General features: G+C 70.4%; 53 protein-coding genes and 2 pseudogenes (1 of these 55 only partly in view). 32 read left to right on the forward strand and 23 right to left on the reverse strand.

The genetic code is table 11. The features are described from left to right. The 5 genes in view from OIE74_RS35615 to OIE74_RS35635 are tightly spaced (at most 49 nt apart) and all read left to right on the forward strand, a layout consistent with a single transcriptional unit that may run on beyond the window. A protein-coding gene (locus tag OIE74_RS35615) for an ABC transporter permease (protein WP_329391217.1) crosses the window boundary here: on the forward strand, positions 1–748 show its 3' portion. It extends 113 nt beyond the left edge of the window; only the last 748 of its 861 coding nucleotides appear in the window; its start codon lies off the left edge, out of view; the stop codon is at positions 746–748. A gap of 20 nt (positions 749–768) precedes the next feature. After that, entirely contained in the window at positions 769–1,794 is a 1,026-nt protein-coding gene (locus tag OIE74_RS35620; RefSeq protein WP_329391218.1) for an ABC transporter substrate-binding protein, read from the forward strand. Between the two features lie 19 nt (positions 1,795–1,813). After that, the gene (locus tag OIE74_RS35625) at positions 1,814–2,605 is read left to right on the forward strand and encodes an ABC transporter ATP-binding protein (protein ID WP_329391220.1); all 792 of its coding nucleotides are present in this window, start codon (positions 1,814–1,816) and stop codon (positions 2,603–2,605) included. 49 nt (positions 2,606–2,654) lie between these two features. Continuing rightward, a complete protein-coding gene (locus tag OIE74_RS35630; RefSeq protein WP_329391222.1) occupies positions 2,655–4,304 on the forward strand; it encodes a M24 family metallopeptidase in 1,650 nt (549 codons plus the stop codon). 31 nt (positions 4,305–4,335) lie between these two features. Continuing rightward, positions 4,336–4,797 carry a RidA family protein gene (locus tag OIE74_RS35635; RefSeq protein ID WP_329391224.1) on the forward strand — a complete coding sequence of 154 codons (462 nt, stop codon included), beginning with the start codon at positions 4,336–4,338 and terminating at the stop codon, positions 4,795–4,797. A gap of 72 nt (positions 4,798–4,869) precedes the next feature. Here the strand turns inward: OIE74_RS35635 and OIE74_RS35640 are convergent, their stop codons facing one another. Then, positions 4,870–5,316 (reverse strand): ATP-binding protein, encoded by a 447-nt coding sequence (locus tag OIE74_RS35640; protein WP_329391226.1) that lies wholly within the window; start codon positions 5,314–5,316, stop codon positions 4,870–4,872. A 309-nt stretch (positions 5,317–5,625) separates the two neighbouring features. On the opposite strand from OIE74_RS35640, the gene OIE74_RS35645 reads away from it, so the two are divergent. The 3 genes from OIE74_RS35645 to OIE74_RS35655 all read left to right on the forward strand — a co-directional run bounded on the left by OIE74_RS35645 (position 5,626) and on the right by OIE74_RS35655 (position 7,656). Then, positions 5,626–6,498: a helix-turn-helix domain-containing protein gene (locus OIE74_RS35645; RefSeq protein WP_329391229.1), complete on the forward strand. Its 873-nt coding sequence runs from the start codon at positions 5,626–5,628 to the stop codon at positions 6,496–6,498. After that, complete coding sequence (locus OIE74_RS35650; RefSeq protein ID WP_329391231.1) at positions 6,495–6,746, forward strand: DUF397 domain-containing protein; 252 nt, start codon at positions 6,495–6,497, stop codon at positions 6,744–6,746. The genes OIE74_RS35645 and OIE74_RS35650 overlap by 4 nt, the downstream gene beginning before the upstream one ends. An 82-nt stretch (positions 6,747–6,828) precedes the next feature. Further along, complete coding sequence (locus OIE74_RS35655; protein WP_329391233.1) at positions 6,829–7,656, forward strand: SAM-dependent methyltransferase; 828 nt, start codon at positions 6,829–6,831, stop codon at positions 7,654–7,656. Here OIE74_RS35655 and OIE74_RS35660 read toward each other — a convergent pair. Further along, the gene (locus tag OIE74_RS35660) at positions 7,653–8,984 is read right to left on the reverse strand and encodes a vanadium-dependent haloperoxidase (protein ID WP_329391235.1); all 1,332 of its coding nucleotides are present in this window, start codon (positions 8,982–8,984) and stop codon (positions 7,653–7,655) included. The two genes, OIE74_RS35655 and OIE74_RS35660, sit on opposite strands and share 4 nt — an antisense overlap. 232 nt (positions 8,985–9,216) lie before the next feature. On the opposite strand from OIE74_RS35660, the gene OIE74_RS38750 reads away from it, so the two are divergent. From OIE74_RS38750 to OIE74_RS35675, 3 genes are all read left to right on the forward strand, one after another. Beyond that, positions 9,217–9,630, forward strand: coding sequence for a hypothetical protein (locus OIE74_RS38750; protein ID WP_443076318.1), 414 nt, complete (start codon positions 9,217–9,219; stop codon positions 9,628–9,630). Positions 9,631–9,780: 150 nt separating this feature from the next. After that, positions 9,781–11,931, forward strand: coding sequence for a SpoIIE family protein phosphatase (locus OIE74_RS35670; protein ID WP_329391240.1), 2,151 nt, complete (start codon positions 9,781–9,783; stop codon positions 11,929–11,931). 42 nt (positions 11,932–11,973) lie between these two features. Further along, positions 11,974–13,575 (forward strand): GMC family oxidoreductase, encoded by a 1,602-nt coding sequence (locus OIE74_RS35675; protein ID WP_329391243.1) that lies wholly within the window; start codon positions 11,974–11,976, stop codon positions 13,573–13,575. A gap of 18 nt (positions 13,576–13,593) precedes the next feature. On the opposite strand, the pseudogene OIE74_RS35680 reads toward OIE74_RS35675, so the two are convergent. From OIE74_RS35680 to OIE74_RS35695, 4 genes and pseudogenes are all read right to left on the reverse strand, one after another. Then, positions 13,594–14,043, reverse strand: a pseudogene (locus tag OIE74_RS35680) (LuxR C-terminal-related transcriptional regulator); the annotation flags it as partial. Positions 14,044–14,226: 183 nt separating this feature from the next. Further along, positions 14,227–14,448: pseudogene (locus OIE74_RS35685) on the reverse strand (response regulator transcription factor); the annotation flags it as partial. Continuing rightward, positions 14,423–15,430, reverse strand: a complete 1,008-nt coding sequence (locus OIE74_RS35690) for a sensor histidine kinase (protein ID WP_329391245.1) — start codon at positions 15,428–15,430, stop codon at positions 14,423–14,425. The gene OIE74_RS35690 and the pseudogene OIE74_RS35685, both read right to left, overlap by 26 nt. A gap of 45 nt (positions 15,431–15,475) precedes the next feature. Then, entirely contained in the window at positions 15,476–15,598 is a 123-nt protein-coding gene (locus OIE74_RS35695) for a hypothetical protein (RefSeq protein WP_329391247.1), read from the reverse strand. 217 nt (positions 15,599–15,815) lie between these two features. Between OIE74_RS35695 and OIE74_RS35700 the strand changes: the two genes are divergently transcribed. Beyond that, on the forward strand, positions 15,816–16,724 hold the full coding sequence (locus tag OIE74_RS35700; protein WP_329391250.1) for an aminoglycoside phosphotransferase family protein: 909 nt from the start codon (positions 15,816–15,818) through the stop codon (positions 16,722–16,724). A gap of 76 nt (positions 16,725–16,800) precedes the next feature. Here OIE74_RS35700 and OIE74_RS35705 read toward each other — a convergent pair whose 3' ends face one another. The 5 genes from OIE74_RS35705 to OIE74_RS35725 form a co-directional block, all read right to left on the reverse strand. Then, positions 16,801–18,153, reverse strand: a complete 1,353-nt coding sequence (locus OIE74_RS35705; protein ID WP_329391252.1) for a M14 family metallopeptidase — start codon at positions 18,151–18,153, stop codon at positions 16,801–16,803. Positions 18,154–18,479: 326 nt separating this feature from the next. Next, on the reverse strand, positions 18,480–19,175 hold the full coding sequence (locus tag OIE74_RS35710) for an HAD family hydrolase (RefSeq protein ID WP_329391253.1): 696 nt from the start codon (positions 19,173–19,175) through the stop codon (positions 18,480–18,482). A gap of 19 nt (positions 19,176–19,194) precedes the next feature. Next, positions 19,195–19,899 (reverse strand): phosphatase PAP2 family protein, encoded by a 705-nt coding sequence (locus OIE74_RS35715; RefSeq protein ID WP_329391255.1) that lies wholly within the window; start codon positions 19,897–19,899, stop codon positions 19,195–19,197. A 33-nt stretch (positions 19,900–19,932) separates the two neighbouring features. Beyond that, positions 19,933–20,868: a M56 family metallopeptidase gene (locus OIE74_RS35720; protein WP_329391257.1), complete on the reverse strand. Its 936-nt coding sequence runs from the start codon at positions 20,866–20,868 to the stop codon at positions 19,933–19,935. Between the two features lie 154 nt (positions 20,869–21,022). Continuing rightward, positions 21,023–21,700 carry a DUF5134 domain-containing protein gene (locus tag OIE74_RS35725; protein ID WP_329391259.1) on the reverse strand — a complete coding sequence of 226 codons (678 nt, stop codon included), beginning with the start codon at positions 21,698–21,700 and terminating at the stop codon, positions 21,023–21,025. 374 nt (positions 21,701–22,074) lie between these two features. Between OIE74_RS35725 and OIE74_RS35730 the strand changes: the two genes are divergently transcribed. Continuing rightward, complete coding sequence (locus OIE74_RS35730; RefSeq protein ID WP_329391261.1) at positions 22,075–23,346, forward strand: glycoside hydrolase family 71/99-like protein; 1,272 nt, start codon at positions 22,075–22,077, stop codon at positions 23,344–23,346. Positions 23,347–23,487: 141 nt separating this feature from the next. On the opposite strand, the gene OIE74_RS35735 is transcribed toward OIE74_RS35730, so the two are convergent. From OIE74_RS35735 to OIE74_RS35755, 5 genes are all read right to left on the reverse strand, one after another. Then, on the reverse strand, positions 23,488–24,651 hold the full coding sequence (locus tag OIE74_RS35735; RefSeq protein ID WP_329391263.1) for a glycoside hydrolase family 38 C-terminal domain-containing protein: 1,164 nt from the start codon (positions 24,649–24,651) through the stop codon (positions 23,488–23,490). Then, a complete protein-coding gene (locus tag OIE74_RS35740; protein WP_329391266.1) occupies positions 24,566–26,185 on the reverse strand; it encodes a hypothetical protein in 1,620 nt (539 codons plus the stop codon). Before OIE74_RS35740 ends, OIE74_RS35735 begins: the two co-directional genes overlap by 86 nt. A 289-nt stretch (positions 26,186–26,474) precedes the next feature. Continuing rightward, entirely contained in the window at positions 26,475–27,554 is a 1,080-nt protein-coding gene (locus tag OIE74_RS35745) for a Gfo/Idh/MocA family protein (protein WP_329391268.1), read from the reverse strand. Then, positions 27,539–28,225, reverse strand: coding sequence for a ThuA domain-containing protein (locus tag OIE74_RS35750; RefSeq protein WP_329391271.1), 687 nt, complete (start codon positions 28,223–28,225; stop codon positions 27,539–27,541). The genes OIE74_RS35745 and OIE74_RS35750 overlap by 16 nt, the downstream gene beginning before the upstream one ends. Beyond that, on the reverse strand, positions 28,222–28,377 hold the full coding sequence (locus OIE74_RS35755; RefSeq protein ID WP_329391273.1) for a hypothetical protein: 156 nt from the start codon (positions 28,375–28,377) through the stop codon (positions 28,222–28,224). The genes OIE74_RS35750 and OIE74_RS35755 overlap by 4 nt, the downstream gene beginning before the upstream one ends. Positions 28,378–28,631: 254 nt before the next feature. On the opposite strand from OIE74_RS35755, the gene OIE74_RS35760 reads away from it, so the two are divergent. Beyond that, a complete protein-coding gene (locus tag OIE74_RS35760) occupies positions 28,632–29,192 on the forward strand; it encodes a GNAT family N-acetyltransferase (RefSeq protein WP_329391275.1) in 561 nt (186 codons plus the stop codon). Here the strand turns inward: OIE74_RS35760 and OIE74_RS35765 are convergent. Continuing rightward, entirely contained in the window at positions 29,167–30,090 is a 924-nt protein-coding gene (locus OIE74_RS35765; RefSeq protein ID WP_329391276.1) for a helix-turn-helix transcriptional regulator, read from the reverse strand. The two genes, OIE74_RS35760 and OIE74_RS35765, sit on opposite strands and share 26 nt — an antisense overlap. 159 nt (positions 30,091–30,249) lie before the next feature. On the opposite strand from OIE74_RS35765, the gene OIE74_RS35770 reads away from it, so the two are divergent. Beyond that, entirely contained in the window at positions 30,250–31,170 is a 921-nt protein-coding gene (locus OIE74_RS35770) for an oxidoreductase (protein WP_329391278.1), read from the forward strand. 74 nt (positions 31,171–31,244) lie between these two features. Here the strand turns inward: OIE74_RS35770 and OIE74_RS35775 are convergent, their stop codons facing one another. Next, positions 31,245–31,895: a glycerophosphodiester phosphodiesterase gene (locus OIE74_RS35775; protein ID WP_329391281.1), complete on the reverse strand. Its 651-nt coding sequence runs from the start codon at positions 31,893–31,895 to the stop codon at positions 31,245–31,247. 295 nt (positions 31,896–32,190) lie between these two features. On the opposite strand from OIE74_RS35775, the gene OIE74_RS35780 reads away from it, so the two are divergent. The 4 genes from OIE74_RS35780 to OIE74_RS35795 all read left to right on the forward strand — a co-directional run bounded on the left by OIE74_RS35780 (position 32,191) and on the right by OIE74_RS35795 (position 36,327). Then, positions 32,191–33,588, forward strand: a complete 1,398-nt coding sequence (locus OIE74_RS35780; RefSeq protein WP_329391283.1) for a DUF6421 family protein — start codon at positions 32,191–32,193, stop codon at positions 33,586–33,588. A 114-nt stretch (positions 33,589–33,702) separates the two neighbouring features. Continuing rightward, on the forward strand, positions 33,703–34,470 hold the full coding sequence (locus tag OIE74_RS35785; RefSeq protein ID WP_329391285.1) for an SDR family NAD(P)-dependent oxidoreductase: 768 nt from the start codon (positions 33,703–33,705) through the stop codon (positions 34,468–34,470). After that, complete coding sequence (locus tag OIE74_RS35790; RefSeq protein ID WP_329392551.1) at positions 34,467–35,537, forward strand: threonine aldolase family protein; 1,071 nt, start codon at positions 34,467–34,469, stop codon at positions 35,535–35,537. Before OIE74_RS35785 ends, OIE74_RS35790 begins: the two co-directional genes overlap by 4 nt. 97 nt (positions 35,538–35,634) lie before the next feature. After that, positions 35,635–36,327 (forward strand): B3/B4 domain-containing protein, encoded by a 693-nt coding sequence (locus OIE74_RS35795; RefSeq protein WP_329391288.1) that lies wholly within the window; start codon positions 35,635–35,637, stop codon positions 36,325–36,327. Between the two features lie 79 nt (positions 36,328–36,406). Here the strand turns inward: OIE74_RS35795 and OIE74_RS35800 are convergent, their stop codons facing one another. Then, positions 36,407–37,129 (reverse strand): lysophospholipid acyltransferase family protein, encoded by a 723-nt coding sequence (locus OIE74_RS35800; RefSeq protein WP_329391290.1) that lies wholly within the window; start codon positions 37,127–37,129, stop codon positions 36,407–36,409. Positions 37,130–37,396: 267 nt separating this feature from the next. Between OIE74_RS35800 and OIE74_RS35805 the strand changes: the two genes are divergently transcribed. The 5 genes from OIE74_RS35805 (at position 37,397) to OIE74_RS35825 (ending at position 43,256) form a co-directional block, all read left to right on the forward strand. Further along, on the forward strand, positions 37,397–37,756 hold the full coding sequence (locus OIE74_RS35805; protein WP_329391292.1) for a TlpA family protein disulfide reductase: 360 nt from the start codon (positions 37,397–37,399) through the stop codon (positions 37,754–37,756). Positions 37,757–37,976: 220 nt separating this feature from the next. Next, positions 37,977–38,765, forward strand: a complete 789-nt coding sequence (locus tag OIE74_RS35810; protein ID WP_329391295.1) for an electron transfer flavoprotein subunit beta/FixA family protein — start codon at positions 37,977–37,979, stop codon at positions 38,763–38,765. A 73-nt stretch (positions 38,766–38,838) separates the two neighbouring features. Continuing rightward, entirely contained in the window at positions 38,839–39,801 is a 963-nt protein-coding gene (locus tag OIE74_RS35815) for an electron transfer flavoprotein subunit alpha/FixB family protein (protein ID WP_329391297.1), read from the forward strand. Positions 39,802–40,004: 203 nt separating this feature from the next. Then, entirely contained in the window at positions 40,005–41,309 is a 1,305-nt protein-coding gene (locus OIE74_RS35820; RefSeq protein WP_329391300.1) for a DUF6986 family protein, read from the forward strand. Positions 41,310–41,465: 156 nt separating this feature from the next. After that, the gene (locus OIE74_RS35825; RefSeq protein ID WP_329391303.1) at positions 41,466–43,256 is read left to right on the forward strand and encodes a serine/threonine-protein kinase; all 1,791 of its coding nucleotides are present in this window, start codon (positions 41,466–41,468) and stop codon (positions 43,254–43,256) included. Here OIE74_RS35825 and OIE74_RS35830 read toward each other — a convergent pair. Further along, positions 43,242–44,285 carry a LacI family DNA-binding transcriptional regulator gene (locus tag OIE74_RS35830; protein WP_329391305.1) on the reverse strand — a complete coding sequence of 348 codons (1,044 nt, stop codon included), beginning with the start codon at positions 44,283–44,285 and terminating at the stop codon, positions 43,242–43,244. The genes OIE74_RS35825 and OIE74_RS35830 overlap by 15 nt on opposite strands. Before the next feature lie 172 nt (positions 44,286–44,457). Between OIE74_RS35830 and OIE74_RS35835 the strand changes: the two genes are divergently transcribed. The 5 genes from OIE74_RS35835 (at position 44,458) to OIE74_RS35855 (ending at position 50,237) form a co-directional block, all read left to right on the forward strand. Beyond that, complete coding sequence (locus OIE74_RS35835; RefSeq protein ID WP_329391307.1) at positions 44,458–45,441, forward strand: ROK family protein; 984 nt, start codon at positions 44,458–44,460, stop codon at positions 45,439–45,441. Between the two features lie 227 nt (positions 45,442–45,668). Further along, the gene (locus tag OIE74_RS35840) at positions 45,669–47,024 is read left to right on the forward strand and encodes an ABC transporter substrate-binding protein (protein ID WP_329391309.1); all 1,356 of its coding nucleotides are present in this window, start codon (positions 45,669–45,671) and stop codon (positions 47,022–47,024) included. Positions 47,025–47,027: 3 nt separating this feature from the next. Further along, positions 47,028–47,942, forward strand: coding sequence for a carbohydrate ABC transporter permease (locus tag OIE74_RS35845; RefSeq protein WP_329391311.1), 915 nt, complete (start codon positions 47,028–47,030; stop codon positions 47,940–47,942). Beyond that, positions 47,939–48,892, forward strand: coding sequence for a carbohydrate ABC transporter permease (locus OIE74_RS35850; RefSeq protein WP_329391313.1), 954 nt, complete (start codon positions 47,939–47,941; stop codon positions 48,890–48,892). Before OIE74_RS35845 ends, OIE74_RS35850 begins: the two co-directional genes overlap by 4 nt. Before the next feature lie 298 nt (positions 48,893–49,190). Then, positions 49,191–50,237 (forward strand): NUDIX hydrolase, encoded by a 1,047-nt coding sequence (locus tag OIE74_RS35855; RefSeq protein WP_329391315.1) that lies wholly within the window; start codon positions 49,191–49,193, stop codon positions 50,235–50,237. Here OIE74_RS35855 and OIE74_RS35860 read toward each other — a convergent pair. Continuing rightward, positions 50,178–50,921, reverse strand: a complete 744-nt coding sequence (locus OIE74_RS35860; RefSeq protein ID WP_329391316.1) for an MBL fold metallo-hydrolase — start codon at positions 50,919–50,921, stop codon at positions 50,178–50,180. The two genes, OIE74_RS35855 and OIE74_RS35860, sit on opposite strands and share 60 nt — an antisense overlap. A 120-nt stretch (positions 50,922–51,041) precedes the next feature. Then, positions 51,042–52,406: a dipeptidase gene (locus OIE74_RS35865; protein ID WP_329391317.1), complete on the reverse strand. Its 1,365-nt coding sequence runs from the start codon at positions 52,404–52,406 to the stop codon at positions 51,042–51,044. A gap of 150 nt (positions 52,407–52,556) precedes the next feature. Here OIE74_RS35865 and OIE74_RS35870 point away from each other — a divergent pair, with 150 nt between their 5' ends. From OIE74_RS35870 to OIE74_RS35880, 3 genes are all read left to right on the forward strand, one after another. Further along, positions 52,557–53,927: a geranylgeranyl reductase family protein gene (locus OIE74_RS35870; RefSeq protein WP_384210707.1), complete on the forward strand. Its 1,371-nt coding sequence runs from the start codon at positions 52,557–52,559 to the stop codon at positions 53,925–53,927. A gap of 200 nt (positions 53,928–54,127) precedes the next feature. Next, positions 54,128–55,372 (forward strand): sensor histidine kinase, encoded by a 1,245-nt coding sequence (locus tag OIE74_RS35875; RefSeq protein ID WP_329391318.1) that lies wholly within the window; start codon positions 54,128–54,130, stop codon positions 55,370–55,372. Then, positions 55,369–56,034: a response regulator transcription factor gene (locus OIE74_RS35880; protein ID WP_329391319.1), complete on the forward strand. Its 666-nt coding sequence runs from the start codon at positions 55,369–55,371 to the stop codon at positions 56,032–56,034. Before OIE74_RS35875 ends, OIE74_RS35880 begins: the two co-directional genes overlap by 4 nt. A gap of 10 nt (positions 56,035–56,044) precedes the next feature. Here the strand turns inward: OIE74_RS35880 and OIE74_RS35885 are convergent, their stop codons facing one another. Beyond that, positions 56,045–56,416, reverse strand: coding sequence for an SCO4225 family membrane protein (locus OIE74_RS35885; RefSeq protein WP_329391320.1), 372 nt, complete (start codon positions 56,414–56,416; stop codon positions 56,045–56,047).

The raw sequence follows: 56,416 nt of genomic DNA on the forward strand, positions 1-56,416 counted from the left end.
GATCGCGGTCGGTGCCAAAGCGATCGCCGGGATCGTCGGACTCTTCGTCGTCTGGCAGCTCCTGGTGGTCGTCTTCGACCCGCCGGAGTACCTGGCCGTCGGGCCTCTCGCGGCCTTCGCGGAGCTGATCGACCGGCCCGAGTACTTCGCGAGCAACACCTTCGTCACCTTGCAGGAGGCGCTCGCCGGCTTCGCGCTCGGCACCGCGCTCGGGGTCCTGTGCGGCGCGGCGCTGCATTACTCAAGCACCGTGCGCAGCTTCCTCTACCCCGCGCTCATCGCGATCGACACCATCCCCAAGGTGGCGCTCGCACCGCTGTTCATCGTGTGGTTCGGGTTCGGCTTCGAGTCGAAGGCGTTCGTCGCGATGGCCATCGCCTTCTTCCCCCTGGTGATCAACACCTACGACGGCCTGAGCGCGGTGCCCCACGAGCTGCAGGAACTCGCGCGGATCAACAAGGCGTCGTCGTGGAAGAAGATGATGAAGATCGACTTCATCTACGCGATCCCCTCGATCTTCTCCGGAGCGAAGATCTCCATCTCGCTCGCTGTGGGTGGAGCGGTCGTCGGTGAGTTCATCGCCGGCTCCAAGGGGCTGGGATACGTCATCCTGCTCGCCAACAGCCAGGTCGACCTCCCGTCGATGTTCGCGGCCTTCATCGTGCTCGCCGCCATCGCCCTCGCGTTGTTCTTCATCGTCGACTTCGCGGGACGGAAGCTGGCCCCGTGGAAGAACCACGCGAAGTGAGCGCGGGATCGGAGACTCGAATGCGTAACTCGATCCGCGGGATCTCCGCGATCACAGGGATGGTGCTCCTCACGACCTTGTCGGGCTGTGTGAGCAGCGGCGGGAAGAACTCGATGACCCTCATGCTCGACGTGGGGTACCTGCCGAAGCATGCCCCGTTCATCTCCGCCATCGAGCGCGGTTTCTTCAAGGAGGAGGGCCTCGACGTCACGGTCATGCCGGGGTCCGGTTCGACCAACACGGTCACCTCCGTCGTCACCGGCAAGGTCGACGCCGGCTGGGCCGACTTCGGCGCCACCGTCACCGCCCAGGGCAGGGGCGTCAAGGTCAAGCAGGTCAACCTCCTGCAGGCCAGGTCCGCCTACGCGGTCGTCGGCCTCGCGGGCACCGGGATCAAGGGATGGGACGACCTCCGGGGCAAGACCGTCGCCACCGAGGGCGGCGGTGCGATGACCGCGATGTGGCCGTTCGCGATGAGCAAGCTGGGGCTCAAGGAAGGCGATGTCACCGTCGTCCCCGCATCCAGCGCGTCGAAGATCCCCGGACTGCTCGCCGGCCAGTGGGACGCCAACCTCGCCCTGTACGTCTCCGACCAGCCGGCCATCGACGCACTCGGCCGGAAGGCCGTCGTACTGAAGTGGTCCGACCTGGGCATCGACCTCTACGGCAACGGGATCGTCGCCTCCGACGAGAAGCTCAAGAAGGATCCCGATCAGATCCGGCGGTTCAACCGGGCGATGCAGAAGGGATTCCTGTGGGCGTGCGGCCACCCGGCCGACGCCGCGAAGGACTTCCAGAAACAGGTCTCGGGCTACGAGACCAAGACCATCACCCTCGCGATCAACGCTCAGTGCGCTCTCAACCGGGGCACCGGTGAGTCGGTGAACCAGTACGGCGTCATGGACGACGCGGGAGTCCAGAAAATCATCGACGTCGCCCGGAAGTTCCTCGGCCTGAAGCAGGGCAGCAACCTCACCCCCGAGGACGTGTACAGCAACGCGTACCTCACGCCGCTGAACTCCACAGAGACCATTCAGGCCCCGTGACGGCCGGACGGAGAGTCACATGAACAGTCAGCTGAACAACGAGTACGCCATCTCGGTCAACAACGTGAGCAAGACCTACCGTTCCCGGAACGGTCAGGCCAACACAGTGCTCAAAGGGCTGGACTTCCATGTGAAGCCGGGCCAGTTCGTCTCGATCGTCGGACAGTCGGGCAGCGGCAAGACCACGCTGCTCAAGACGGTCTCCGGCCTCCAGGAGCCCACCGAGGGCGAGATCCTGGTCAAGGGACGGCCGATCCGCGACGGGATCGAGGACATCGCGATGGTGTTCCAGAGCCCCGTGCTCCTGCCGTGGCGCAACAACCTCGACAACGTGCTGCTGCCCCTGGAGTTCCGCGGCGCCCGCACCGACGAATCGCGCCGCTACGCCCAGGAACTGCTCGACATGGTGGGTCTGGGCAACAAGACCAAGCAGTACTCCTACGAGCTCAGCGGCGGTATGCAGCAACGCGTGGCCATCTGCCGCGCGCTCGTCTCCCACCCCTCGCTGCTGCTCATGGACGAGCCCTTCGGCGCGCTCGACGCCATGACCCGCGACTCGATGAACTTCGAGATCCAGCGCATCTGGCAGACCACGGGATGCAGCGTCCTGTTCGTGACGCACAGCATCCCCGAGGCGGTCTGGCTCGGCGACCGGGTGGTCGTCATCGGCGACCGCCCCGGCCGGATCGTCGCCGACATCGCGGTCGACCTCCCGCGGCCCCGGGGCAAGGAGCACCGGTTCTCCACGGCCTTCTCCGACTACACCACGGAAATCGAGTCCCACATCGGAGTCGTGACCGGAATCAGCTGACCGCCGCCGGCCCGGACACCGACACCGACATGAATAGCAAGGAGTACCCATGCTGAGCCTCACCGCAGACGCCTCGCAGGTCGAAGCGGCCTACGGACTCAACGCGCGCAAGAGCCTCCTGTTCTCCGCGATCCGCCTCGACTCCTACCCCTTCGTCGCGCCGCTGATCGCGCGGAAGGACGACCAGCAGTACCTGCTGGTACGCCAGCAGGAGCAGGGCAACGCCCTCTCCGCCGGGGTCCCGAAGGAGCAGATCAGGTTCTACGCCCCCTGGGTCACGATCGACCCGCGAATCGTCGCCGACACTCCCGCCGCGGAGTCCCTGACGAGCCTGGTGCGGGAACTCGCCGACGGCGCCGCGGTGCACCTCGCCGCCGACGTCGTCTACAGCCACCACCTCACGCTGTCCGGCTCCGTCGAGTTGGTCGTCGCCGACCAGGACCCCACCCCGGTCACCGCCTACGAGCTCGATCTCGGAGAGGTCCTGGCGAGGTTCGTGGAGTGGCGCGAGACGGGCGTCCTCACCGCGCGCCGGCTCATCGAGAACGTCGAGCATCTCACCGGCCTGGCGGAGGAGTTCACCACCGGCGATGACAGCAGGTTCTCGGCGCTGAAGACGCTGGCCGGGGACCGCTCTCTCGACGCGCTGCTTCTCGCCGCGCCCCCCAACTTCACCGAGGCGACCGGGTTCCCGCAGCCGGACGGCGCGGTCGGGCTGTGGCTGGCCGGTCCGGAGAAGCTGATCGTGCTGGCGCCCGATGGAACCCCCGGGGTCTCCGGGACGGCCGTCGGCCGCTTCCCGTCCATCGCCGCCGCTGTCCGGGCGCTGACCGACGGCGTACGGACCGGGGTCGAGGAGGAGTGGATCAGCGCCGGTCTGGCCCGCGAGCTGGAGCGCGAGGGCCTGGAGCCGGTCCCGGTCTCGGCGGACCTCGGCCACTGGCGGGACATCCGTGACCACGAGGACCTCGCCTTCCAGGTCGTCGCCGCGCGGGCGAGTGTGTTCGCCATCGAGGAGGCGCTGGCCTGGGCGGAGGCGGGCCTCGACGCCGGCCGCTCGTTCACCGAGCTCGACATCAACGCGGTGTACGTCAAGAAGGTCGCCGAGTTCCGTACGGTGAACGAGATCCCCTTCGGTATCGAGCCGTACTTCACCAACCTCCACTCGTCGAACCGGATGCTCTTCCCCGGCCCGCCGGTCGACTACCCGATCAACGACGAGACGACCTGCATCCAGCTCGACGCAGGAGTGCGCGTCGTGTTCGACGGGGTCAACGTCGCCACCTCCGACATGGCCCGCTCGCTGCCCCGCACCGCGGCGGCGAAGGAGGCGTACGAGTTCTTCTTCGACGTGGTGCGTGAGGGCATCATCGGGCAGCTCAAGCCCGGCGTGGTGTGCGAGGACGTGCACGAGGGCACCCTGCGCTACCTGGCGCCGCACCTGGACCGGATGGTCCGGATCGGGATGCTCGGGACCGACGTCGACTTCAACACGGAGTACCGCAAGCGCAACGTCGGCCACCTCATGGGCAAGCAGGAGTCGTTCGCCAACGAACTCCGGCCCGGCTACAAGCATGTACTCGGAGTCGGTTCGTACGGTGCCGCCGAGATCCCCTGGCGCTACGAGAACGCGGCGATCGGCACCGAGGACCTCTGGTACATCGGGCGCGACCGTACCTACATCGTGAGCATGCGATGACGGCCGGACCGATCGAGAACCGGGATGTGACATGACCGACGTGCAGGAGCGCCTCAAGGCGCTGTCCATCGAGCTTCCAGTGCTCGGCCCGCCCCGCTACGCCTATGAGGCGACCACCCGTTGGGGGAATCTGCTCTTCGTCTCCGGGCAGATCTCACGTACCGGCTCGGGCGAGACCCTGCGGGGCCGTCTGGGAGAAGACGCCACCGTGGCCGACGGGGTGACCGCCGCGAGAACCGCCGCGCTCAATCTCCTGGCGCGCGTGGACGACGCGGTCGGCCTCGACAAGGTGGAGCGGATACTGAAGCTCAATGCCTGGGCGGCGAGTTCGCCCACCTTCGTGGACCAGCCGTCGGTGATCGACGGGGCGTCGCGGCTGTTGCTCGACGTCCTGGGCGACGCGGGCCGCCACGCCCGGACGGCCTTGCCGTCCCATGTGCTGCCCCAGGGCGCGCTGGTGGAACTCGACGCCACGATCGCCATTCGCGGGTAGCGCGTGTCCGGGCCACAGGGCCCGGCGAAGAGGGCCGGACGGCAGGGGGTGCCGTCCGGCCCTCAGCCGTGTTCAGAGGCAGGTCTTCAGGGTCGCCCACACCGCTTTTCCACCGGTGAGCGCCGAGTGGTCGGCACCCCACGCGTCGGCGAGCTCCTCCACGAGGAACAGTCCGCGTCCCGACTCGTCGTCGGGGCCCGGACCGCGTGGCCGGAGCCTGCCGCCCGCGTAGTCGTGGTCGTGCACCTCCAGGCGGAGACACCGGTCGGTCACGAGACCGATGCCGCACAGGATCCGGGTACTCGGCGTGTGGCGTACGGCGTTGGTGGCCAGTTCGGACATGAGCAGGATGGCGTCCGCGCACACTCCGTCAGGCAATCGCCAGGCGGTCAGTCTCGCGCTCATCGAGTGCCGTGCCACTCGGACACTGGAACGGTCTGCCGGAAGTTCGAGCCAGTGCGAACGATCCGGGCTCGCGACGTCCAGGAGCTGGGGGGAGCGAGTCGTGCGGGGGGACACGTTTGTCGCCTTCCGTCGGGGCGGGCGCAGTCATGAGACGCGGGGGGTGAGCAACAGGCCTGCCGGACAGGGGTGTTCCGGGACGGACTCCGGGACCGGACACGCCAAAGGGCGCCAACTCCAGAGACAGCAAAGGGTGTTGACGAGGGATGCCCTTACGGCGGGATCACTCACGTAGATAACTATGCTCGCAGACGGCTTCACGCTGCAACCGCCTCCCTGATAATTTCAGGAGGGTAAATCTGTCTGGCGGCACCCCCAAGTCGCTGACAGACTCCTACGAGTGACGGACCCTCAGGAGGTAGGGCGTTGAGCGAAGCTCGTCCGGGTACGAGTACCGGTGCACCCACGGTTCTGCGCATGATCCTCGGCCGGCGGCTGCAGGACATGCGGCTGGGCGCGGGCGTGTCATTGGACGACGCGGCCAAGACCCTGCGTATGAAGCCGTTGAGCATCCGCCGTCTGGAGAAGGCGGAGGTCCCCCTCAAGCCTCTCTACGTGGAGAAGCTGCTCCAGACCTACGGGGCCCAGCAGCAGGAGATAGACGAGTTCATCACCCTCGCCGAGCAGGCCAACGAGCCCGGCTGGTGGCACGCGTACCGCGATGTGCTGCCCAACTGGTTCACCGCGTACGTCAGTCTGGAGACCGGTGCCCAGATGCTGCGCACCTACGAGCCCCACTACGTCACGGGGCTGCTCCAGACCTACCCGTACGCCCGTGGCGTACTGCGCGGGGGTTTCCCCAACGAGAGCGAGGAAGACCTCGAACGGCGCGTCGACCTGAGGACGCGCCGGCAGGGTCTCCTGGAGAAGGACGGCGCGCCCACGCTGTGGGTGGTCATGGAAGAGGCCGTTCTGCACCGGGTGGTGGCCGGCGCGGAGGTCATGCGCGGACAGATCGAGCGCCTCCTGGAGGTCTCGGAACTGGAGCACGTCAGCGTCGACGTCGTGCCGTTCACCGCGGGTGCCCACGTGGGGGCGTGCGCGCCTTTCACCTACTTCCGGTTCGAGGAGCCGGAACTGCCCGACATCGTCTACAGCGAGATCCTCTCCGGCTCCATGTATCTGGATCAGCGTTCCGATGTCGCGGCTCATCTGGAGGCGCACAACCGGATGTCCCTGCTGACGTCGTCCGCGACCAGCAAGGCGCTTCTCAACCGCATGCGCAAGGAGTACTCATGACCATCACGGATGGAAGTGTCTACAACGGGATGCCGGCGCTGGACCTCGGTGAGCACGGCTGGGAGTGCCCCTGGAGTGGACCCAACGGAGGCCAGTGCGTGGAGACCAAGCAACTCTCCGACGGCCGTGTGGCACTGCGGCAGTCGACGGATCCGGCCGGTCCCGCACTGATCTACACGCCGCAGGAGATCGCCGCGTTCGTCGCGGGAGTCAAGAAGGGGCTCGCCGATCACCTGGCGGTCGGCTGAACCAGGACACCAGCGGGAAGGATCCGCATCGGCCCCGGCCGCGGCCTGCCCGGTACCACACGCCCATCACTGAGGGGACAGAATGACCAACTCGCATGCCGCGCGGGACATCGACACCAGCAGGCCGCACTCCGCCCGCATGTACGACTACTACCTGGGCGGCAAGGACCACTTCGACGTCGACAAGCAGGCCGCCGAGATGGTGGCGGGCGCGTATCCCGGCATCTTCGTGTGCGCACGGGAGAACCGCGCCTTCATGCACCGGGCCACCCGCGTCCTCGCGCGTGAGCACGGCATCCGGCAGTGGCTCGACATCGGTACCGGCATCCCGACCGAGCCGAACCTGCACCAGGTGGCGCAGGCCGTCGTCCCCGACGCCCGGGTTGTCTACGCCGACAACGACCCGCTCGTCCTCAAGTACGCCGAGCGCCTGATGCGGAGCACGCGCCAGGGCCGCACCACGTACATAGAGGCGGACGTCAACGACCCGCAGTCTCTTCTCGACGCCCCCGAACTCACCGAGGTGCTGGATCTGAGCCGGCCCGTGGGGCTGTCGCTGAACGCCCTCATGCACTTCGTCACCGACGCCCAGGACCCGTACGGAATCGTCAGCCGGCTGCTGGACGTCTTCCCCTCGGGCAGCGCCCTGGCCCTCAGCCACTGCACGCCCGACTTCGACCCGCCCACCTGGCAGAGGGTCACCGACATCTACACCAACGCCGGGACGCCCGTGCAGTTCCGCTCGCAGAAGGACGTCGCCCGCTTCTTCGACGGTCTCGAACTGCTCGATCCCGGTATCACCGTCGGCCACCGCTGGCGTCCCGACGTGGCGGACGTGAGTGCCGACACGACGGGCACGCCAACGGACGCCGAAGTCAGTCTGTGGACCGGCCTGGCGATCAAGCCCTAGTCGTCTGACGTCTGGGGGCGTGCCGCGCCCAGTGGTTGGAAGTGGTGGGCGAGCGTCCAGGCGCCGACGCGGCTGCCGGTGCGGCATCCGGTGATGTCCGCTGTCCGGAAGTGGATGCCGGCCCAGACGCGGGCGTTGATCATGTCCTCGTTGAGCTGGTCGGCGTATTCGTAGTGCCGTGTGGTGCCGGTGCCCTCGGAGGGAATGGTGAGGTCGATGCGGGTGGTGCCGAGGATCCCGGTCAGGGTCCTGGTCACGGCGCCGGCGAGCGCGGCGTGGCCGCTGATGTAGTCGGGGTGCGGTGGCGTGACGAGCAGCGGCTCCCAGTCCGGGTCGGCGTCGGTCGCGGGGTTGCCGTCGGTGTCGGCCAGTTGGACGGCGGTGATCGGCCGCCAGAATCCGTGGTGGAGTTTGGCGTCCCACGCGGCGATGGCGGCGTCGGTCGCCGACGCGTTCGCCGCGGCGAACATGCGTGCTGTCTCCGCGATGCGGAAGTGGTGACGGGCGGTGTAGTCCCGGAACGCCGACTGGAGTTGCACCACCAGGTTGCCCCCGAAGAACAGGGCGGTCTCGGTCTGGTGCGCGGTACGGGCCGAGCCGGTCTTCGCCCCCATGCTCTTCACCTCGTTCACGTCCCGGGCGTAGCGGGCCGAGGACAGGGCGGGCGGCTTGCCGGGACGGAACTGATCCGGTGAGGTGAGCGTCAGGGGGCGCAGTTCGCCGAGCCAGGTGTCCAGGAACGGCAGACGCGCGGGCGGGGTTGGCCGCCAGACGCCGGGCGCGGGCGTGGCGGTGAACTTCACCGGCGCGAACCGGCCGTCTCCTTCGCGTAGTTCGACGAGGTGGTCGGCGGCGCGTTTCCCGAACGCCACGCCCTGGCTCTTCGCGCTGCCCTCGGGGATCTTGGCGAGGGAGCCGGCGTACGCGCTGTCGAGGCGCGCCCGGGAGGCGGGGAAGTACGTGAGCAGTACGCGGTGCGCGGCGGTCACGGCCGCGGCCTCGGGCGACGCGGTGGAGGGTCCGCGCGCCCGCCACTTGTACGGGGCGTAGTCGCCCTGGATGCCGACCACGGCGTTGTAGACGGCGGCCGAGACGAAGCCGTGCCAGATGGCGGCCTGCCCGGAGGGGTGGGTGGCGCCGAGGTTGTCGTTGATGGTGTCGGTGGCGATGGCGTTCCAGTCGCGGATCGCCCCGGGGTCCGCCGAAGGCGCCGGGCGGCTCTCGGCGGTGGCCGCAGGGGTGGGGCCCGCCACGGCCGTGATGGCGAGCAGGAGGAGCGAGGTGACGGCGCCGATGAGGGGCCGTCTGCTCGAAGGAGAAGTACGCATAGTTGACTTAACGGCTGGTCGGGCGGGATGTCACGCCCCTCGAAGGCGTCTGGGCGTCAGCCTTCTCCGGCGTACTCGGGCTCGGCGACGCACCACGCGGCTCGGGGTTGTTCCGCTCCCCGGTGGTAAGGCGTGATCTACGCTTCGCACCGGATTGCCCGAAAATCTCCCATCCTGGAAATGCGGTGCCTTTTCGGGCGGCGACCCCCCCTTCGAGCCAGGAGAACCAGCGATGAGCGACTACGGACACGACCTCGCCTTCGGGGCACTGCTGGAAGTGGAGGACCGGCCCGAGGACGCCGTGGCGCCCGCCCGCCATGGTGGCCCGCACGGCCGCGACCCTCGACATCATCAGCGGCGGCCGGTTCGAACTGGGACTGGCGACCGGTGCCCAGCAACTGAGGAAGCCGGGCGGTCACCGGGCGCCGTACGCCGCGGATACAACATCAAGGGAAGCTTCTCCAACGGCTCCGGATTCCTGGAGGGCCCTCCGAGGACATGGGTCGAGCAGCTGACCGCACTCGCCCTCACCCAGGGAATGAGCACGTTCCTCCTCTACCGCGTCCACTCGGCCGACCTGCTGCGCCGTTTCGCCGATGAGGTCGTCCCCGCCGTACGGGAGGCCGTCGCCGCCGAGCGGCGTTAGGGCCTGATCCGAACGACAGACCCCAGGTCCTGTCCGGCGACCCGAGGACGTAAGTGGCATCCTCGACAAGAGGGCGGAACGAACGGCCCCCGATGAGTGGGTGCGGTCATCGTTCATGCCTTTCTGTAATCGGCGAAAGGCGGTGGGTCAGTGTCCGGCAACGAGGGAACTGCGCGCCGCGAAGAGGCGAGTCGCATCTTCGACCACGAGGTCGAACGGATCGCCGTCTCGGCCGGCGCGCACATAGTGGCGGGCTATCTGGATGTCCCGGAGGAACTGCTCGTCCGTATGACCGTCGTCAGGGGCGTGACGGCGGGCCTGGCCAGGTCCTGGTCCCGGGTGGCACGGGTGGCGAAGGTGCCGGTGACCGAGGCGGTCATTTCCGGGCGGCCGGTGTGGATCGGCAACCAGCAGGAACTCGCGCGTCGCTTTCCGCGTACGGCTCTGTCCTTTCCGTACGACGTCGCCATGTACGTCGCGCCGCTGGTCGACCGGGGCGTGGGCTGGGGCGCTGTGCTGGTGCTGTGGCCGGGCACCCACTCGCCGGAACTCTCCGCCGCGGAAGAACGCGAGGTGGACACCTCCTGCCGGCGCGCGGCGAAGGCGCTTCGGCGGGCCGCGGAGGCCGGAGACCCCCTGCTGCCGAGGTCGGACCCCCTCGCGCTGGACCTTCCGCCCCGAAACCCCGACGCGCGTGCCCGCGTCGTCGACCGGCTTCCCGGCGGCATCGCCGAGCTCGACCTGAACGGGCACCTGACATTCATCAACGACCGGGCCGCCGAACTCCTCGAACTGGATCGTGGCGAACTGCTGGACCGGAATCCTTTCGAGGCGATCTCCTGGCTGCACGATCCCGCCTTCGAGAACGCCTATCTGGCGGCGGTCTTCAGCCGTCTCCCCTCCGGTTTCAGGGTCCGCCATCCGGCGGGCCACTGGCTGTCGGTGACGATGCACGCCGATGACTCGGGGGTCACCGTCAGCGTGGATCCTCTTGATTTCCCCGCCGAAGCCGGGGCGATCTCCACGGATACCGCCTCCGCCGGTCCCGCCCATGCCGGCACCCTGTTCCATCTGCTGCATCTGGCCTCGGCTCTCGCCGAGGCGAAGACCGTCCAGGAGATCGCCGACTTCCTCAACGAGCAGATGATGCCCGTCCTCGGCATCCAGGGGTTCGCGCTGATCACCGCGGAGGAGGGCCGGCTGCGAGTGATCGACTCCCGCGGTTTCCTCTCTCCCATGGCCGACGACTTCGACGGTCTTCCCATGAGCTCCCGGACCGAAGGAACGCGCATCATCGAAGGCGGGGCCCCCGCGTTCCATTCCGACAGCTCCGATCTGCTGGAGACCTATCCGGGCATCGAGGCGTACGGGCGCGCGGGCGCTCTCGCCTATCTGCCGCTGACGGTCTCCGGCCGGACGATCGGCGCCTGCGTCCTCGGATACGAGCGTCCCCAGATGTTCGTACCCAACGAGCGCGCCGAACTCGTGTCCCTGGCCGGGCTGATCGCCCAGGCACTGGAGCGGGCACGCCTCTACGACCTCCATGCGGGAGCGGCCCGTGGCCTGCAGGCGGGCCTGCTGCCCAGCTTCCTGCCGCGCGTCGGGAATCTGCGCACCGCGGCCCGCTACCGGCCGGCCGTGGGCTCCCTGGATGTCGGCGGAGACTTCTACGACCTGATCCGGCTGGACGACGCGAACGTCGCCGCCGTCGTCGGGGACGTGCAGGGGCACAGTGTGCAGGCGGCAGCCCTGATGGGACAGGTGCGGACCGCCGTGCACACCCACGCGCAGGTCGGCGCGCCACCCGACGAAGTCCTCGCGCGCACCAACCGCCTTCTGCAGGACCTCAGTACAGAACTGTTCGTCAGCTGTCTCTACGCCCACATAGACCTGCGGCGCGGGCGTGCGCTGCTGTCCGCCGCCGGCCATCTGCCGCCGATCCTGCGAGGGCCCGACGGCCGCACGGAGGTGCTGAGACTTCCGCCCGGTCTGCTCCTCGGTGTCGAATCCGACGCCGCGTTCACCACGACCGAGATCGCCCTGCCGCCCGACAGTCTCCTGGCGTTCTACACCGACGGCCTCGTCGAACGGTCCGGCACGGACCTGGGTGACTCCGTCGACGACCTCGCACGTCGCATCGCGCTGGCGCCGCCCGGCCCGTTGGGCAGCCTGTGCGACCGGCTCGTCAAGGACGCCGAGGCGACGATGACGGAGGGGAAGAGCGATGACATCGCACTCCTGCTGCTGGAGACGGCTGCTGGAGACGGGCCGTTCGACACAGCGGTGACCGGGTTGGCGTAAAATCGAGCAAAACGTGCACTTACTTCTCTTCGAGGAGAAAAGATGCCGTCATCTGAAGCGTTCGACTACGTCGTCGTCGGGGCCGGCAGCGCCGGGTGCGTCCTCGCGTCCCGGTTGACGGAGGATCCGGCGGCCCGGGTGCTGCTCCTGGAGGCGGGCGGCCAGGACACCGATCCGAACATCAAGGCACCGGCCGGACTCGGGCTGCTGTTCCACTCGGAGGTCGACTGGGACTACCGGACGGTCGAGCAGGAGGCGGCAGGCCGGACGTTCTACTGGCCGCGAGGGAAGACCGTCGGAGGCTCCTCGTCGACCAACGTGATGATCTACGCCCGCGGCCAGCGCGAGGACTACGACGGCTGGCGGGACGAGCACCATGCCACCGGCTGGGGCTTCGAGGACGTCAAGCCCTATTTCGTACGGGCGGAGCGGAACAACCGGCACGGTCCGCCGGCCCACGGGACCACGGGGCCCTTGAACGTCGAGGACCGGCCCTACTCGCACGAGCTGTCGCGGGCCTGGGTGGACGCCGCCGTGGACTGGGGGCTGGAACGCGTCGACGACCTCTCCGGCACCTCCCCGCACGGCGCGGGGCTCACACAGGTGACCTGTCGGGACGGCCGGCGGTGGTCGGCCGCCGACGCCTACCTGCGGCCGGCGCTCGACCGGGAGAATCTGACCCTTCGCACAGGGGCGCCGGCGACGAAGGTGGTGCTTGAGGGCGGCAGGGCGGTCGGGGTGACGTACGTCCACGACGGCGCCGACCGGTTCGCCCGCGCCGAGTCGGAGGTCGTGCTGAGCGGCGGCGCGGTCAATTCGCCCCAACTGTTGATGCTGTCCGGCATCGGCCCCGCCGACGCGCTCCGGGAGCACGGTATCGATGTCGCGGTTCCGCTGCCCGGCGTGGGCGGCAACCTTCACGACCATGTCCTTGCCCCGGTCGTGTGGGAGACCCGGGACACCACCGACGTGATCGTCGACCTGCTGACCCCGGAGAATCTCCAGACGTGGGCCGACACCGGCGAAGGGCCGTTCTCTTCCAACTACTCCGAAGCGATGGGCTACTTGTCGGTCACATCCGGTGCGTCCCGGCCGGACACGCAACTGACCGGCGGCCCGACCGCGTTCGTCCTGAGCGGGGACGAGATGCCGGGCCGGCCGGTGTTCACGATGAACGCCACGGCGCTCCAGCCGGGCAGCCGCGGGCGGCTGACGCTCGCCTCCGCCGATCCGGCCGCGGAACCGCTGATCGATCCGCGGTACTTCACCGACCCCGAGGACGTGTCCACACTTGTCCGGGGTCTGCGCGCCGTCATCGAGATCGGTCAACACGAGCCGCTGGCCTCGTTCCTGGGCCGCCCCTATCTCCCGGCGAGCGCCGACCTCGCGGCGCTGGACGACGCGGCACTGGCCGACCACGTCCGCGGCTGGAGCGGCACCAGCTACCACCCGGTGGGCACCTGCGCGATGGGCGACGGCGAGGCCGCCGTGGTGGACCCCGAGCTGCGCGTACGGGGGGTGGCCGGACTCCGGGTCGTCGACGCCTCGGTGATGCCGTCCGTCACCAGCGGCAACACCAACGCGCCCACCATCATGATCGCCGAGAAGGCCGTCGACCTGATCCGCGGCTTCCGCGACCTTTGACGGGCTCCCGGGAGTTGCTCAGACCGTGAGCCAACCGGGGCTGACCATGCGGTACTCGTACGCCATGACCACGACCTGGGATCTGTCCCGGGCTCCGAGTTTGGCCATGATGCGGCTGACATGGGTCTTCGCGGTCAGCGGGGAGACCACGAGCTGTGCGGCGATCTCGTCGTTGGTGCGTCCGGCGGCGACCAGTCGCATGACCTCACGTTCGCGGCCGGTCAGGGCGTCGAGGCGGTGGTCGGGTTTACGGGCATGGTCAGGCCGGCTGGCGAATTCCGCGATGAGCCGGCGGGTGACGGAGGGGCTGATGAGGGCGTCACCTAGCGCAGCCACCCGTACCGCGTGCAGGAGTTCAGCCGGTTCGGTGTCCTTGACCAGAAAGCCCGTGGCGCCGGCGCGCAGGGCCCCGTACACGTACTCGTCGAGGTCGAAGGTCGTCAGCATGACCACCTTCACCGCGGCCAGGGCGTGTTTGAGAAGTCCCGTCTGGCCCACGACGCCTGGCACGCGCGCTCGCCGCGTTGTCGGAGTCATCCAAGTACGTCCGGTCCATCTACGGGGCTGATCCTCCGCCTTGCGATCGCACGCACCAGACGCCGTGGGCCCCGCCCGATGGGCGGACGACGCTACTTCTCAAACACGCCCTAACCGCTCGTCGCCGGCAAGGCGGCGAGCGGCTTCGAGCCCGTCCATGCCGGGCATGCGGATGTCCATCAGCACCACGTCGGGGCGCAGTTCGCGGCAGGCGGCGAGGGCGGCGTGCCCGTCGGCCGCCTCGGCGACCACCCGCAGGTCGTCCTCGTCGTCGAGGATGCCGCGGATCCCCGCGCGAACGAGGCGCTGGTCATCGACCAGCAGGATCCTGATCATCAACTTCTCCGCCGATCGGCTCGTGGTGCTCGGTGAACGGCAGCTGCGCCCGGACGACGAACCCGCCCGCGCTGCCCGGCTCGGCGCTCAGTGTTCCGCCCAGCGATCGGGCGCGTTCCAGCATGCCCGCGATCCCGCTTCCCCCGGCACGCCCGGCGAGAGCCGGACCCCGCCCGTCGTCCTGGACACTGAGCACCAGCTTCCTTTCGCCGTAGTGGAGCCGGATGACGATGTGCCGGGCCTCGCTGTGCTTGACGGCGTTGGTCAGGGATTCCTGCACGATGCGATAGGCGGCGAGGTCCACCGCCGCCGGCAGCGAGAAGCGGGCCCCGCTCTGCTCGACGCGTACGTCCTGGCCCGCCCGAGCGGCTGAGGAGACCAGGGTGCCGACCCTGGACAGCCCTGGTGAAGGAGTGGTGGGAGCCTCCTCGTCGACCTGGCGCAGCACCCCGAGGGTGGCCCGCAGTTCTCGCAGGCCCTCCGTGCTGCCCTGCTTGATGACGGTCAGCGCGTCCTCCGCCTGCCCGGGGTCCTTCGGCAGCCGGTGCAGGGCGGCGGACGCCTGCACGTGGATCATCGACATGCTGTGGCCGATCACGTCGTGCAGTTCGCGGGCGATACGCAGCCGCTCCTGCGTCGCTCGCAGCCTGGCCTCCTCCTCGGCGTAGGCGACCCGGCCGTGACGCATCGCGCCCAGGGCCACCACCGCGACCAGCCAGCCGGTCAGCATGAAGACCGCCGTGCCCTCGACGTCACCGGTGCCGGCCAGAGCCCCCGCGCCCACCCCGATGACCATCGCCGCCGCCATGGCGACCGACGCCTGGAGCCGCCCCTGGGCCGCCAGCGTGTACAGCACGGCGATCGGGACCACGACGAGCGGGCCGTCGATCGTGCTCAGCAGGTAGTAGACACCCGTGCCGGTCACCATGAACCAGCCCACCGGCACCGGGTACCGGCGGCGCAGCAGGAGCGCCGAGCACACCGTCGTCGCGACGACCCAGGAGGCGATCAGTGACGCGGTCCCGTGTCAGTCGGGACCCAGCCGCTGCCCCTCGGCCACCCCTGTCAGCGCCAGCACGCCCAGGGCGAGTGCCCTGTCGGCACGCGGCCCTCCGGGCAGGCGGAGGCGGGTGACATCGAGGTGGGGCATTGCTTCATTGTGCCTGCGGCGCGATTGGACCCAGGGGTCTATGTCCGCGTTTGCTCCGAGGGTGCGTGCTGGTGGGGTACGCGGAGGCCCGGCCGGTACATCTGCCGGTGTACGTCGCGGCAACCGCCTCCTGCCGCCGGTGTACGCGGGAGCGCGTCGGGCGGCGCCGCGGGTAAATGCGTTGCCTCGCGTGATCGCGTGGGCCGATGATCGTGGGATGGCCCCCACTCCCCGCGACGGCCGCGCCGGTATCGACGCCGCCCTGGTGAAACGTCTGATCGCCGCGCAGTTCCCCCGGTGGAGCGGACTGCCCGTGACACCCGTGGAGGTCGACGGGTGGGACAACAGGACCTACCGGCTCGGCGACGGCATGACGGTCCGGCTGCCCACGGCCGCCGGCTATGTTCCCGCCGTCGCCAAGGAGAACCGCTGGCTGCCCCGGCTGGCGCCCTCGCTGCCCGTCGCCGTGCCGACCGTGCTCGGCCAGGGAGCCGCCGGTGAGGGTTATCCCTTTCCCTGGTCGGTGCGCGGCTGGCTGAACGGCGAGACGGCGCGGCGCGACCGTATCGGGGACATGCCCCGGTTCGCCGTCGAGGTGGCCGAGTTCCTGCTGGCCCTCCAGCGCTGCGATGCCACGGACGGACCGGTCGCGGGCGAGCACAGCTTCTACCGTGGAGCGCCGCCCGCCCACTACGACGAGGAGACGCGCCGCTGCCTGGCCGCGCTCAAGGGCCATGTGGACACCGACCGCGCTGCCGCCGTGTGGGAAGCGGCGCTCGCCGCCGAGTGGCACGGGGCGCCCGTGTGGTTCCACGGCGACATCGCCTCCGGCAACCTGCTGGTCGCGGACGGGAAGCTGACCGCCGTCATCGACTTCGGTACTGCGGGGATCGGGGACCCCGCCTGCGATCTGGTGATCGCGTGGGGGATGTTCTCGGGCGCCGGCCGGGAGGCGTTCCGGCGGGCGGTCGGTCAGGACGACGGTGCCTGGGCACGCGCCCGAGGATGGGCGCTGTGGAAGGCACTCCTGGTCCTGTCCGAGACCATCGACACGAACGAGGAGTTGGCCGCCGTCAACCGTCAGGTGATCGGCGAAGTCCTCGCGGACCACGACGACTTCGCCTGACCGCGGCAGTGCCGCCGACGACAACGGCCGCGCCCCAGTCGCGGGGCGCGGCCGTCTCAACGAGAGGATCGCCCTCTCAGGAGGCGCAGTACTGCGACTCCTTGCCGATGGAGCGGTACATGCAGTCGGCGTTCTCCAGCAGTTGCAGGACCGCGTCGCGGTTGCGGCTCGTCTCCCGCTCGATCACCTCGTCGGGCGGGTAGAAGCCGCCGCCGCCGGAACTGCCCGGGTACATCTCGAATGTGTACGCGAACACCTTCTGGCTGCCCCACAGCCAGTCGTCGATCGACCCGTCCGTGATGTACAGGTCGCTCGCCTGCTCCGCGGTGTAGCCGTTGCTCGCCGCCATCTTCCCGCCGACGGCGGCGAAGGCGTTCCGGTCGTCGAGCGTCATACCGGGAGCGGTGTCGGCGTTCGTGTAGCCGTACGGCCACAGCACCAGTTCGCTGTACGTGTGGAAGTCGATGGCCGCCTTGAGCTGCTGCTTGCCGCCGACGACCCGGCTGCGCGCGAAGTCCGCGACCACCTTGACCTCAGGCGCGGACTCGGCGCGCGCGCCGCGGTACGTCTCCGAGCCGGGGCTGGTGGAGGAGCCGCCGCAACAGCCCCACTGGAAGGCCCAGTTGCGGTTGAGGTCCGTACCGATCGCCGAGGAACCGGAGTTGGGCTGGCGGTTCTTGCGCCAGCTGCGGTAGGAGCCGGTGGCGATGTCGTACTCGCCGCCGTCCGGGTTGACGTCCGGGACGATCCAGATCTCGCGGTTGTTCAGGGCGTTGGTGACCCGTGAGTCGGTGCCGTAGGTGTCACCCAGCTCCCGGATCAGATACAGCGCCATCTCGACGGTCAGATGCTCGCGGGCGTGCTGGTGGTGCGTGAAGAGCACCTCGGGCTCGTTCTCGTCCGTCGCCACGTTGTCGCTGATCTTGACCGCGACGATGTCCCGGCCCTCGTAGCTCTTGCCGATGACGCGCTTGCTGATCAGGTTGGGGTGGGCGGCGATCCGCTGGTCGATCTCGGCGTTCATCTCGGCGTAGTTGTGATAGCGCGAGTCGGCCGAGGGGAAGTCGAACGGCTCCACGGCCTTGCCGTTCGTTCTGGCGGGCGGCGCGGGCAGCGGGTCGAGCCGGTGGCCGAGCGCGCGCAGCCGCTTCGCCTGGGAGTCGGTGGCGCTGACGACCGTCGAGCGCGCGCCCGCCTCGTCCACCGACACGCCGGTGGCGGCGATGGCGGTACGGGCCGCTGCGTCGGCGGCGCCCGGGATCTCGTACTGCCGGATCCGCTCTTCGTCGACGGTTCCGGCCCCGGGCGCGGCCTTCGCGGCAGGCGCCGGGGGAGCGGCCTCGGCCGTGAACGGGACTGCCACGGCGAGCGCCAGCAGGACCGCGAGGGCGGCGGCCTTCGATCTGCTCTCGCGTATGCGAAGTCGCATGGTGTTTCTCCTGGGTGGGGGGTGTGGGGGGTTCGGCCGCGCCGGGTGGGACGTGGGCGGCCAGGTCCTGTTCACCGGACAGGACCTGATTGTTCGCGCACATCGTGGCGGGATGGCATGGTCCGGTCAAGTAACCAACTTCGGCCATCCGTTTGAACCCTCGCGTGGACCCCCGCGCCCCCGGCTCCGACGGCGGAGCCCGCCCGCGACGGCTGCCGCCGTCGCCGGCACCACCTCCGGGGCGAGCAACGCCGGACACCGCCCCGTGAAGTGGTCCCGGACCCGGGACCGTGGCTGTTCTCGCGGACAGGCTCCGGGGACGCTTCTCAGCGGGTGAGGGCGAGAACCGGGCGCAGGCCCGCCGGGCGCTCCTCCACCGGCAGATGGTCCACGAAGTGGACGGCGCAGCCCAGTTCGGCCGCCCCGCCGTCCGCCTCCCGGTCGTCCCCGACCATCAGCACGTCGTGCGGATCCTGCCCGATGGCCTCGCAGGCCGCGCCGAAGAGCCGCGGGTCGGGTTTCTGGACGCCGTGCTCGTACGACAGCACATAGGCGTCCACGAAGTCGTCCAGGCCGTGGGCGCGGAAGACCGGACGCAGATCCCAGCCGATGTTGCTGATGACACCGACGCCGATGCCCTCACGCTTCAGGGTGCCGAGCACCTCCGCGGTGTCCGCGTACGGCCGCCAGGCGTCCGGCGTCCGGTGCCGTTCGTAGAGCGCGTCGTACAACCGGGGGTCGGGGAGGTCCACCTGCCGGGCGAGGCCGGTGTACACGGCCCTGTGCCGCTCGGCGCTCTCGTCGCGCGTGGCCCACAGCCCGGCCAGATCCGGCGGCAGTTGCTGCGGCGACGACCCGCCGGGCAGGGCGCCCGCGACGGCCAGCCGAACCGCGTACCGCCGGACCTCCTCGGGCGGCACCGGAACACTCAACTCGTCGAGTACGGCCCGGAGCCAGGAGCCGGCCGATTCGATACGGAACAGTGTCCCTGAGAAGTCGAAAAGCACACCCTTGATCTTCATGGCCCCGATCCTTGCCGGGTCACCGCCACCGGGACAAGGCCCGTCCTTCGTACGTGGCGACGGATACGGCGACCAGACACGCCCCGAACAGCCACCCGCCCACCACGTCCGAACTCCAGTGCACCCCCAGCCAGACGCGGTTGAACCCGGAGCCGAACACCGACACGACCCCGACCACCACCGCGACCGACCACGGCGGGCCGCTCAGGCCGTGCTGCCGCAGCAGCCACAGGAGTATCCCGACGGTGACGGTTGCGGTCATCGCGTGGCCCGAGGGGAACGCCGCGTAGTGCGCCGAGTCGAGCGGGTCGGGCCAGGTCGGGCGCTCGCGCCCGACCGCGGCCTTCACGCCCTGCGACACCAGGGCGCCGACCAGAGACGTCAGGGCGACCCAACAGGCCAGGAGGCGCGAGCCGTTGAACCAGAGAAGGAAGAAGGCGACGGCCGTCAGGACGCGCATGGTCCAGGGGTCCCACACCCAGTCGGTGAGAATCCGGTTCGCGTGGGTGAGACCGGGGTCGGCCACCGCCCACCGGTGCAGGTCCACGGAGACCGTCCGGTCGAGGGAGAACAGCGGACCCCACCCGGCGGCGACGAGCGCCAGCAGCGTCAGGGAGGCCACCCCCAGGACGACGGCGAGACGGGCCGGGGTCACGGCTCCCCGGGGTGTGGGCGGTGACGGCGGGGCGGGCCGTGACGGCGGGGGCACCGCGGGGGATTGCATGCGCTGATCCTTACTGACGACGGCCCCGCAAAACTATCCCAGCGTGCGCAGCGCGGGAATGAACGCGACCACGAGCGGAACCGCGGGCACCAGCGCGGCAGCCGCCGTCAGCCGCAGCCGGCGGCCCGCGGTGAGCCGGGGGAGGGGGGACAGCAGCCGGTCCACCCGGCGCGGCAGTTCGGTGTCGGGCGTCGGGCAGGGGCCGAACACCCCACGGTCCTCGTTCAGTTCGACCAGGGCGAGCGCGATCGTCAGCCGGCCGAAACGGCGCGAGGCGACATCGTCGGCGGCCAGCTCCACCAGGCGGTGCATCTCGGCCTGGAACGCCGCGAAGACCGGGATCTGCGGGAAGCCGTTGGCGAGCGCCGACGAGCAGTGCAGCAACCAGTCGTGGCGGGCGCGGGCGTGGCCCTGCTCGTGGGCCAGCACGGCGTCGAGCTGGCGGCCCTTGAGCCGCCGCAGGGCGGCCGTGGTGATGACCAGCTGCGGTGCCGCGCCCGGCAGCCACCAGGCGCCGGGACGCTCGCCCTCAAGGACCACCAGTGGGCCGCCGCCGGACTCCTCGCCGGGCAACAGCGGTGAACGGACGAGCAGTTCGCTGCGGCGCTGCTTGCGGCGCGTGCGCGCCCGGTGGATCTCGCGCGTGAGCATCGCGCCCGTCCACACTCCGCCGGCCGCCAGGAGCACGGCCAGCGCCGCGGACCAGGGCCGGTGTGCGCCGAGCGCGTACGCCTCGACGACCCCGCTCGGGGCCGGGGCGAAGACATGGCCCCGTACGGCCAGCCAGGCCGCCGCGGCGCTGAAGGTCATGGCGAGGGCGAAGCAGAGCAGTACGGCGGCCACCACGCACTGCCAGACCCAGAGGGCCACCACCGGCTCGCGCTCGGGCCATTCGGTACGGGCCAGCAGTCGCGGGGCGACCACCGCGGCCAGCGCACCGAGCGTCAGCAGCACGAGGGAGACCATCATGGGTGTCAGTTTATGAGCGCGGTGCCGCTCATGGGGCCGGCCGCGGGCGGCAAGTGACGCAGGACACGGTGGCAGGGCGGTTCGCGCGGCGTGGGTGCGGCGTGTGTACGGAGCGTGGCGCCCCGCGCGGCGTACGTCGGAGCGGCGGCGTACGTCAGAGCGTGAGCAGCATCGCCAGCATCGCGATGCCCATGGAGAGCCGGCAGGCCAGGGCCAGCTCGGGCCGGTCGCCCCGGATACCGGTCGCCGCCTCCGTCACCACACCCGTCGCCGCTCCACCGACGGTCCCACGACCGGCTCCGCCGACCGCCGACGGCGCTCCGCCGGCCTCCGGAACGACCGGGTCCGCGCGCTCCGGCGCTGTCACGCTCTGCAACGGGAGCAGCCGCGCGCCCGTCCACAGCACGAACCCCGCGTAGTAGATCAGCAGCACGCCCGTGGCCAGGGGGGTGCCGCCCGCGTGGTGCCCGCCGTGCGTGCCGCCCGGGAGCAGCGCCATCGCCACCGACATGTAGACCATGGCGAGCATCCCCACGAGATGGTGCAGATGGTGCGAGGTCCCCCGGGCCGGGCCCAGGGCGCGCAGCGCGGCGACGCCGAACACCGTCGCGTAGAGCAGCCAGATCCAGCGCGGCGGGCTGATCACCGCCGCCGGAACGGCCATCGCCGCCATCCCGAACCCCATCAGCGCCTCGCCGCCCGCCGTGCCGCGCCCCGCGCCCCCGCCGCCCCGCGCTCTGAGCAGGCAGTACGTCCCGGTCGCCGCGCAGAGCGCCACGACCAGCCAGCCGGCGGTCGCCGGTCCGTGCACCGCGCACCTCCCCCTCGCCATGATCCAACGATGTCCGCACAAACGGTGTCAACGGTGAAATGCCCCAGTCGTTCGAGGCGCACGCGAGCGCAGAGAGACACGGGGGGAGCGCACCGGGGGGACACGGCCGGCGGCACGGTCACCGGTCGGGGGATGTGGAAACCACGTGCTTTTCGCATTCCGCTGGAAACGGAAAACGTAAAGAAAATAGGCTGACACAACGCCTTGAATTGGTCTGGACAAAGCCTCTGCCGAGACCTTGTGGTGATCCTCGGAACACGGATACTTTCGGATGGTGAGCCGCGGAGGCGGGCGGGCTGCCGCCGCCTGTAATTCCCCCCACCCCCGTGGATCCGTGTATTTTCAGGCAGATTTCTAGTGGGAGGAAATACTCCGTGAGTATTTCAAGACGCGCCGTCATGGCGTCGGCACTGGCCGGCACAGCAGCGGCCGGTGGTGTCCTCGGCAGTCGGCAGGCCAGTGCCGCGACCGAGCCGCGAGGCAGGGCGCAGGCGGCACCCGCCGCGAGTCCCCCTGGCGACGTGGTCGGCAAAATCAGCGTCGGGTATCAGGGCTGGTTCGCCTGCAAGGGCGACGGTTCCCCCATCGACAGCTGGTGGCACTGGAGCCAGAACGGCGGGCAGCCGCCGTCGCTCAGCAATACCACCATCAAGTCGTGGCCGGATGTGCGGGAGTACACCCGTACTTTCCCCACGGCGTATCCGAATCTGAACAATGGCCAGCCGGCCTCGCTGTTCTCCTCGCACGACCAGCAGACCGCCGACACCCACTTCCGGTGGATGCGCGAGAACAACTGCGACACCGCCGCGCTCCAGCGGTTCAATCCCATGGGCGGCGAAGGCCCGATCCGGGACGCGATGGCGAGCAAGGTGCGCCAGTCGGCCGAGGCGAACGGCCGGAAGTTCTACATCATGTACGACGTCACCGACTGGCGGGCCATGCAGTCGGAGATCAAGCAGGACTGGACCAACAAGATGAAGGCGTACACGTCTTCGAGCATGTACGCCAGGCAGAACGGCAAGCCCGTCGTCTGTATCTGGGGCTTCGGCTTCGCCGACGACAAGCGCCCGTTCGCGCCCCCGGAGTGCCTGGACGTCATCAACTGGTTCAAGGGGCAGGGCTGTTACGTCATCGGCGGCGTCCCCACCCACTGGCGCAACGGCAACAGCGACTCCCGGCCCGGCTTCTCCGGCGTCTACCACGCGTTCAACATGATCTCACCGTGGATGGTCGGGCGGATGGGCACCGTCGCCCAGGCCGATCAGTTCTACCGGGACGTCAACACCCCCGACCAGGCGGACTGCGACGCGAGCGGTATCGACTACCAGCCCTGTGTGATGCCGGGCGACCTCCAGTCCAGGCATCGCGCGCACGGCGACTTCATGTGGCGGCAGTTCTACAACATGTGCCGGCTCAACGTCGCGGGGATCTACATCTCCATGTTCGACGAGTACAACGAGGGGAACCAGATCGCCAAGACCGCCGAGAACGGCTCGCAGGTTCCGTCCGGCTCCGGCATCTGGGCCCTCGACGAGGACGGCACGGCCTGCTCGTCGGACTACTACCTGCGGCTCACCGGTGACGGCGGCCGGATGCTCAAGAAGCAGATCGGGCTCACCGCGACCCGGCCGACACCGCCGAGGTAGCGCGCTCGCCGGGCCGTCCGGCGAGCGATGAGAACCGCCGATGACAGCGGTCGTACGGGCCGCCGGGATCTTCCCGGCGGCCCGTACGCGTTCAGGCCGGGCAGGTCGCTCAGGCCGTTCAGATGTGCCGGGTGGGCCGGGTCAGCTCGTGGGCAGCTGCCGTGCCCGCGTCTCCCGCCCCCGCAGCCTCGGCGTGAACGTCGCGTGGAAGATCGTGGAGGCCGCCCCCGCGGCGGCGGCTCCCGCGCTCAGTAGGGACGGCTCCACCTCGACACGGCGCAGCCTGCGGGCGGTCGGGAACTCGTTGACCGTACGCGCGATCTCGGACAGGTAGAAGTCGGCGACGTCGTCCGGCCAGACGGCCTTGAGGAGCGTGTCCTGTTCGCGCCAGTCGACGTCCGTGTCGATGCTCAGCGCGCGGCTGCCCGCCGTGAGTGTCAGCCACTGCGTGATGGTGGACCTGCCGGTGCCGCGCGCCACCCGTACCCCCGCCAACAGCGGTCCGCTGTCGGTCACTTCGACCGACGACGCGGTGTCGAGATCACGCCGGGTACCACTGCCGGCGGCGCCGTGGGCGGTGTCGCCGTGCGGGGCGGCGTCGAGGGCGGACGCGCTCCAGCGGGCCGGGTCGTCCCGGTGCAGTTGGAGCAGATTGCCCGAGCAGCCGGGCGCGACGGCCTCGCGGTCGGTCGTCAGGTCGAGTACGGAGCGTACGAGGCCCGCAGGGTCGATAGGGACCCGCAGCAGCCCGTTGTCCAGCAGATGCCCGCCGCCCCGGTCGTCGCGGGCGGCGGTGACCGTCACCGGCGCCGTGCCGCCGAGCGGCAGCCCGGCCGTGCCCCGGCCGAGCGCGGGAGCCTCGGCCAGGACGGCGAGCCGCCCGCCTGACAGTTGCTGACCCGCGTCCACCGCGCCCGTCAGCAGGTCCCGGTCGAGCACGACCACCTCGCGGCGGGCGCGCGGACCGGCGTTGAGGACCGTGCCCCCGTCCGGCCCGCCCGCCGAGCGCCGGATCAGGGCCTGAAGTCTGCGGTGCACACTCCGGTACGTCTGCTCGGCCTCCTCGTGCCCCCAGGCGATCGCCCCGCCCGGCAGGATGTCCCGGCTCTGGAGCAGCAGGGCCCGCTTCCACAGGGCGTCCAACTCCTCGTACGGATACGGCACCCCGTCCCGTACGGCCGCCGTCGCCGACCACAACTCGGCCTCGCGAAGCAGGGATTCACTGCGGCGGTTGCCTCGCTTGCTGCGGGCCTGACTGGTGTACGCGCCGTGGTGCGTCTGCGCGTACAGCTCGCCGCGCCACACCGGGGCGTGCGGGTACTCCTCCAGCGCGTCCCGGAAGAAGTGCGCGGGGTGCTGGACCCCGACCCGAGGCGAGCCCTCCAGGTCGGCCAGCCTGCGGGCGCGTTCCAGCGTCTCGCGGGTGGGCCCCCCGCTCTCGCGGTCCGCGTCCCCGTCCCCCTGCTGCCCCCCCGAAGGGCATCAGCGAACGGCTGCCGCCGCCCCTCTCCGCGTACGCCGTGACCGCGTCGGCCAACTCGGGCCCCGTGAGCGCCGCGTGGCCGGGACCGGCCGGCGGACAGTGCGTGAAGATCCGGCTGCCGTCGACGCCCTCCCACCAGAAGGTATGGTGCGGAAGGGAGTTGGCGTCGTGTGCGGCGAGTGTGTGGCCGAGCGCCCAGTGCGCCCCCGCGAGCACGGCGAGCTGGGGGAGTGCGGCGCTCATGCCGCCGGGGCCGGGCAGCCAGACGCCGCCCGCGTCCAGACCGAGTTCTTCCCGGTAGAAGCGGCGGCCGTGCGTGAACTGCCGGGCCAGCGACTCCCCGCCGGGCAGATTCGGGTCCGGCTCCACCCACATCCCGCCCACCGGGACCCAGTTGCCCCGCGCGACGGCCTTGCGTATGCGCTCGAAGACATGCGGGTGCTGATCCTTCATCCAGGCGTGCTGCTGCGCGGACGAGGCGGCGAACACCAGCTCCGGGTACTCGTCGGCGAGCGTCGCCATGCTGCTGAGGGCGCGGGCGCTCGCCCGTACGCTCTCGCGCATCGGCCGCAGCCGGGCCGATCCCGTGGCGGCGTGCCCCACAGCGGCGACGGTGTGCGCGGACTCGTGCGCGCGCCGGGCCAGGACCGGCCCGAGGATGTCCCGCGCGCGGGCGGCCGTTCCCGGGATGTCACGGGGGTCGACCGCGTCGACCGCCCGGTCCAGCGCCCGCAGGATCTCGTGGCGGCGCGGCAGCCCGGCGGGCAGCGCCCGCATCAGACCCTCCAGGACGTCGATGTCGTGGATGAGCTGCCAGATGTTCTCGTCCCGGACGGCGAGGTCGGCGCGGAGCAGCCGGTGGAGAGGCTCGTCGCCGGCGGTGACCGGATCGCCGAAGTGGGCCCCCGCGCCCGTGGACGCGTCGATCGCGGGATTGGCCGCGGCCTCGACGAGCAGCCGCACGGACTCGCCGCCGCGTGCCTGGGCCGCGACCGTCACGGTGCTGTTGTGCGGGTGCAGGCCCTGGAGCGGTGTGCCGTGCTCGTCGTGGACCAGCCCCTCGGCCCGGTCGCCGCCGAGGTCGATGACCGCCTCGACACGGCGGCCCGCCCAGCGCTCGGGCACATCGGCGGTGAAGCGGAACCAGCGGGTTGACCAGGGGCCGCCGCCCCAGCTCTCGCCGACGACGAACGGTGTGTACCCGGTGCGGAGCGCCACGTCGACGGGGACCGGCTCGCCCGGGATGTGCCAGGCCCCGACCTCCATGGGGAGCCGCCCGGTGTGGAGCGCGGGGCGCAGCCGACGGTCGAGGAAATGGGCTATGCGCGCCTCTCCGGACTTCGTTCGGTCATGCATGGGCGGCCCTTCCTGTCCCGCTGATGTCCGCCATGTAAAACCAAGAGTGTTATCAAGTCAACGCCTGTCCCGATTACTTCTGAGTTCCTGGTGGTGAGGGCCGTGCGATTGAATTGTCAGTCGAATTCCCGCCCGGAAAGTTCTACTCCTGGACATTAATTGCCCTGACGATTCGAGCAGCGGAACATATCCGTCGAGAAAGGCGGCCGAGGGCCGGGAAGCGCGGCGAAGAACGGCAGGAAGGCCGCCGCCTTCCTGCCGTCCGTGTGGGGGATCCCGCGCTACGGCCTTACGGCCTTACGGCCTCGGGCCTCGCGCAGTCGCTGCGCACCGGCAGCCAGACACCCTCGCGCGCCGCGTCGAGCGTCGTCAGCATCACGTCGAGGACATGGCGGGCGAGTTCGCCGGACGCCCGGTGCGGCCGGTCATCGGCGAGCGCGGCCGCCAGATCGGCGAGACCGGTCCCGCGCCCGGCGTCGCGGTAGCCGCCCGACACCGGTAGCCGCTCCCACTCACCCCCGGCGCGGTGCAACTCGACCGGACCGTCGAAGCCGTTGGGGTCGGGGACCGAGAGCGAGCCGTCGGTGCCGTGCACCTCGATGCGCGGCAGCCGCGCGGCATGGATGTCGAAGCTCATGACCAGCGTGGTCAGCGCGCCGCCCACGTGCTCCAGAAGCCCGGTGACATGGGTGTCCACCTCGGAGCCGAAGCGCTCGCCGGCGCGCGGTCCGCTGCCGATGGTCCGCTCGGCGCGCGGCATGGACGCGGCTCCGGTGACCCGGCTGACGGGCCCGAGCAGATGAACGAGCGCGGAGAGGTAGTACGGGCCCATGTCGAGCAGCGGCCCGCCGCCGTCCTGGTAGTAGAACTCGGGGGCGGGGTGCCAGCGTTCATGCCCCGGTGTGGTCATGAACGCGGTGGCCGCGACCGGGGCGCCGATGAGCCCGTCGTCGACCGCCCCGCGCGCGGTCTGAACTCCCGTACCGAGCACGGTGTCCGGGGCGCAGCCGATCCGCAGTCCGCGCCCGGCCGCCGCCGCGAGGAGCGCGTCGGCCTCCTCGCGGGTCATGGCCAGCGGCTTCTCGCCGTAGACATGCTTTCCCGCGTCGAGCGCGGCGCGCGCCACCTCCGCGTGTACGGCGGGCAGGGTCAGGTTCAGTACGGCGTCGACGTCCGGGCGCGCGACCAGTTCGGCGACCGAGGCGGCGACGGCGACGCCCGGGATCCGCGCGGCGACCGCCTCGGCGCGGTCCGCGTCCAGGTCGGTCACTGCGGTGAGCCGGACGTCGTCCAGCCGTTCCAGCGTCTTCAGATACTCGCCGCTGATCTTTCCCGCGCCGACCATGCCGACCCTCAGCGGCTCGCCCACAGCAGCCCCCTCTCGGTCAGCGTCCGTACCTCGGGCACGTCGAAGTCGTCCGGTTTGTGGCCGATCGTGGAGACGAAGACACGGCCCGCCGCCCGGGTCCTGGTCCACACGGCGGGCATGGTGACCGGCCGCGAGCGGATCTCGTCCGCCTCGAACCCGATCGTCGCGAGCACGTCGATCAGCGGGTCGGTGGCCGTCCAGTAGCGCTCGGTGTGGACGTCGAAGTCGGCCAGACCGGTCACGATCGGATGGTCCGCCCGCTCCGGCACGATCCGCACCGGGTGGTCGGAGAAGCCCGCCGGATGCATCAAGAACTGGCCGCCGGTGAGGAGTTGGTAGTTCACGTCGCCGCGGAAGGAATCGACGATCCCGCCGTGCCAGCCGGCGAAGCCCGTGCCGGCGTGGACGGCCGCGGTGAGCCCGGCGCACTGCTCGTCATTGATCTCGCCCATGGTCCAGCACTGGACGACGAGGTCGGTGGCGGCGAGGAGCGCGGCGTCGGTGTAGACGTCCAGGGTGTCGGCCGTCTCGACCGCGAAGCCGTTCTCCTTGAGGAAAGGCAGGAAGAGATCCGTGATCCTGACGGGCTCGTGGCCTTCCCAGCCGCCACGGACGACCAGCGCGCGCCGGGAGCCGGGGGCGGGCTTCGGGCCCGGGTCGGTGGCTGTCATGGTCGTTGCACGCTCCCGTCGGTGTTGCGCAGCAGGGCCCAGTGGTCGTGTTCCGGCGGCTCGGGTACCGGATGCCGGCGTGCCGCGGCCTCGTCGAAGCCGACTCCGTGACCGGGCGTCTCGTGCGGGGACAGCGCGCCGTCGTCCGCCACGACGGTACCGGGGAAGACGTCGAGTACGGCAGGCTTGAAACGGCCGCTTCCCGCACACCGAAGGCGTGGCTGCTGATGTTCATGGCGAGTGTGGCGGCCTGGGCGAAGCTGCTGGGCTTCGCCCCGCGGTACCGCAGGAGCCCCCCGGCCGAGGCCGGGGAGAGGAAGCCGACCCTGCGACCCGCTCCCCCGGGACGTGGGGTTAGGCTCGGGCGCGCCGCCCGCCCGCGGCGGAGATTCGGAGAACGCGCACCATGGACACCGCACCGCGCCCCGCTCCCGGCCGGCTCACCTACCGGGACGCCACCGCAGCAGACGTCAAGCCGCTCGTGGCACTCATCGAGTCCGCCTACCGCGGTGAGAGCGCCCGCGCCTCCTGGACCTCCGAGGCCGACCTGCTGGAGGGGCAGCGCACCGACGAGCAGGGCGTCCTCGATGTGATCGAGGCCGACGGCAGCCGGCTCCTGATCGTCGAGGCCGACGGCGTGCTGGTCGCCTGCTGCCAGCTGGAGCACCGCGGCCCCGCCGCGTACTTCGGCATGTTCGCCGTCGACCCCGGCGCGCAGGGCGGCGGTCTCGGCAAGCGCGTCCTCGCCGAGGCGGAGCGCCGCGCCCGCGCGGACTGGGGCGTGGGCGAGATGCACATGACCGTGATCGTCCAGCGCGAGGACCTGATCGCCTGGTACGAGCGCCGCGGCTACCGTCGTACGGGACAGCTGCTGCCCTTCCCGTACGGCGACGAGCGCTTCGGTATCCCGCAACGCCCCGACCTGGCGTTCGAGCTGCTGGTCAAGCCACTGGACCAGGACTTCTGAACGCTCCGTCGACCGCTCCTTCCACCACAGCGCGCCCCTCACTCCCGGTACGGGCGGCACGCAGGGATGCCAGCAGTTGCAGCCGTTCGGCGTCCGGGCTGCCGGGCTCGGCGGTGTAGACGAACATGACGGGTCCGGGACTGCCGGGCAGCGGGTAGCTGCCCCACTCGACGGTGATCTCGCCGACCTGAGGATGCCGGAACAGCTTCGTCCCCTGCACCGTCTCGCGCACCTCGTGCCGGGCCCAGAGCCGCCGGAAGTCCGCGCTGCGGATGCTGAGTTCACCGATGAGCATGGTGGCCCGCGGGTGCGTCGGGTCGGTGACGACGGCGGTGCGCAGCATTCCGATGTACTGGAGCGCGGTGGCTTCCCAGTCGGGGCAGCGCATCCGGGTCTCGGGGTCGTGGAACAGCGAGGTGAGCATGTTCCGGTGCTCCGGCGGCTGCTGGCCCGGGTCGCCGAACAGCTCCTCGGCGAGCGTGTTCCAGGCGAGCAGGTCGAGGTGCAGGCCGAGCACCACGGCGGGGGTGTTGATGGTGGCCAGCAGCTGCCGGGTGCCGTCCGGTACGCGTTCGGGGGCACGGCGCCTGCGTACGCGCTGCGGGCGGCGTGCTGCCTGGGCGAGCGCGAACAGATGCCGGCGTTCGTCGTCGTCCAGGTTCAGCGCGGTGGCGAGGTCGTCGAGGACGTTGTCGGAGGGGCGTACGTCGCGGCCCTGCTCCATGCGCTGGTAGTAGTCGGTGCTCAGTCCCGCCAGCAGCGCGATCTCCTCCCGCCTGAGCCCGGTGACCTTGCGCCGGGGGCCCGGCTCAAGACCGACGTCCCGCGGGCGCAGCCGGCCGCGGCGGGCGCGGAGGAAGTCACCGAGTTCACGGGCGAACGAGTGGTCGGCAGCCATACGGACAGTGTGCGGGTACGGCACGGGCCGAAGGTAGGTCTGGCACTCCTAGGGAAACGAGTGCGACCGCGCGCCGCCGGTCCGCTCCTACGGTTGGCCCCGGGCAGCCGTGCACACCATCCCCAGCCGTGCACACCTCATTTCCCGGGAGCATCGGCCATGACCGAATGGACTGAACGTGACATCCCCGACCAGAGTGGCCGGGTCGCCGTCGTGACCGGCGCCAACTCCGGACTGGGCCTGGTCACCGCGACCGAGCTCGCCCGCAGCGGGGCGCACGTCGTGATGGCCGTACGCCGTGAGGGTGCCGGTGCGAGGGAAGCCGCGGAGATCCGGCGGGCCTTACCGGACGTCAGGATCGAGACGCGCCAACTCGACCTGGCCTCCCTTGAGTCGGTGCGCGCCTTCGCGAAGGGGATGAACGACGACTTCCCGGCGATCGACCTGCTGGTCAACAACGCCGGTGTACTCCATCTCGGCCCGGCCCGCACCACCGGCGACGGGTTCGAGACCCACTTCGGCGTCAACACGCTGGGCCATTTCGCGCTCACCGGCCTGCTGCTCGGCAACCTCAGCCGGGCGGAAGCCCCCCGTGTGGTCAGCATCAGTTCGACCTCCCACCGCATCGCCCGTCTCGACTTCGACGACCTGATGTCGCGGAACAACTTCAAACCCCGCCGCGCGTACGCCCGTTCCAAGCTGGCCTGCACCGTTTACGGGTTGGAACTCCACCGTCGGCTGGAGAAGGCGGGCTCACCCGTCCTCAGCGTCGTCGCCCACCCCGGGATCTGCCGCACCAACCTCAGCCCGAGGGCGTTCGAGGACCAGTGGGCGATCTCGCGGGCCGTCGACCGGGCGACGCAGCGGGCGTTCGCCTCGGTCCACGAGGGCGCGAGGTCACAACTGCACGCCGCGACGGCGCCCGGCGTGCGCGGCGGCCAGTTCTACGGGCCGTCCGGCTTCAAGGAGATGCGCGGCCCGGTCGCCACGACGGAGCCCGCCCCGCAGGCAGCCGACCCCGCGTCCGGGAAGAAGCTGTGGGCCGCCGCCGAGGAACTGACCGGCATCAGCTACCCGTGAACCGCCGGGACGCCAGACCCGAGTGCCACCCCCCCCCGGTACGGCCGAAAGGTCTGGCGTCCCGGCTCCGCGTGTCAGGCCGTGAAACGGCCGGTACGGCGGATCTCCGGGAAGTCGGTGGTCGCGCCGTCCAGCCCGAGCGCCCGGGCCAGCCGCAGGTGGTCCGGGGTGTTCACCACCCAGCCGATCACCCCGAGCCCCGCCGCGTGCGCGCGCTCGACGACCTCCAGCGTCAGCCGCCGGATGTTCAGCGCGAGCGAGTCCGCGCCCACCGCGACCGCCCGGTCCACCACGTCGCCGCCCCAGCGGCTGGCGATCAGCACCGTGCGTACGCCCGGCACCAGGGCGGAGATCTCGGCGACGGCCTCGTCGTGGAACGAGGACACCTCGACCCGTCCCACCAGCTGCCTCTCGCGCATGACATCGGCCAGCGCCCGCGCCGCCGCCACATCCTTGATCTCCGCCTGGAGCGGTGAGCCCACCGCGTCCAGGACCTCGTCGAACACCGGCACCCGCTCGCCCCGCCCCGCGTCGAGCTCCCGCAGCTCGGCGAGGGTCCGGTCGGCGATCGGGCCCGTGCCGTCCGTCGTCCGGTCCAGCTCCGCGTCGTGCATGACGACGAGGGCGCCGTCCTTGCTCAGATGAAGGTCGAGCTCGATCGCGTCCATGCCGGCCCGCTCGGCGTGCAGAAAGGAGCGCAGGGTGTTCTCGGGCTCGACACCCATCACTCCACGATGACCGATGGTGAGGAAAGTCAAGGCTGACTCGCTTCCGTCGTCGGCGGCTCCCGCGCGGCGCTGGTGCCCCACGCGGCACGGCGGCAGCCTAACGGTCCGTACGCCGGTATGGACCCGTGCGTGAGGCGCAAGTGGAGATGCCTGCTGTCCACAGCGCGTACGGCGGGAAAATCGCCCGTAAACCCGAGGCATGGCAGGATAATTTGTCTCGGCCGACCTTGTACGGGAGAATCAAAGACCGATACGGTGCTTTGACGCCAGCTTCTCCCGTGGAGGGTGTGACATGACGGAAATTCTTGTGCAGGACCGGACCGGAGGGCCCTCGGCCGACGGCGAGCGGGTGGTCGAGCACCCCGCGTGGACCGAGCTCAAGAATGCCGTCGAGGAGATCCGCCCCTGGCAGTCCAAGGACGGCTCCATCGATTTCGACGCCGACGACGCGCCCGCGCGCGCCCTCGTCGAGGTCACGCTCGACCGCGTGACCGCCGCCGTCGAGCACCTCTCACCCCTGCTTCCGCACGACGCCGCCTACCACGAGGCGCTCGTCGCGGACCTCCGCAAATGGGCCGACAGCGCCTTCGACGTGCCCGACTTCTTGGACTCGCTGCTCGCCTTCCGGCCCGCGGCCGACCGCGCGGACCGGCGGCAGCACCTGGTCGTCTTCCCCATGTACACGCAGAACGGCAACCCGGACCGCAATCTGGAGGCCGTCGTCCTGCGCATGGTCTGGCCCGAGTGGCTGGCCGAGCTGGAGCGCACCCGCTACGACAATCCCCTCTTCTGCGGCATCACCTTCGAGGACTTCACCGCCGGTTACGACACCAACTCCGCGGTCCTCTTCCCCGAGACGATCGCGGTCCGCGAGGCCCCCGAGCGGTTCAGCTGGGGCGGCATCTTCTGCGACCGCGAGGCAGCCAGGTTCCGCCGCGTCACCGAGGCCGCCGTCGACATCCTCGGGGTCGAACTTCCCGACGACATCCGGGAGATGGTCGGCGACCAGGACCGCTGCCAGCAGGCGTTCGTCCTCTGGGACATGATCCACGACCGCACCCACAGCCATGGTGACCTGCCGTTCGACCCCTTCATGATCAAGCAGCGGCAGCCGTTCTGGATGTACGGCCTGGAGGAGCTGCGCTGCGACCTCACCGCCTTCCGCGAGGCCGTGACGCTGGCGGCCGACGGTGTGCCGCAGGGCCGCGATGTGCAGTACGCGGTGCTCTTCGACCGGATGTTCCGCTTCCCCGTCACCGGTGCCCGTCAGCGCAACTACGACGGCCTCGGCGGCCAGCTGCTCTTCTCCTACCTCCACAAGCACGACGTGGTGCGCTGGACCGACAACACCCTGCGCATCGACTGGGAGCGGGCCCCGCAGGTCACCCAGCGGCTGCTCGCCGAGATCGAGGCCCTCTACCGGGCCGGTATCGACCGCCCCAAGCTGGTCCACTGGCTCGCCGCCTACGACCTCGTCTCCACCTATCTGGCCCCGCACCCCGGATCCCGCTGGGCCAAGGGCCCGGACGCCCTCGACCTGGATCTGCCCCCGCGCAAGCTGGTCGACGACGTGCTTCCCGACGAGTTTCCGCTCAGCATGTTCTACGAGGCGCTGGGCAAGAAGCTCAAGACCGTGATCGCCTCGACCCAGGGCATCCGGGCCACGAGCACCGAGAAGCGAGCCGCGTGAGTTCGTACGACACTGCTGTCTGCGGGAGCACGGCGCCCGCGAGGGCCTGGCCGGCCACGGCATGAGCGACGACGCGCGGAGACGGGGAACACCGGGATGACGGAGAAGACGACCATGAGCACAACCACCGGAGCGGGCGGCCCGCTGGACGGCGCCGTCGTGGCGGTCGCCGGAGCGGGCGGCCCCGCCGGGCGCGCGGCCCTCCTGCGCCTGGCCTCGGCCGGCGCGACTGTCGTCGGCGCCGACGCGGACGAGGCGAGCCTCGCCGAGGCGGTCGACGCCGCCCGCCGCGCCCGCGGCGGCGCCACCGTCACCGGTGAGACCGTCGACCTCCTGGACCTGGCGGCCACCCGCGCCTGGGCGGCGAAGACCGAGAAGGACGCGGGACGGGGCCGGATCGACGGGCTCGTCCATCTCGTCGGCGGCTGGCGCGGCGGCAAGACCTTCGCCGACACCGACCTCGCCGACTGGGACCTGCTGGAGAAGCTGCTGATCCGCACGGTCCAGCACACCTCACTCGCCTTCCACGAAGCTCTGCTGCGCAGCGACCGCGGCCGCTATGTGCTGGTCAGCGCCGCCGGAGCGAGCAAACCCACGGCCGGCAACGCCGCCTACGCGTCCGCCAAGGCGGCTGCCGAAGCCTGGACGCTGGCGCTCGCCGACGACTTCCGCAAGGCCGGGGGCGACGAAGGGCCTCGTGCGGCGGCTGCGATCCTGGTCATCAAGGCACTGGTGCACGACGCGATGCGCGCCGAGCGCCCGAATGCGAAGTTCGCGGGCTTCACGGACGCCGGAGACCTGGCCGACGCCATCGCCGGGGTCTGGGAGCGGCCCGCCGGTGAAGTGAACGGAAGCCGCCTGTGGCTGAGCCCCGAGTCATGACGTCCCGCAAGACCGCGGCGCGCGCCCACCACGACCCCGCCGTGCGCGGGTTCGCCAGCGACAATTACGCGGGCGCCCACCCCGAGGTGCTTGCGGCCCTCGCCCTCGCCAACGGCGGCCACCAGGTCGCGTACGGCGAGGACGACTACACCGACCACCTCCAGCGCGTCATGCACAGCCACTTCGGCCCCACCGCCGAGGCTTTCCCGGTCTTCAACGGAACCGGCGCGAACGTCGTCGCGCTCCAGTCGATGACCGACCGCTGGTCCGCGGTGATCTGCGCCGAGTCCGCGCACATCAACATGGACGAGGGCGGGGCGCCCGAGCGGGTCGGCGGCCTCAAGCTGCTGCCCGTGCCCACCCCCGACGGCAAGCTCACCCCTGAGCTGGTCGACCGCCAGGCCTGGGGGTACGAGGACGAGCACCGGGCCATGCCGCAGGTCGTGTCGATCACCCAGAACACCGAACTGGGCACCGTCTACACTCCGGCCGAGATCCGTGCCCTGTGCGAGCACGCCCACGAGCGGGGCATGAAGGTCCATCTCGACGGGGCCCGGATATCCAACGCCGCCGCCTCCCTCGACGTACCGATGCGCACCTTCACCAACACCGTGGGCGTGGACGTGCTGAGTTACGGCGGCACGAAGAACGGCGCGATCTTCGGCGAGGCCGTCGTCGTGATCGATCCGGACGCGGTGCGCGCGATGAAGCGGCTGCGCAAGCTGTCGATGCAGCTCAGCTCCAAGATGCGGTTCGTCTCCGTCCAGCTGGAGGCGCTGCTGGCCGGCGATCTGTGGCTGCGCAACGCCCGGCACAGCAACGCCATGGCCCAGCGGCTCGCCGACGGCGTGCGCTCGGTCGATGGGGTCGAGATCCTGCACCCCGTCCAGGCCAACGCCGTCTTCGCCCGGCTGCCGCGCGAGGTGGGGGAGCGGCTCCAGAAGCGGTTCCGCTTCTACTTCTGGGACAAGGCCGCCGGTGACGTGCGCTGGATGTGCGCCTTCGACACCACCGAGGACGACGTCGACGCGTTCGTCCAGGCGGTCAAGGAAGAGATGGCCAGGTAACCGGCGACCGGGGCCTCGCTCCGGAGTGGTGCATTACAGTAGACCTCGCGGTGTGCTGTGATGCACCGTTTCCGTACGTCCCGAGGCAAGGCAGACGATGACCCTGACGCTCACCGTGTCGGACGAGGTGCGCACCCTCGCCCCCGGCTTCACCCCGCTCGCCGTCGAGGCCCACGGCCTGGTCAACGGCCCCAGCAACGAGGCCGGTTCGGCGCTGCTGGACGACGCGGCCCGGCGGCTCGCCGCCCGCCTCGACGGGCGCGCCCCGCACGAGGACCCGCACATGGTGGCCTGGCGCGCGGCGTACACGGCCTTCGGCGGCAAGCCGAACCGTACGCGCAACTCCGCCGAGGCCCTGGCCAGGCGGGCGCTCGCCGACGGCGGTCTGCCCCGGATCAATCTGCTCGTGGATCTCTACAACGCGATCAGCGTGGCCCATCTGATCCCCGTCGGCGGCGAGGACACCGACCGGATCACGGGCGCCATGCGGCTCGTACGGGCCACCGGCGACGAGCCGTTCCACACCGCCGCGGGCGGGGAGCCGGCCGTCGAGCACCCGGACGCGGGCGAGGTCGTGTGGCGTGACGACGAGGGTGTGACCTGCCGGCGCTGGAACTGGCGCCAGGGTGTGCGCACCCGGCTCACGGAGGAGTCGGTGAACGCCGTCTTCCTGCTGGAGGGTCTGGCCCCCATGACCGGCGCGGAACTCGACGCTGCGGGCACCGAACTCGCCGAATCGCTGGAGAAGTTGAGCCCCGGCGTACGGATCACCGTGCGCCCGGCGCTCTGAGCCGACCTGACAGAGCGTCAGTTGGGCGACGAGCCGTGCAGTGACGTTTCGGTGGTGGCGCCCGCGGGGTCCGCGAGGCTCAGCCGGCTTCGCGGGCCTCGGCCGGCGTCGGGGCCGTACCGCCCAGATGCGCCGGTACCCACCAGGTGTCGCCCGCGTCCCTGGGCCGTACCGGATAGGCCCGCTGCGCGGCTTCGAGCAGCTCCTGCACCCGCTCGCGCAGCCGCCGGGTGATCGCACCCGCGTACTGGTCGGTCGGGGCCTCCACCGGCTCGCCGACCCGCATCGTCACGGGGATGTGGCTGCGCCGGAAGTTACGCGGACGCCCCTTGGTCCAGAGCCGCTGGGTGCCCCACAGCGCCATCGGGATCAGCGGCACGCCGGCCTCCTGCGCCAGGCGCGCCGCGCCGGACTTGAAGGACTTGAGCGTGAAGGACTGCGAGATCGTCGCCTCGGGGAACACGCCGATGATCTCGCCGGCGCGCAGCGAGTCGAGCGCGTGCGAGTAGGCCGTCTCGCCCTGCGTACGGTCCACGGGGATGTGTTTCATGCCGCGCATGAGCGGCCCCCCGACCTTGTGCCGGAAGACCGATTCCTTCGCCATGAAGCGGACGAGGCGCTTCTGGGGGAGTGCGGTGAGGCCGGTGAAGATGAAGTCCAGATAGCTGATGTGGTTGCTGACGAGAACCGCGCCGCCGGTACGCGGGATGTTCTCGGAGCCCTGAGTCTCGATCCTGAGGTCCAGCGCCTTGAACATCGTGCGGGCGGCGCCGATGACCGGCCGATAGACGAGCTCTGCCATCTGGAGGAGACCCTTCTGTTCCCGGGGAGGGTTCTCCCGACGGAAGCTACGCAGCCGTAGGTTTTCGGCATTGGGCAGATCGTGCCCCAAACGAGGCCTTGTGGCCAGTCCTGTCGACGGCGCGGAGCGAGATTCTCATCACGTCATTCCTGGTTGATCCGGGCGTTTGCCGCAGCTCAGCGCGGCGCCGCGGAATATCCTGCCGCCGTGCGAACGCTGCCCCGTGGGAGGGGTGACGAACGGACCCATGGCGGGTGGAGGCTCAAGGTGCGCGGGGAAAAGGGCGAACAGCGGCTCGACGCCGCGCTGTTGGGCGCGGAGTTGGGGGAGCGCGCCACACTGGTCCAGTTCTCCACCGCGTTCTGCCTGCCGTGCCGCGCGACCAGGCGCACGCTCGCCGAGGTGACCGGCATGGTCGACGGCGTCGCCCATGTGGAGGTCGACGCGGAGGACCGCCTGGAGTTGGTACGCGAACTCGGCATCCTCAAGACCCCCACGGTGCTCGTCCTCGACGCGGCGGGCCGGATCGTACGGAGGGCCGCGGGGGTACCCCGTAAGGCCGATGTGATCGCCGCGCTGGGCGCGGCCGTCTCCGGCGGGACCCCGGGCGAGACCTCCGGCGGGTGACACGCTCCGGCCGACGGCCGGTGTGCGTCGGGCCGCCGGACCGGCGGGCGTTGGGAAGGTCACAGTTCAAAGCGCTTGCTCACCGGGCATGAGCTGGATGTACTGGCGAGTAATATTATGGTCGGTGCGCGGGTCGACCTGACCGGAAAACCCCCCATCAGGCGCCTATGCTGCGAGCAACAACGCAGCCCAGAAATGACGATGCAGTAGGAGAGCCGGCGTGAGCTTGAGGATCGTTGTCTGTGTGAAGTACGTGCCCGACGCCACGGGTGACCGGCATTTCGCCGATGACCTGACGCTTGACCGTGACGATGTGGACGGTCTGCTGTCCGAGCTGGACGAGTACGCGGTCGAGCAGGCGCTGCGGATCGCGGGTGAGCACGATGGTGACGCGGAGGTCACCGTGCTGACGGTGGGTCCCGAGGACGCGAAGGACGCGCTGCGCAAGGCGCTGTCGATGGGGGCGGACAAGGCGGTCCACGTCGAGGACGACGATCTGCACGGCACGGACGCGCTCGGCACGTCGCTGGTTCTGGCGAAGGCGGTCGAGAAGACCGGTTACGACCTGGTGATCTGTGGCATGGCCTCCACCGACGGCACGATGGGCGTCCTGCCCGCGATGCTCTCGGAGCGGCTGGGTGTGCCGCAGGTGACGCTGCTGTCCGAGGTGTCGGTCGACGGCTCCACCGTGAAGGGTCGCCGTGACGGTGACGCGGCGACCGAGCAGCTCGAAGCCTCCCTGCCGGCCGTCGTGTCGGTTACCGATCAGTCGGGCGAGGCGCGCTACCCCTCGTTCAAGGGGATCATGGCGGCGAAGAAGAAGCCGGTTCAGTCCCTGGACCTGGGGGACCTGGAGATCGAGGCCGGGGACGTCGGTCTCGAAGGCGCGTGGACGGCCGTCGACTCCGCCACGGAACGCCCGGCACGCACGGCGGGCACGATCGTCAACGACGAGGGCAAGGGCGGCGACCAGCTGGCCGAGTACCTCGTCAGCCAGAAGTTCATCTGACGGGTGCGGTCCACCGCCCCTCTCGCCGGTCCCGGTTCCTTCACGCACACGCATTCGCAGGAGATCCATTCCCATGGCTGAAGTTCTCGTCTATGTCGATCATGTGGACGGTGCCGTCCGCAAGCCCACCCTGGAGCTGCTGACGCTGGCCCGCCGTCTCGGTGACCCGGTCGCCGTCGCGCTGGGGAACGGCGCGGCGGACACCGCCTCCACACTGGCGGAGCACGGCGCGGTGAAGGTCCTGACCGCCGACGCCGCCGAGTTCGCCGACTACCTCGTCGTCCCGAAGGTCGACGCCCTCCAGGCCGCGTACGCGCAGGTGTCCCCGGCCGCCGTCCTCGTCCCCTCCTCCGCCGAGGGCAAGGAGATCGCGGCCCGCCTCGCGGTGCGGGTCGGGTCGGGCATCGTCACCGACGCGATCGACCTGGAGGCCGGTGACGGGGGTCCGGTGGCGACGCAGTCGGTGTTCGCCGCCGCCTACACCACCAAGTCCCGTATCACCAGGGGCACTCCGGTCATCACCGTGAAGCCCAACTCGGCCCCTGTCGAGCCGGCCCCGGCCGCGGGCACCGTCGAGGAGCTGGCTGTCACCTTCTGTGAGGGGGCCACCGGTACGAAGGTCGTCGCCCGTACGCCGCGTGAGTCGACCGGCCGTCCCGAGCTGACCGAGGCCGCGATCGTGGTCTCCGGCGGACGTGGTGTCAACGGCGCGGAGAACTTCGCGATCATCGAGGCGCTGGCGGACTCCCTCGGCGCGGCCGTGGGTGCTTCGCGTGCCGCTGTGGACGCGGGCTGGTACCCGCACTCCAACCAGGTCGGCCAGACCGGCAAGTCCGTCTCCCCGCAGCTCTACATCGCCTCCGGCATCTCCGGTGCGATCCAGCACCGGGCGGGCATGCAGACCTCGAAGACGATCGTCGCGGTCAACAAGGACGCCGAAGCGCCCATCTTCGACCTCGTCGACTACGGAATCGTCGGCGACCTCTTCCAGGTCGTCCCGCAACTCACCGAAGCCATCAAGGCACGCAAGGGCTGAGCCGAGGACGGCTCGTACGTTCCGGAGGCACACAGGGGCCGCGCGGTGGGTGATCCACCGCGCGGCCCCTGCGCGCCGCGCACTCGCTTACCGGCTCGTCCCGGGCGACCATTGACGCAGCCCGGATCGGGAGATTAACTTCACCATGCGGATGATGAATTCCGTATAGCGGAAAACTCAACGCGGTGCATGGAGGCGTGGGAATGGGTCAGGGCCAGCAGGAGAAGGTCGCGACGAGCCTCGCGGACGCGGTCGGGGCGAGCATCGGCGCCTCGCTCGCACCGGTCGACGCGGAACTCGCCCGCCGCTACCCGGGAGACCCCGGCACCCGCCAGCCCGTGCACACCGTCTATGTCCCCGCCGACGCCTTCGACGCGGGCACCGTCCGTTCCTGGGGCGACCAGGCCCTCGCCGCCCTCGACGAACACGCCCCCGACGCCGCCTCCTTGGCCCGCGCCCTCGGCCTCTCGGACGAACTGGCCGGTCCGGTGTACGAGCGGGTGCGGGCCAAGCTGGAGCGCGAGCCCGTCGAGGACCTGCGGATCGACTTCGAGGACGGCTACGGGGCGCACTCCGACGAGGAGGAGGACATCGCCGCCGCGCGAGCCGCGCGCCTCGTCCACCAGGCGTACGAGGACGGCACCGCCGCCCCGTACATGGGCATCAGGATGAAGTGCCTGGAGGCGTCCGTACGGGACCGGGCCATCCGGACCCTCGACATCTTCCTCAGCGGACTGATGGAGGCCGGCGGCCTTCCCGAAGGGCTCGTCCTCACCCTGCCGAAGGTCACCTATCCCGAACAGGTCACCGCGATGGCCCGGTTGGCGGCGGAGTTCGAGAAGGCGCGCGGGCTGCGGCCCGGCCGGATCGGCTTCGAGATCCAGATCGAGACCAGCCAGTCCATCCTCGCCGCCGACGGCACCGCAGCCGTCGCCCGGATGATCGTCGCCGCGGACGGCCGTGCCACCGGACTGCACTACGGCACCTTCGACTACAGCGCCTGCGTCGGGGTCAGCGCCGCCTACCAGTCCAGCGACCACCCGGCCGCCGACCACGCCAAGGCCGTCATGCAGGTCGCCGCCGCAGGCACCGGCGTACGGGTCTGCGACGGCTCCACCAACGTCCTGCCCGTCGGCCCCACCAGCCAGGTCCACGAGGCCTGGCGCCTTCACCACGGGCTCACCCGCCGCGCCCTCGCCCGCGCCTACTACCAGGGCTGGGACATGCACCCCGGCCATCTGCCCACGCGCTACGCCGCGGTCTACGCCTTCTACCGCGAGGGCCTGGAGCCCGCCGCCGCGCGACTCGCCGCGTACGTGGCGAAGGCCGGGGGCGACGTGATGGACGAGCCGGCCACCGCCAAGGCTCTCAGCGGCTACCTCCTGCGCGGACTCGACTGCGGAGCCCTCGACGCCGACGAGGTCACCGGCCTCACCGGCCTCACCCGCGCCGGTCTGGAAGGCTTCGCGACCCCGCGCCGCGCGGCCCTCACGGTCTCCGCCCCCTGACCCGGGCCCGCTGCCCCCGCGCACACCGGCCTGTCCCACCTGAAACTGCCGCCCCTTAGGCTGTCGTCCACCCCGACGAGGACCGCGACCACGGTCCCGTACGGGTGACCGGAACCAGCGACGTGCGACAGCAACACGCGAGGCAAGGGGCAAGTGGTGTCTACGGGGGAATACGGCCGCGGCGAGGAAGCGGGCAGACTGCTCGCCGGCCGCTATCGGGTGCTCGCCCAACTGGGGCGGGGCGGCATGGGTGTTGTGTGGCGCGCCATGGACGAGGTGCTCGGCCGCGAGGTCGCCGTCAAGGAACTGCGTACCTATACCGATGCCGGCGGGTCCGAACTCGCCGACCTGCGCGTACGGATGCGGCGCGAGGCACGTGCCGCCGCCCGGATCAAGCACCCCGGTGTGGTGGCCGTCCACGACGTCGCCGACGAGGGTGGCCGTCCCGTCATCGTCATGGAGCTGATCGACGGCCCCTCGCTCGACGATGTCCTCACCCGGCACGGTGTGATGGACCCGCGCGAGGCGGCCCGTATCGGCGCCAAGGTGATGGAGGCGCTCGGCGCCGCCCACCGCGCCGGCGTGCTGCACCGCGACGTCAAGCCCGGCAATGTGCTGCTGGAGGCGGGCGGGCGCGTGGTCCTCACCGACTTCGGCATCGCCGCGATGGACGATCCCGGCGACGGCTCCAGCACCCACCTCACCCGCAGCGGTGAACTCGTCGGCTCGCTCGACTACTTGGCGCCCGAGCGCGCCCAGGGCCAGGAGCCGGGACCGGCGTCCGACGTCTGGGCGCTCGGCGCGACGCTGTACGCCGCCGTCGAGGGCAACTCGCCCTTCCGCCGTACGTCGACCTGGTCGACGCTCACCGCGATCGTGGTCGACCCGCTGCCCGAGGCCCGGCGCGCGGGCCCTCTCGGCGCCGTACTCCAGCAGCTGATGCACAAGGACCCGGCGCTGCGGCCGGACGCGGAGACGGCGGCGCGGCTGCTCGCGGCGGTCGCGGGCGACAGCGGTGCGATCACCGCGCCGATCGGACTGGGGGAGCACGGCGCCGCTCCCGCCCATGCGCCCCGGGTGCCGACCGAGATCAACCCGGTGCCGCACCGCCCGGAGGGGTTCGGCCCACCCCCAACGGCGGGTCCCTCGGCCGCACCGTCCGGCCCGTCCGGCCCGTCCGGCCCCTCCGTCACCTCCGTCACCTCCGTCACCTCCCGGCACCGTGCCGTCCCAGCCGACGGCCCCGGCGGACGGCGAGCCAAGAAGTCGCGCATGCTCGTCGCCGCCGGAGTCGCGGCCGTCCTGCTCGCCGGAGGCGGCGTGACGTACGTGCTCGTCGACCGCGGCGGCTCCACCGCCGGCGAGAACGTGGCCGGGGACGGGCCGACGGAGCCGGACGAGGGCCCCGACGGCCGGGTCCTCGACCCGGGCGCCGCCACGTCCGGCGACAAGAGCCCGAGCGCGAAGCCGAAGGAGCAGGGCGACAAGGCGTCGAAGCCCCCGAAGGACGACAAGAAGTCGCCCGCGCCCGGCGGCGGCACCGACGACTCGGATCCGGACGGCAAGGGCAAGGGCGACGCCGAGGCCGACACCGACGGCGGACGTCCGGGATCCGGCGGCGAGAGCACGGGCGGTGGCGGAGGCGGTACGGACCCTGACCCGGCGCCGGTGTGCCACCCGATCGGCGGCGGCAAGTACAACTGCCAGGTCTGGCGCCAGGCCAACTCGTACACCGCGGACGGCGCCCAGGCCGGCGTGCTCAACGCGGGCACCAACTACTTCTACTGCCAGCGGAATCTGGGCCGCCGTGAGACGTCAGGACAGTGGACCAACATCTGGTGGGCCAAGACCGACGACGACAACGGCAATACGAACGTCTTCGTCAGCGACGTCTACATCTCGGGCGGCGACAACGACCAGCCGCTGCCGGGCCTACCGGTCTGCTGACGGCGGCAGCTCGCCCGAGCCGCGCGCGATCAGCCTGGTCGGCACCACCACCTGGTTCGGGGCATCGGCCGCCCCGTCCAGCCGGCGGAAGAGCCGCTCCGCCGCCGTACGCCCGAGGGTGGCGGCGTCCTGCGCGATGACGGTGACCCCGGGGTCCAGCAGGTCGGCCAGCTCGATGTCGTCGAAGCCGACGAGGGCGACAGGCCGCTCGTGCGCGGCGAGCGCCCTTACGACCGTGACGGTGACACGGTTGTTGCCGGTGAGGATCGCCGTGACCGGCTCGGGGGCCTTCAGTATCGACACGACGGCGTCGTGCACCCGCTCAGGAACTGTCGTGCCCAGCGACACCCACGAGTCGTCCACGGGCAGTCCGGCCTCCGCCATCGCGGCCCGGTAGCCGCGCAGGCGCTCCACCGCCGTGTGGATCCGGGGCTGGTCACCGATGAAGCCGATCCGGCGGTGGCCGTGCGCGACCAGATGGGCGGTGCCCGAGCGCGCGCCGCCGAAGCTGTCGGAGAGCACGGCGTCCGCGTTGATCTTCCCCGCGGGCCGGTCGACGAAGACCGTCGCGACCCCGGCCTTGATCTCCGGCTCCAGATAACGGTGGTCGTGACCCGCGGGAATGATGATCAGGCCGTCCACGCGGCGCGCGCAGAGGGCGAGCACCAGCTCCTGCTCGCGGTCCGGGTCCTCGGCGCTCGACCCGTTGATCAGCAGCGCGCCGTGGGCGCGGGCGACCTCCTCGACCGCGCGGTTCAGCGGGCCGTAGAACGGGTCGGCGAGATCCTCCAGCACCAGACCGATGCTGGCGGTACGGCCCTTGCGCAGCACGCGCGCCGAGTCGTTGCGCCGGAAGCCCAGCGCGTCGATGGCCTCCTGGACGCGCCGCTCGGTGTCCGGCGTCACGCCGGGCTCCGCGTTGACCACTCGGGACACCGTCTTGAGCCCGACACCGGCCCGCGCTGCCACATCTTTCATGGTGGGCCGATTACCGTAGCGGGGCTCGGAGTGACGGTTGGTGTCGGCCACTGTGCGCTGTCCTGTCGTCGTTCGGTTGCGTTCAAGACTTGTGGCGTTGAGCATAGGCCCTGGACAACGTTGTCAGGTGAATGGAGACTGTTCCATGAACCCGCAGGTCCCCCGCGCGTCCCCACCACCCCCGCCCGCGGGGACCCTCTCGTCCACTGGAGAACCCACACAGATGCATACCGAGCTAGTCGCCGCTCTCGACATCGGCGGCACCAAGATCGCCGGCGCGTTGGTGGACGGTGACGGGAGGATCCTCGTACGGTCCCGGCGGCCGACCCCGGCGGCCGAGGACGGTGAGTCGGTGATGCGCGCGGTGACGGAGGTGCTGGAAGAGATCGGCGCGTCCCCGCTCTGGGCGCGTGCGACAGCTGTCGGTATCGGCAGCGCGGGCCCCGTGGACGCGGCGGCCGGCACGGTCAGCCCGGTGAACGTCCCCGGCTGGCGCGGCTTCCCCCTGGTCGAGCGCGTCCGGCGGGCCACCGGCGGACTGCCGGTGACACTCGTGGGTGACGGCGTCGCCATGACGGCGGCCGAGCACTGGCAGGGCGCGGCTCGCGGCTACGACAACGCCCTGTGCATGGTGGTCTCCACCGGTGTCGGCGGCGGTCTGGTGCTCGGCGGCAAGCTCCACCCCGGCCCCTCCGGGAACGCTGGCCATATCGGCCACATCAGTGTGGATCTCGACGGTGATCTCTGCCCATGCGGCGGACGCGGCTGCGTCGAACGCATCGCCAGCGGCCCCAACATCGCCCGTCGCGCCCTGGAGGGCGGCTGGCGCCCCGGTCCGGACGGTGACACCTCGGCGGCGGCCGTCGCCGCTGCGGCGCGCGCGGGCGACGCGGTCGCCATCGCCTCCTTCGAACGGGCCGCGCAGGCACTGGCCGCCGGGATCGCGGCGACGGCGACGCTCGCGGACATCGGGATCGCGGTCGTCGGCGGGGGAGTGGCGAACGCGGGCGATGTGCTCTTCCTGCCGCTGCGCCGTTCGCTGCGCGAGTACGCGACGCTCTCGTTCGTCCAGAACCTCACCGTGGCACCGGCGTTGACCGGTACGAACGCGGGTCTCGTGGGCGCCGCGGCGGCGGCGTCGCTGGGGCGCGGGCCCGCCGCTTCGAGCGACAACAACTCGGCGATGACCGCCCCGACAAGTCTCTGACGGTCGCCGGATGGAGAGTTGACGGGCCGTCAGATCTCGCTGCCCGTACCGGTCTTCGCGAATGTGTCATTGCGCGCGTTTGCGGTAGAGCCTGTTCGGCTCTGTTGGAAGAGACCGGGTAACGGTTGTTCGATATCCCGTCAGAACCCTTGACGACTCCCTCTCAGGGGAGTGAGATCCAACCCTCGCGTTCGGTTGTGTTGGGTCGCACCCCTGAGGAGGGGGACATGTCTCAGTCTCCGTTCAACGGTTCGGTGGTACCGGCGAGTCTGGCCGGGCACCGGATCTCCCGGCGAAATCTACTGCGTGGTGCGGCGGCCGGGGCGGGTGCGATCGCACTGCCGTCGCTGCTCGCCGCGTGCGGCGGCGGTCCGGGCGGTGACGGAAAGACCGTCACGATGGGTTCGAACTCCTCCGACCCGGTCCCCAAGAAGGCGTTCGCCCAGGCCTTCGCGGCGTACGAGAAGCAGTCCAAGGAGAAGCGGAAGGTCGACGTCAACACCGTTGACCACAACAGCTTCCAGGAGAACATCAGCCGCTATCTGCAGAGCAAGCCGGACGACGTCTTCATGTGGTTCGCCGGCTACCGGATGCAGTTCTTCGCGGAGAAGGGGCTGCTGCACGACATCAGCGATCTGTGGGGCGACTACACCGGCTTCTCCGAGGCGCTGAAGGCCCAGTCGACCGGCTCGGACGACAAGCAGTACCTCACGCCGTACTACTACTATCCGTGGGCGGTCTTCCATCGGAAGAGCGTCTTCGAGGAGCGCGGCTACGAGGCCCCGCGCACCCTGGACGAGTACCTGGCGCTCGCCAAGCGGATGCGCAAGGACAAGCTGACCCCGATCGCGTTCTGCGACAAGGACGGCTGGCCCGCGATGGGCACTTTCGACTACATCAACATGCGCAGTAACGGTTACGAGTTCCACAAGTCGCTGATGGCGGGCGAGGAAGCCTGGACCGACAAGCGCGTCAAGGATGTCTTCGACACCTGGCGGAGCATCCTCCCCTACTGCCAGCCGGGTGCCAACGGCCGTACCTGGCAGGAGGCGGCGACCAGCCTCCAGAAGGGCGAGACGGGGATGGCCGTCTTCGGACTCCCGCACCCCGGCCAGCAGTTCGCCGAGGACGAGCAGGACGACATCGACTTCTTCGCGTTCCCCGAGATCAACCCGGAGCACGGCCAGGACGCGGTCGAGGCGCCCATCGACGGATTCCTGCTGGCGAAGAACTCCAAGAGCCTGAAGAACGACCGGACCATGGAGAGCGCCAGGGACCTGCTGTCCTGGCTGGCCACCGGCGAGGCCGAGGACGTCTATCTCGCCGGTGATCCCAACAATGTCGCGGTCAGCGAGGACGCCGACATCTCCAAGTACTCACCGCTGCAGAAGAAGGCGGTGGACCTGATCGCGGGTTCGAAGCAGATATCGCAGTTCATGGACCGCGACACCCGGCCCGACTTCGCCTCGACGGTGATGATCCAGGCCATCCAGAGCTTCATCAACGAGCCGGACGACGTGGACGGGCTGGTCAACGGGATCGAACGGCAGAAGAAGACTCTCTTCGCGTCCGACGGCAGCTGATCCGTGGCGTTCTTCACGACGCGACGCACCCGGCGGCGCGGCCCCCGGCGGTTCTCAGCCCGGGACCGTGCCGTCCTCTGCGTGCTGCTGGGAGTACCTCTCCTGCTCGATCTGGTCATCGTGTGGGGCCCGACCGTCGCCTCGATCGTGCTGTCCTTCTCCAGCTGGGACGGGATCAGCGACATCGAGTGGGTCGGTACCGAGAACTACGAGAACCTGTTCACCAACTACCCGCAGTTCTGGCCCGCCGTCCAGCACAACCTCCTGTGGCTGGGCTTTCTCGGCCTGGTCGCCACCCCGTTCGGGCTGCTCCTCGCCGTACTCATCGACCGGGGCGTGCGCTTCAGCCGCTTCTACCAGTCAACGATCTATCTGCCGGTCGTGCTCTCGCTCGCCATCGTCGGCTTCATCGCCCAACTCGTCTTCTCCCGCGACCAGGGCGCGCTCAACGCGATCCTCGGCGACACCGAGAATCCCACCGACTGGCTCGGCGATCCGGACCTCAACATCTGGATGGTCCTGCTGGCCGCGGCCTGGCGGCACACCGGCTATGTGATGATCCTCTATCTGGCGGGCCTCAAGGCCGTCGACGCCTCTCTCAAGGAGGCCGCGGCCATCGACGGCGCGAGCGAGACTCAGACATTTTTCCGAGTGGTCTTCCCCGCCATGCGGCCGGTGAACGTCATCGTCGGCGTGATCACGGTCATCGAGGGGCTGCGCGCCTTCGACATCGTCTACGCCGTCAACAAGGGCAGAAACGGACTTGAACTGCTCTCGGTGCTCGTGACGGACAACATCATCGGAGAGGCGAGCCGGATCGGCTTCGGATCGGCCATCGCCGTCGTCCTGCTCGTCGTCTCCATGGGCTTCGTCGTGACGTATCTGGTCCAGGAGATCCGAGGGGAGAAGACCCGATGAGCGTCCACGCCGACACCGCGACGCCGGGCCCGCCCGCGTCCACACCTGCCGCCACCGGCTCTCCCGCGTCGTCGGGTCCGCCCGCCCGCCGGCGCCGCGCCACCCCCGGCCGGTTCGGCGTGCACGCCTTCCTGATGGCCGTCTCGCTGGCGTTCCTCGCGCCCCTGCTGCTGGCCGCGTACGCCTCGCTCAGGCCGTACGACGAGACGGCCGAGCGTGGCTACTTCTCGCTGCCCGACAAGCTGTCCTTCGACTACTACCGGCAGGCGTTCACCGATTCCGGGTTGACGAAGTATTTCGTCAACACGCTGCTCATCGCCGTCCCCGGTGTACTGCTCGCGCTCTTCCTCGCCTCGTTCGTCGCCTTCGCCGTGGCGCGGCTGAGAATGCGCGGATCGATCGTGCTCCTGATGCTGTTCACGGCGGGCAATCTGCTGCCGCAGCAGGTGATCATCACGCCGCTGTACGTGCTGTTCAACCGCATCCCGCTGCCGTACTGGATGTCCGACTCGATGACGATGTACGACTCGTACTGGGCCGTCGTCGCCGTCCAGGTCGGCTTCCAGATGGGCTTCTGCGTCTTCGTCCTGGCCAACTTCATGCGCACGCTGCCGATCGAGATCCTGGAGGCGGCGATCGTCGACGGCGCGGGCGTCTGGGCGCAGTACTGGCGGATCACCCTGCCGCTGTGCAGGCCGGCCCTCGCGGCCCTCGGCACACTCCAGTTCACCTGGATGTACAACGACTTCCTGTGGGCGCTGGTCTTCATCTCCGACGGCGACAAACTGCCGGTGACCTCTGCGCTCAACAATCTGCGCGGTCAGTTTTTCACCGACTACAACCTGTTGGCTGCGGGCTCGATCATCGTCGCGCTGCCGACGATCATCGTCTTCCTGCTGCTCCAGCGGCACTTCATCGCCGGACTCACCCTCGGATCCAGCAAGGGCTGAGACCGGGGCCCGAAAGGGCTCCCTCGTGGATGCCCCGCAGGGAACCTCTCCAGTACGTCACGGTGCATCGCGAACCCCCTCGGCCACATTCGTCCTGAACGACCTTCTGTCCGCATGTGTGACGGCTCCGGCCGAAAACGCTCCGTGCGACAGGGCGCGCCACGGCTTCCGTAAGAGGTGGCGATGAGGCCACGAACCGGCAACAGCCGGGTGTCGACGGGGCCGCCGGAATCGGCCACGTGTTTCCACTGCGGGGTGTTGCGGGCAATCCACATGGGGCTACGGAAGAGGGGGAACCGTGATCGTCTGGATCAACGGTGCGTTCGGAGCGGGCAAGACCAGTACGGCGCGCGAGCTGATCGACATGATCCCTAACAGCACCCTGTACGACCCCGGGCTGATCGGTTCCGGGCTGCGGGAGCTGCTGCCGCAGAAGAGACTCGCCGAAGTGAGTGACTATCAGGACCTGCCCATCTGGCGGCGCCTGGTCGTGGACACCGCCGCCGCGCTGCTCGCCGACGTCGGCGGCGTGCTCGTCGTCCCGATGACGCTGCTGCGGCAGGAGTACAGGGACGAGATATTCGGCGGTCTGGCAGCCCGCCGCATTCCCGTCCGGCATGTGCTCCTGACCTTGGACGAAACGATTTTGCGCGGCCGGATAGCGGACCGTACACGGGAGGAGGCGGCCGGCGAGGACCCCGCCGGGACCGAGCGCGCCCGGCAGTGGGCGTACGAACACATCGAGCCCTACGGCGCCGCGCTCGGCTGGCTCACGGCCGACGCCCTGGTCGTCGACACCGGAGGGCTCACACCGGCACAGAGCGCGGCGGTCGTCGCCGAGGCGGTGCACACGGGCTCGGCGGGGCTGTGCGAGATCGTGCAGACACCCGAGCCCACGGCGGAGACGGTCGCGGCGGGGGTGCTCCTCTTCGACGAGCGGGACCGCGTGCTGCTCGTCGACCCCACCTACAAGCCGGGCTGGGAATTCCCCGGCGGGGTGGTCGAGAGCGGCGAGGCGCCCGCGCGGGCCGGGATGCGCGAGGTCACCGAGGAGATCGGGATAGAACTCGCCGACGTACCCAGGCTGTTGGTGGTGGACTGGGAGCCGCCGAGACCGCCCGGCTTCGGCGGGCTGCGGCTGATCTTCGACGGCGGCCGGCTGCCGGACCAGGACGCCGGAAGACTGCTGCTGCCCGGCTCCGAGCTGCGCGGCTGGCGTTTCGTCACCGAGGACGAGGCGGCGTCGATGCTGCCGCCCGCCCGCTATGAGCGGCTGCGGTGGGCCCTAAGGGCCCGGGAGCGGCGGACCGTGCTCAATCTGGAGGCCGGTGTCCCGGTCGGCTGACGCGTACAGCACGGCGGCGGCGTCCGTGGTCCCGTCCGTGACGAGCGGATCGCCGTGGCCGAAACAGACCGTCGAGGGTCCGAGCGCCGCGAGGCGGATCATGGACCGCTTCGCGCTCTCACGGTTGACGTTGAACACGCCGAGCATCACGCGGCGTTCGGCGGCGGCCACGGCGTCACCCGTGAACAGCACACCGTGGTACGGCAGATGGACGGCGATGGATCCGTACGTGTGCCCCGGGACATGCACCACCCGCGCGCCGTCGCCGAAGGGCAGCTCGTCGCCGTCCTCCAACTCGCGGTCCACCCGGGTGGGCGGCGCGGGCGGCACGGTCAGCCCGTGCTCGTACAGCGGGATCTCCCAGTCGAGGAGCAGCGGGTCGGGCACCGGCCACTCGCCGCGGATGATCGGGGCGTCGAGCCGGTGCGCCATCACCTCGGCGCCGTACCGCCCGGCCAGCTCCTGCGCCGAACCCACATGGTCGCGGTGGCAGTGGGTGAGGACGACACGGCGCAGATTCGCGGGGGTGAGACCGAGATCGCGAATGGCGTGCTCGATCTCCGGTCCCGCGTAGACATGACCGGAATCGATGAGAGTCAGCTCGTTCTCGTCCTGCCACAAGTACGCCTGACCGATGGGGAAACGGAGCATATGCAGCCGGGGACTGATCGCAACGAGATCCATGCCTCGAATGTATGCAGTGCGGAACGGCCGCGCGTGCCACTTCGCTGACGGCGATTTCCGCTTTACGCAGAAAGCCCGGGTGAACCTCCTGTCATGCTGTCCCGTCGGGCCCGGCGGGGCTCAGCCGCGTTTGGAGCGCGCGAAGTTGACCAGGAAGTGCGCCTCGGCCACCGACAGGCGCTCCAACTCCTCGGGAGACACACTCTCGTTGACCGCGTGGATCTGCGCCTCCGGCTCGCTGAGCCCGATCAGCAGGATCTCCGCGGCCGGGTACAGCGAGGCCAGCGTGTTGCAGAGCGGGATGGAGCCGCCCATACCGGCGGTCTGCATCTCCTCGCCCGGATAGGCGACGCGCATCGCCTCGGCCATCGAGGCGTACGCGGGGCTGTCGGTGTCCGCGCGGAACGGCTGGCCCTGCCCGACCTGCTCGACCGAGACCCTGGCTCCCCACGGGGTGTGCGCGTGCAGGTGCGCGGTGAGCAGCTTGGTCGCCTCGTCGGCGTCCTGGCCCGGCGGCACCCGCAGGCTGATCTGGGCGCGGGCGCTCGCCTGAAGCGACGGGGTCGCGCCAACCACCGGCGGGCAGTCGATGCCGATCACGGTGACGGCGGGCCGGGCCCAGACCCGGTCGGCGACGCTGCCCCGGCCGATCAGCCCGACACCCTCCAGGACCTTGGCGTCCTTGACGAAGTCGGCCTCGGGATAGTCGAGTCCGTCCCAGTCGGCGTCGGCCGCCAGACCGTCCACGGTCGTCGAACCGTCCTCCGCCCGCAACGAGGCAAGCAGCTGGATGAGCGCGGCGAGCGCGTCGGGTGCCGCGCCGCCGAACTGGCCCGAGTGCAGGTTGCCTTCGAGGGCGTCGATCCGCACGCGCAGCATGGTCATCCCGCGCAGCGTCGCCGTGACCGTCGGCAGCCCGACCCGGAAGTTGCCCGTGTCGCCGATGACGATCGTGTCCGCGGCCAGCAGCTCCGGGTGCTCCTCGGCGTACCGTTCCAGACCGCCGGTGCCCTGCTCCTCCGAACCCTCCACCACCACCTTCACGCTCACCGGCACGCCGTCGGCGGCCTTGAGCGCGCGCAGCGCGAGCAGATGCATCACAAAGCCGCCCTTGCAGTCGGCGGCCCCGCGTCCGTACCAGCGGCCGTCCCGTTCGGTGAGCTCGAACGGCGGGGTGACCCAGGCGCTCTCGTCGAGCGGCGGCTGCACGTCGTAATGCGCGTACAGCAGCACGGTCGGGGCGCCTTCGGGGCCGGGCAGGAAGCCGTAGACGGACTGCGAACCGTCCGGGGTGTCCAGCACTGAGACGTCCCGGAACCCCTCGGCCCGCAGGGCGTCCGCCACCCACGCGGCGGCGGCCTCGCACTCGCCGCGCGGGAACTGCGCGGGATCCGCCACCGACCGGAAGGCCACCAGCTCCGCCAGTTCCGCCCGTGCCCGGGGCATCAGCGAAGCGACGGTTTCGGCGATCGGAGTGACGGACATGGGCACGCTCCTGGCGGGTGCGACGTTGTGTGTTTGTGTGGGTGTCGAAGACAGGGCCGATCCTGCCACAACGGACCGGGCCCACAGGCGCCGTAGGATGCCGTGCGACACCCCTTAGGCCACCGGTCGGATCAGGAGCAGAAGCACATCGTGAGCAGCGAGAACGCAGACGCCGGAAGTGAATCTGGAAGCGCGCCCGGGACCGGTCCCGAGGCGGGTCCGGCGGGTGAGCACGACCGGTCGGTGTGGGATGTCGTCGTGGTCGGCGCGGGCCCGGCGGGAGCGTCCGCGGCCTACGCGGCGGCGGTCGCGGGCCGTCGGGTGCTGCTCCTGGAGAAGGCGGAGTTGCCCCGCTACAAGACCTGCGGAGGCGGCATCATCGGCCCCTCGCGGGATTCGCTGCCCCCCGGCTTCGAACTGCCCCTGCGCGACCGGGTGCACGCGGTCACGTTCTCGATGAACGGCCGGCTGGCCCGTACCCGGCGCTCCCGGCGCATGCTCTTCGGGCTGATCAACAGGCCCGAGTTCGACGCCAGTCTGGTCGAGCACGCGCAGAAGGCGGGCGCCGTGCTCCGTACCGGCGCGTCGGTCTCGCGGGTCCAGCAGCACGGCCCGGCCGTGCCCGACCGCCGTACGGTCGCCGTGGTCCTGTCCGACGGTGAGACGGTCCTGGCGCGCGCGGTCGTCGGCGCCGACGGCAGTGCGGGCCGGATAGGCGCTCATGTCGGGGTGAAGCTCGACCAGGTGGACCTCGGTCTGGAGCTGGAGATCCCGGTGCCGCCGACGGTCGCCGAGGACTGGGCGGGGCGGGTTCTCATCGACTGGGGCCCGCTGCCGGGGAGTTACGGCTGGGTCTTCCCCAAGGGCGACACGCTCACCGTGGGTGTCATCTCGGCGCGCGGCGACGGCGCGGCGACGAAGCGCTATCTGGAGGACTTCGTCGCCAAGCAGGGGCTGGCGGGCTTCGAGCCCTCGATCTCGTCGGGCCATCTGACGCGCTGCCGCAGCGACGACTCGCCGCTCTCGCGCGGCCGGGTGCTGGTCTGCGGTGACGCGGCGGGTCTGCTGGAGCCGTGGACCAGGGAGGGGATCTCCTTCGCACTGCGCTCGGGGCGGCTCGCGGGGGAGTGGGCGGTACGGATCTCGGAGGCGCACGACGCGGTGGACGCCCGTCGGCAGGCGCTGAACTACGCGTTCGCGATCAAGGCGGGTCTCGGTGTCGAGATGAGCGTCGGCCGCCGGATGCTCTCCGTCTTCGAACGCAGGCCGGGGGTGCTGCACGCGGCGATCACCGGATTCCGGCCCGCGTGGAAGGCGTTCGCCGACATCACGCGCGGGGCGACCTCGCTGGGTGGTCTCGTACGGACCCATCCGCTGGCCCGGCGCGCGCTGGACCTCCTGGACCGCCCGAAGGCGGGCACCGCCCCGGCCACGGAGAAGAGCGGGGACCAGGAGCCCGACCGGGCACGGGACGACGAGGACCGCGACAAGGACCCGAAGGACGGCGCGGTCACGCCGTAGGGCTTGGGCTGCCCGGACTCCCCCTGGGCCGTGTCTTCGAAGACACGGCCGGTCCGGGCGGGGCGGACCGCGTCGGGCGCGTGCCGGGCGGCATGGGGGGAACGCCACCGGTCCGCCCGCGCCGTACTCCACGAGGAGTACGCGCGATCGCGCCGCCGGGCGGACGCCCGGGGCCCGGTGGCCGGTTTAGCGTGACAGATATGGAAGAGCAGATCAGGCGCGTCGGATTCGGTCCCCCCTGGCTCAGGGGCGGGCACGTGCCGGGCGCCGACGGGGCGGGGGACGGCCCGGCCGGGGGCCGGAAGCTGTGGCGGCTGCCCTGGTTCAGCAGCGTGCTGATCGCCGTCTTCGTCTCGATCGGCTCGGGCTTCGCCGCCCGGGGCCAGCCGGAGCGCGAACAGCTCGACGCGTTCGCCCGCGCCCTGCTGCTCATCGGCCCCGCACTGCTCGTCGTGCGCTACCGCTACCCGGTGCTCTGCGTCTTCGGCGTCGCTCTCTCCGCGATGCTCTACCTCGGCGCCGGCTACGCCTACGGCCCGATCTTCCTCACCGTCGCGGTCGCCTGCTTCGCCGCGATCGTCTCAGGACACCGAAGAGCGGCCTGGTGGGCGATCGGTCTCCTCTGGGCGAGCCAACTGCTGGTCGGCCATGTGCTCTACCCCCATCTGCCTCCGAGCGGCGACGCCGGCGCCGCCTGGGGGCCCGAAGTGGGCGTCGCCGCCTGGGTCGCGGCCGTGCTCGTCGGCTCCGAGCTCGTCAGGGTGCGCCGGGAGCAGTGGATCCACGACCGGCGGGAGCGAGCCGCCGCCGAGGCGCGCCGTGCCGACGAGGAGCGGCTGCGTATCGCGCGTGAACTCCACGACGTCCTCGCCCACTCCATCTCCGTCATCAACGTCCAGGCGGGCGTGGGACTCGCGCTCATCGACTCCGACCCGGAACAGGCCCGCACCGCGCTCACCACCATCAAGGCCGCGAGCAAGGAAGCACTGGGTGAGGTACGGCAGGTTCTCGACACGCTCAGGACCTCCGGCGACGCCCCGCGTACCCCCGCGCCGGGACTCGACCGGCTCCCCGAACTGGTCGAGCAGGCCGCCGGCGCCGGGCTGAGCGTCGAACTCGAAACCGAGGGTGACCGCGTCGCGCTGTCGCCCGGCGCCGACCTGGCCGCCTTCCGTATCGTCCAGGAGGCCCTCACCAACGTGGTGCGCCACTCGGGCTCCCGTACCGCACATGTCCGGATCGGCTACGGCGCCGGCCGGCTCACCCTCCGTATCGACGACGCGGGCCCCGCGACCGGCGACGAGGCCGGCGGCGGCGGCAACGGACTGGTCGGGATGCGGGAGCGCGCGGCGGCCCTCGGTGGCACCATCGAGGCGGGCCCACGCCCGGACGGGGGTTTCCGCGTACGGGCCTCCCTTCCCCTGAAGCCGAAGGAGACACCGTGATCCGTGTCCTGCTCGCCGACGACCAGTCACTGGTACGGGCAGGCTTCCGCGCGCTGCTCGACGCCCAGCCGGACATCGAGGTCGCCGGTGAGGCCGCCGACGGGGAGGAGGCGCTGCGCAAGGTACGCGAACTCGCCCCGGACGTCGTCCTGATGGACATCCGGATGCCGGTGATGGACGGACTCGACGCCACTCGCGGGATCACCGGGGACGGCGGACTCGACCAGGTGAAGGTGGTCATGCTCACCACCTTCGAACTCGACGAGTACGTCTTCGAGGCACTCCGTTCGGGCGCGTCGGGCTTTCTCGTCAAGGACACCGAGCCGGAGGAACTGCTGCGCGCCGTAAGGGCGGTGGTGGACGGCGACGCGCTGCTGTCGCCCGGTGTGACGCGGCGGCTGATCGCGGAGTTCGCCTCGCGCTCCAAGGCGCCGGCCGCCCTGGACGGTCTCGGTGAACTCACCGAGCGGGAGCGGGAGGTGATGGCCCTCGTCGGGATCGGGCTCTCGAACGAGGAGATCGCCCGCAGGCTGGTGGTCAGCCCGCTCACCGCCAAGACCCATGTGAGCCGCACGATGGTGAAGCTCGGCGCCCGCGACCGGGCCCAACTGGTCGTCAGGGCCTACGAGTCGGGGCTGGTACGGCCCGGCTGGCTCGGCTGACGGCCGCCCGTCAGGCCTCGCGGGGAGCGCGCGCCTGGCCGGTCCTGTCGCTCAGCACGCGGACGAACGCCCCGAGGGCCGCCGCCTGTATGAGTACGGAGGCGATGAGCGCCACATAGCCGAACGCGGACGACGAGGCGAACGACTCGCCGATCAGCGATCCGCCGGCGAAGAAGAGGAAGACGGTGGGCGCCGCGAGGAAGAACAGCCACACGCCCGCGAGCGACGCGTCGTCGTGGTGCACGAACAGCGTGTCGACGGCCACGAAAACCGCTGTCGCGGCCACCACGGCGAGATAGATCTGCGAGGCCCGGTTGCCGTAGATCAGTCGGGCGGGGCCCTGGGCGAGCCGGGCCAGTGCGTTCAGGCGTCCTGACTTCAT

The sequence above is a fragment of the Streptomyces sp. NBC_01716 genome, from assembly GCF_036248275.1.
GTDB lineage: Bacteria > Actinomycetota > Actinomycetes > Streptomycetales > Streptomycetaceae > Streptomyces.

Coding starts and splice junctions, on each gene's coding strand:
- OIE74_RS35630 (WP_329391222.1), top strand. CDS start 2,655: ATGCTGAGCCTCACCGCAGACGCCTCGCAGGTCGAAGCGGCCTACGGA.
- OIE74_RS35710 (WP_329391253.1), bottom strand. CDS start 19,175: ATGAAGATCAAGGGTGTGCTTTTCGACTTCTCAGGGACACTGTTCCGT.
- OIE74_RS35875 (WP_329391318.1), top strand. CDS start 54,128: ATGGAAGAGCAGATCAGGCGCGTCGGATTCGGTCCCCCCTGGCTCAGG.
- OIE74_RS35625 (WP_329391220.1), top strand. CDS start 1,814: ATGAACAGTCAGCTGAACAACGAGTACGCCATCTCGGTCAACAACGTG.
- OIE74_RS35815 (WP_329391297.1), top strand. CDS start 38,839: ATGGCTGAAGTTCTCGTCTATGTCGATCATGTGGACGGTGCCGTCCGC.
- OIE74_RS35770 (WP_329391278.1), top strand. CDS start 30,250: ATGACCGAATGGACTGAACGTGACATCCCCGACCAGAGTGGCCGGGTC.
- OIE74_RS35750 (WP_329391271.1), bottom strand. CDS start 28,225: ATGACAGCCACCGACCCGGGCCCGAAGCCCGCCCCCGGCTCCCGGCGC.
- OIE74_RS35860 (WP_329391316.1), bottom strand. CDS start 50,921: ATGGATCTCGTTGCGATCAGTCCCCGGCTGCATATGCTCCGTTTCCCC.
- OIE74_RS35785 (WP_329391285.1), top strand. CDS start 33,703: ATGAGCACAACCACCGGAGCGGGCGGCCCGCTGGACGGCGCCGTCGTG.
- OIE74_RS35820 (WP_329391300.1), top strand. CDS start 40,005: ATGGGTCAGGGCCAGCAGGAGAAGGTCGCGACGAGCCTCGCGGACGCG.
- OIE74_RS35765 (WP_329391276.1), bottom strand. CDS start 30,090: ATGGCTGCCGACCACTCGTTCGCCCGTGAACTCGGTGACTTCCTCCGC.
- OIE74_RS35650 (WP_329391231.1), top strand. CDS start 6,495: ATGACCATCACGGATGGAAGTGTCTACAACGGGATGCCGGCGCTGGAC.
- OIE74_RS35695 (WP_329391247.1), bottom strand. CDS start 15,598: ATGCCCCACCTCGATGTCACCCGCCTCCGCCTGCCCGGAGGGCCGCGT.
- OIE74_RS35705 (WP_329391252.1), bottom strand. CDS start 18,153: ATGCGACTTCGCATACGCGAGAGCAGATCGAAGGCCGCCGCCCTCGCG.
- OIE74_RS35800 (WP_329391290.1), bottom strand. CDS start 37,129: ATGGCAGAGCTCGTCTATCGGCCGGTCATCGGCGCCGCCCGCACGATG.
- OIE74_RS35835 (WP_329391307.1), top strand. CDS start 44,458: ATGCATACCGAGCTAGTCGCCGCTCTCGACATCGGCGGCACCAAGATC.
- OIE74_RS35620 (WP_329391218.1), top strand. CDS start 769: ATGCGTAACTCGATCCGCGGGATCTCCGCGATCACAGGGATGGTGCTC.
- OIE74_RS35840 (WP_329391309.1), top strand. CDS start 45,669: ATGTCTCAGTCTCCGTTCAACGGTTCGGTGGTACCGGCGAGTCTGGCC.
- OIE74_RS35720 (WP_329391257.1), bottom strand. CDS start 20,868: ATGATGGTCTCCCTCGTGCTGCTGACGCTCGGTGCGCTGGCCGCGGTG.
- OIE74_RS35660 (WP_329391235.1), bottom strand. CDS start 8,984: ATGCGTACTTCTCCTTCGAGCAGACGGCCCCTCATCGGCGCCGTCACC.
- OIE74_RS35635 (WP_329391224.1), top strand. CDS start 4,336: ATGACCGACGTGCAGGAGCGCCTCAAGGCGCTGTCCATCGAGCTTCCA.
- OIE74_RS35700 (WP_329391250.1), top strand. CDS start 15,816: ATGGCCCCCACTCCCCGCGACGGCCGCGCCGGTATCGACGCCGCCCTG.
- OIE74_RS35850 (WP_329391313.1), top strand. CDS start 47,939: ATGAGCGTCCACGCCGACACCGCGACGCCGGGCCCGCCCGCGTCCACA.
- OIE74_RS35725 (WP_329391259.1), bottom strand. CDS start 21,700: ATGGCGAGGGGGAGGTGCGCGGTGCACGGACCGGCGACCGCCGGCTGG.
- OIE74_RS35865 (WP_329391317.1), bottom strand. CDS start 52,406: ATGTCCGTCACTCCGATCGCCGAAACCGTCGCTTCGCTGATGCCCCGG.
- OIE74_RS35885 (WP_329391320.1), bottom strand. CDS start 56,416: ATGAAGTCAGGACGCCTGAACGCACTGGCCCGGCTCGCCCAGGGCCCC.
- OIE74_RS35780 (WP_329391283.1), top strand. CDS start 32,191: ATGACGGAAATTCTTGTGCAGGACCGGACCGGAGGGCCCTCGGCCGAC.
- OIE74_RS35790 (WP_329392551.1), top strand. CDS start 34,467: ATGACGTCCCGCAAGACCGCGGCGCGCGCCCACCACGACCCCGCCGTG.
- OIE74_RS35740 (WP_329391266.1), bottom strand. CDS start 26,185: ATGCATGACCGAACGAAGTCCGGAGAGGCGCGCATAGCCCATTTCCTC.
- OIE74_RS35795 (WP_329391288.1), top strand. CDS start 35,635: ATGACCCTGACGCTCACCGTGTCGGACGAGGTGCGCACCCTCGCCCCC.
- OIE74_RS38750 (WP_443076318.1), top strand. CDS start 9,217: ATGAGCGACTACGGACACGACCTCGCCTTCGGGGCACTGCTGGAAGTG.
- OIE74_RS35715 (WP_329391255.1), bottom strand. CDS start 19,899: ATGCAATCCCCCGCGGTGCCCCCGCCGTCACGGCCCGCCCCGCCGTCA.
- OIE74_RS35775 (WP_329391281.1), bottom strand. CDS start 31,895: ATGGGTGTCGAGCCCGAGAACACCCTGCGCTCCTTTCTGCACGCCGAG.
- OIE74_RS35675 (WP_329391243.1), top strand. CDS start 11,974: ATGCCGTCATCTGAAGCGTTCGACTACGTCGTCGTCGGGGCCGGCAGC.
- OIE74_RS35655 (WP_329391233.1), top strand. CDS start 6,829: ATGACCAACTCGCATGCCGCGCGGGACATCGACACCAGCAGGCCGCAC.
- OIE74_RS35760 (WP_329391275.1), top strand. CDS start 28,632: ATGGACACCGCACCGCGCCCCGCTCCCGGCCGGCTCACCTACCGGGAC.